Source organism: Bradyrhizobium nitroreducens, from assembly GCF_002776695.1.
GTDB lineage: Bacteria > Pseudomonadota > Alphaproteobacteria > Rhizobiales > Xanthobacteraceae > Bradyrhizobium > Bradyrhizobium nitroreducens.
In genome coordinates this window covers 4512896-4566738 of the sequence record NZ_LFJC01000003.1, presented here as the reverse complement: position 1 = coordinate 4566738, position 53843 = coordinate 4512896, and the positions used below count along the sequence as shown (strand labels likewise).

Genomic DNA, 53843 nt, shown 5'->3' with positions numbered 1-53843 from the left:
CAGCGCGCGGTGGCGGGCAAGGCCGGTGCCTATGCCGGAGCCAAGAAGTACGGGGACGCCGCCAACCTGCCGGTCAGCGCCATGAAGAAGAAGACCGTCAGCTCCGCGCTGAAAGCCAGCGGCGGCGGCAGCGGCTCGAAGGTGCACAAGCCGCATCTCGACGAGATGCACGGCCCGGAATCGCTGCCCTATCGCGAGAAGCCGAGCCTGCCGGCAAAACCGTTCGGCAGCACCAGCCGCATCATCCAGCCGACGGACTCGCGGCAGTCGGGCCCGGAGTTCGGGCCCGCGCCGAAGTCGACGGGCGGGATGCCGGGGCGACGGGGCGGGTGGAAGAAGAGGTAGGGCTACTGGCAATTCGGACGAGTTTCGTTACGCTAGCTGCATGAAACTCGGCTTCGAAGAGACCCAGTCGCCCTATGCAAGCGGCACACAGAGCGCTCGTGCATGGACGGAAGCGTGGGTAAGAGCCTGGGCCTACTGCCCGCATTGCGGCAGCGCAGAGATATCGCAATTTCCCAACAACAGCCCGGTCGCTGACTTTCGCTGCACGTCCTGCGAGGAGGAGTTTGAACTCAAGAGTCAGAAGAGGAAGTTCGGACCGAAGGTGTCGGACGGCGCCTACAAGACGAAGTGCGAGCGGCTTACCGCGAGCAACAACCCGAATCTCCTATTGATGAACTACGATCGCACCTCGCTCGCCGTCGTAAATCTCTTCATCGTGCCGAAACACTTTTTCGTTCCCGAGATCATTCAGGAAAGAAAGCCACTCGCAACGACAGCGCGGCGTGCGGGCTGGATCGGATCGAATATCCTTCTGAGCAAAGTCCCGGAGTCCGGGAAGATTCACATTGTTCAGAACGGCGTGATCCGGGCGAAAGAGGTGGTCCTGGAGGAATGGAAGAAGACGCTCTTTCTGCGGGACAAGTCGCTGGAAGCTCGCGGCTGGCTATTGGACGTATTGAAATGCGTGGAATCGCTGGGCCGGCGCGACTTTACACTCGACGACATCTACGCGTTCGATCGCCACCTCGGCGACCTCTATCCCGGCAACCAGAACGTCCGGCCGAAGATTCGTCAGCAACTTCAGTATTTGCGTGATCATGGCTTCATCGAGTTCTTGTCTCGCGGCAACTACCGTCTGAAATCGTGAGGGGCGCCATGGCCTGGTTCCTGAACATCTATCGCTGCGACCGCTGCCGGAAGACATGGACCGATGAATGGTCGTGCACCTGCGACGACGAATGCCCGCACTGCGGCTTCCGCGACATGTCGCCTCTCAACAGCGAGAACTTGACGGAATTGATCGTGGAGGACGGCGGCAAGTTCGTCGTGCTGCGGTCGTCCGACGAGGCGGAAGACGATCCCGACTACAAGGAGCTTGGTCGTTTTCCAACACGAGACGCTGCCAGGGAATTTCTGCGCTCATATCCGTCGGAGTGACTCCGGCGGTTCTTGCTCTGTCGTTGCGAGCGCAGCGAAGCAACCCAGAATCGCTCCGCAGCAACAGTCTGGATTGCCTCGTCGCATCTGCGCAAAATTGCTACGCAATTTTGTCGCTGAGCTCCTCGCAATGACGGCGCGGCGTGATCCGCCCCCTCCCCACGCACTGTTTTGCCCGACGCGTCAACACCTCCCCGGAAAAATATTCCACTTTACCGAAATTCGGAATTATCGTATGTCTCGCTCACTCCGGCCCACGGAGAGGGCGTATCGCGATCGTCACGACATGGGGCCGGGCGGCGGTGGACACGGGTCCCATTGGCGCGAGAGGTTTTGCAGGGCGGGCAACCGTGAGCAGGACGGCGCGCTTTCGACAAGTGGGATGCGTGTACGGCAAAATCGTGTGGTCCTGGCGCCCGGGGCTCTGGCGCCAAGTCTTGCGGTGACATGAGCGGCCCAACCGGGCCGGCGTGTCGGTGATCCGCGAGGTGACGGGGGCAATAGTGCAACGCTCCCCGGGGAGAGCGCGACATAAGCCGTTCCAACCATCGCGCAGGGAAGGCCGGGATGTCCCGGTTGCCCTGTGGTCTTCCGCCTGTGCCTGCACACGCAGACTACCTTTTGCACAGGCGGCCACGGGAGCCAATCGGCTCCCGGCCTTCCCTGCGCCCTCTCTATCAATCAGGGCGCGCGACCAGGCAAAGCCCGGGCGAAACGCGCCGCGGGAACGCGGAGGTGTGCCTGTCATGAAAGAGGCAAGGGATCGAGCGATGTCTTCACGACACATTCGTTGTTGCGGGCGCACCCCTCACCCCACGCTCGCCGTCACCACCGCCATCACCGACAGCAGCAGCACGATAGTCACCAGCTGCAGCGAGGCGACCGGCTGGGTGCGCCATGCCGTGATCTTGTCGGCGAGCGGCAGATGGGCCTCGAAGAATTTCGGCTCGTAGACGGTCTTGAACAAATGCGGAAAGCTCGGGCCGAGGGTCACGGCCAGCATGGCGTGGGCGAGCGAGGCGATGGCGACGAAGATGGCGACGCCGGGGTCGCCGGAGAGGTCGTGGTTGCCGCAGAGCTTGAGCAGGAAGGCGGCGGCGGCGAAGGTCGGGAAACTCTGCAGGATCGCGGTCAGCGCGAGACCTTCGATCGCGTTGTGCAGGCGGGACTTTCTGGCGGTGGCGATGGCAGCCATGGCACGTCTCCCTGATGACATGGGGATGACGATAGCCGCAGGGTGAGGCCTGGGATGTGAGTTGGCTCACGCATTGGCCCCTCCCAGCCGGGGGCAGGCAATCGCATAGAAATGATACCGCCCGTGGCCATCCTTCGAGACGCCCGCCTTTGGCGGGCCCTCAGGATGAGGACCGAGTGCGTTGCGCGAGTTCAACGGGCGGTAATGCCGCTTGGCCTCATCCTGAGGGACCGCGAAGCGGTCGTCTCGAAGGACGAGGCGCGCGCTCAGCTCGCGCAAAGCGACAAATGCGATAGCCCCGCCCCCAGCGGGGGGGGGCTGCGTCAGAGCTGGCGGAAGAACACGAGGTAGATGGCAAGGCCGATCGTCGAGAACGACAGCAGCACGCCGAGCCAATTGTATTTGACGCCCTGCGCGTGGGACGCATTTCTGATGAAAGCGCTGAAGAAGCACAGGAACAGGATTGCGAGGACGACACCCCACGAGAGCTTCCCGACGTCCATTGTCCCCTCGCCTGGCTCAACTCCAGCGCTAGCGACTGGAATTTACCATCGGAGCATGCCGCATCAAAGAGAGACCGGGCGAGGTTTTCCGCGGGCTTACAGCTTCCCCTGCCCGTTCATCTGGCTCTGCTGCCGATGTTTTTCCTGCTCCTTGGCGTGGTGACGGCCGTAGAGGCAGCCGGCGGCGGCGCCGAGCATGCCGTGATGGCCAGCATAGTGGCCGGCGACACCGCCGACGATGGCGCCCTTGATGCAGCCCTTGGCGTCGGCGGCGGAGGTCGCGCCGAGCATGAGAACCGCGGTGGCCACGGTGAGAAGGGTCGATTTCATGGATCGATGTCTCCGGATGCGACGCTGGACCTTCAACGAACGCGGATGGGTCCGGGTTCCAGCACCTGGCCAGGCGCGCCCGCCGATGGGCGCGCAGCGTCATCGCCAGGTGCAAAAGCCTGCGCGCGAACATTTGCGCAACCCGCAATTGCACCCCCATGAACGCGGCATGGCGCCGGCGCGTCATAAGCTGCAAGCACTCTGTGTTTTTGCGGATTGATGGACCCGCGAGGCCCGCGGTAGCGTTTGCAATCCACGGCCGACGAGGGCGGGAGCAGCATGACGGTTGAGAAGCTGAACAGGCAACGCGTGCTGCATCTGCTCGACGCCTTCGCGCGCGGCGACATCGAGGCCGCGCTGGCGTGCTGCACCGACGACGTCGACTTCCTCACCCATGCGCCGATCGACGTGCTGCCCCACATGGTGCCGCGCCACGGCAAGGCCGAATTGCGCGCGCTGTGGCAGACGATCTGGTCGCGCTATTCGGAGATCCGATACAAGGCGCCGCTCATCGTCGCCGAGGGCGAGGCGGTCGCGACCTACATGCAGGCCTATTTCAGGAAGCGCCGCAACGACCGCATCGTGCAGTTCGACATGGCCGTGTTCTACACCTTCCGCGGCGGCCTGGTGGCGGAGATCCGCGAGATCATCGATTCCTACGATCTGGTGCAGCAGGTGCTGGAGCGCGAGATCGGGCCGTTGATCACGGGGGCGCGAGTGGACTGAGTCAGGTCCCTTCGCTGGAACCCTCGCGCGCGAGCGGCCGGAACCCGGGAGACTACGGGGTTCTATTGCAAATCTCACACATCGCCATCAATTGTGCATTGCGAAAACGTGAATTGCGTTTTGGCCGAAATCGGGTATTTTGTTCGTATACAAATGAGTTGAGCCCCGGCGCCCGAGTGCGCGTGGGGTTGTTTTCCGTTTTCCGTAAAGCCAGCTTCAGGACTGCCCAAGATGACAGAGCACAGCCTCTGGCGTTTCTCGCGCGCGTTGCACCGTGCGATCAACGACCGGCATTTCGCGGATATCGAGGCCCTGATCGACGAGGACGTCGAGTGGGCGCTGTACGGCCCGATCGACATGTTTCCGTTCCTCGGCGCGCGCCAGGGCAACGACGCCGTGCTCGACGTCATCCGCCAGCTCGCCGACAATTTCAGGGTCCGCCGCTTCGACCGCGAGAGCATCATGCTCGGCGTCGATTCCGCCGCCTCGATGGTGCGCTATTCGCTGACGGCGCTGGATTCCAACAAGCCGATCAGCTTGCGGGTCGCGCAGTTCGCCCAGTTCAGGGCGGACAAGCTCGTCAGCATGCGCGTCCTGATCGACACGTTCGACCTCGTCGAGCAGGCACTCGGCCGCGCCATTCATCTGCCGAAGATGACCAGCGTCGGCTAACGCATGATCCGGACCCGAAGGGGCCGCGTTAGCGCAAAGTGCGAAGCGGTTTTCCGAAAAGATCATGCGCAAACATCAACCTGAAGCGCGATGAAAATCATCGCGCTTTAGGGGGACACCAACGGGCCCTGCTGTTCGGGACCGATGACGATGCCAGCTGCGACGTCCTGGCCTCCAGCCCCGCCGGATGCCGTCGCGCCACAAGCTCGTCGTCGGGCGCGCGCCTTTCGCGCGGCCCGTTGGTTCGCGTCTCGCCCACGCGAATTGCCACAATTTCGCAACGATAGATCAGCATTGATGCAGGCCGACCGAATGGCGCATGGTCATCACCAGGGCTCGTCCTATATTGGCGGGCAACATGCGCTGGGGTTGGCGGGCAGGACGATGGAATTCTCGACAGGTTTTGGCTGGGCCAGGCTGCCGGTGCTGGCGGCCGCATTCATTCTGGGCTCGGTGCTGACGTTACAGGCGCAGATCATTCCGCCCTTCTCCCCGCCCGCCGCCGCGGCCGCGGACGAGGCCGACACGGAAGCCGCGGAGGCCCCTGACGTCAACGATCCCGACGTGATGAAGGGCATCGATGTCGACAAGCTCGACTGGAGTCAGCTCGCGGTCGATGCCGGTACCGGCATTGACCCCATGGCCGCCAAGAAGCGCGCCCAGGCCGCCGCCAAGGACGGGCTGGACTGGTCGTCGAACGCCAATGCCAATGGCTCCTCGGCGGTGACCGTGAAGCAGTCGGTGTTCTCGTTCTGGGATACCAAGGTCGGCGCCGACATGACGGTGGCGAGCGAGCCCAGGACGATGTCCGAGCTCCTGGCGCAGAAGGCCACCAATGGCGGCAACCTGCCGCAATCCTCCGGCAGCGCCTGGGCGACGGCAACCGCGCCCGGCGCGGGCGTGATCTGGGACAAGACCGCGGTGGAAGCCCGCGTCGATCCCGGTTCGGAGCAGAGCAAGCTCGGGGCCTCGCTGATCAAATCGGTGCCGCTGTCGACCGACACGCAGCTGACGCTGCAGAACGGCTACAGCGTCAACCAGCAGGGCACCACTGCGGTGCCCGGCATCGGCGGCCACGTCACGCGCAATTACGAAACCGACCAGTCCGCCAAGGTCACCCTCACCGACACCGGCACCAGCATCACCGCCGGCCAGACGCTGTCGACCACCGACGACAAATGGCTGCGCAAGGTCGGCGCCGAGCAGAAGCTGTTCGACAACGTCACCGTCTCCGGCTCGGTCGGCGAGACCTCGCAAGGTGCGATCAACAAGAGCGTCACTGCCGGCTTCAAGAAGAGCTGGTGACCCTTCGCCTCTCCCCGCCTGCGGGGAGAGGGAGTCGCACACCGACCGAGCCCCGCATTCGCCTTATATCGACGCCGTTCAGACTCTCGTAACCATACGCCACGGCAAAACCCCCGAATGGTCCGCCCTTGCCGCATCTCGGCCCATTTGCGGTCAAAATCGGACGCCCTGATAGGGAAGCCTCACAGACGTCGTCGTGCGGGGGACACTCGCGCTGCGCTCAACGCGAACAGGGGAACAACGATGAACGCCATGCGTCCGGAAAAGATCGAAGCCACCGAGACCGAGACGGTCGACACCAACCTCGCCGCCGTGACGGAGGTCGAGGCCGGCATCCGTGACTTCGTCCGCAACGACATCGCCTATCTGCGCCGTCCGGCGTCGGCCACCACCGATGCGCCGCCGCTCGACCCGAGCGCGGAGGCCACCGTCAACAACGTCAACTCGCTGATCCAGCGCGTCGCCGGCACCTCGCTCGCCGAGATCGAGAACCTGATCTCCGAGCTCGAGAGCCTGCGCGACCTGCTCCATGCCGAAGGCCAGCGCGTCCAGCGCGAGATCTCCGGCTACGCCCAGCTCAGCCAGGCCGCGATGAAGTCGACCCGCATGATCGCGGACAACGTCGCGCAGTGGAAGCGCGCCGCCGACGGCCTGCGCAACAGCTGATCGCAGAGCACCGCATCACCAGCCGCCGCGTTCCGAAAGGGGCGCGGCGGTTTTGATTCTGGAGGTCTCGTGCCCCGGACGCGGTGCGGCACGCAGTGACGCGCCGCAGAGCCGGGGCCGATGCCTCTGGCGACATGGCTTCAAGATGGGTCCCGGCTCTGCGCAGCAGCGCAAGAGCGCTGCAGCGCGTCCGGGACACGAGAGCATGGCTTGAACCCTTCGCCGCTCCCCAGCGACCAATGCCAGGCGCCCGTGCCGCTACGGCCGGGCTTGGGGACATTTCAGATGGAAAGCATTCGGCCCGACACCACGGACCCGATACCGTTGCGGCCCGCGCCGAACCAGTTCGGCACGATCATGCTGCGCTTTGTCGGTCTGCTGGCGGTCGCGATCGCCATTTTGGCGTTCGTCTATAGCCGCTGAGGTGCGGCGGCCGGATACCGGCCGCGAAGCATTAACGAACTGTTACCGGCTCGCGTCGGCGGCCGAGGCTTCCAGGGTGTAGGCGCCATCGGCATAGCCCTTCACCACCATGCCGGCGACCAGCATCACGGCCAGCGTCGCGGTCGCGAAGATGAATCCAACAAATTTCAGTGCGCCGCGATCAGCCATGGTCCTCGTCCCCTGTCGTCTGCCAATTCGTTTCAAATAGACAGCGACAGGTTCATAATTAGTTAGCACCTCACTGGTTCCGCAAAACTGCTTTGCGGTAACCATGTTGCGCGGGCTTATGCCAGCAGGCCTGAATCGCGTCCATAGCGCGCGGGCAACACTCGCGCACTCATTTGGACCGTTCATTTTGGAACAGATCTAGCTGGGCTTCGCGCGCATCGGCACGAAAGCGCTGGCCGTGATGGAATAGACCTCCTCGCCGCGCTGGTTCGTGCCGGTGGTGCGGGCCGTCAAAATGCCCCAGCCGGGGCGCGAGGCCGAGACGCGCTTGTCGATGACGACGTTGACGTAAGCGACGGTGTCGCCGGCAAGCACCGGCCGGATCCAGCGCAGGTCGCGAAAGCCCGGCGACGGGCCCCACACCGCAACCTCCTCGCCGCGCGACGCGGCCTCGCGCGCCAGACGCTGGCCGTCGGCGACAAGCAGGCTCATGCAGGCCGAACCGACATGCCAGCCCGACGCGGCGAGCCCGCCGAACAGCGAGTTCTTGCCCTCCTCCTCGTCGAGATGAAAACGCTGCGGATCGAACTTGGCGGCGAAAGTCTTGATGGCCTCGGCCGTGAAATTGTAGCTGCCGATCTCGCGGCGCTGGCCAATCTCGATGTCGTCGAAGAAGCGCATCAGACCGCTCCCTCGCGCCGCTTGATCAGGATCGGCGAGGTCATCTCGCCAAGCGCCTCACCCTTGGCGTTACGCATGGTGCATTTGAACTTGACGATGCCGAGCTCGGGCCGGCTCTTCGAGGTGCGCGCCTCCAGCACATCGACCTCGAGCGTGAGTTCGTCGCCGGGCCGCAGCGGCGACAGCCAACGCACTTCGTCGACGCCTGGAGATCCCAGTGAAGCCGCACGGGTGATGAAACCGTCGGCCATCATCCGCATCATCAGCGAGCAGAGATGCCAGCCCGAGCCGGACAGGCCGCGCAGCATGCTCTTGGCCGCGGCCTCCTCGTCCAGATGCATGGGCTGCGGATCGAACTCGGCGGCAAAGGCCAAAATCTCGTCGCGGGTGACATGACGCGGGCCGAACGTTCCGAACCGGCCGGGCGGGAAATCTTCGAAGGTCAGGGTCATGTTGGGAAAGCTTTGCGGGAATGACAGATTGTGGCCGCACTTTGCGGCAATCTCAACCCGCCGGCCCGCATGGCTCGTGCTACATATCACGCGGCGGCTTTGGTCTTGAGTCGGATCAGCCGGGGGCCGAGATCCACGTACCGAGGCCCGATTTGCCCTGGGGAGAGCAATGTTTTCATTCAGCGACCTGTTTCAATGGGACCGCTTCATCACGCCGACGATCATCAAGACCTTCTACTGGCTGGTGATCGCGCTGATCTGCCTGTACGGCATCTCCGGCATCTTTTCAGGGCTCGCTGCGATGGCGATCAGCCCGTTCGGCGGCTTCCTGGTGCTGCTGTCCTCGATCGCGAGCGTCGTCGTCGGCATCGTGTTCTCGCGCATCGTCGCGGAGCTGATCCTGATCGTGTTCCGCATCAACGAGCATCTCGGCGCGATCCGGGACCAGGGCAGCGGGATGCGGTAGCGGCCCTCGTGTCCCGGACGCGGCGCGGCATGAAATGACGCGACGCAGAGCCGGGACCCATGCATCAGCAATCAGGACTTCTGGGCCCCGGCTCTGCAGCGCACCGCAAGAGCGCTGCGCTGCGTCCGGGGCACGAAACCAACGTTACGTATTGAACCGGAAATGCATCACGTCGCCGTCGGCGACGACGTATTCCTTGCCTTCGAGGCGGAGCTTGCCGGCATCGCGGGCGCCGGCTTCGCCGCCCAGCGCGACGTAATCCTCGAACGCAATCGTCTCGGCGCGGATGAAGCCCTTCTCGAAATCGGTGTGGATCACGCCGGCCGCGGCGGGAGCCTTGGTGCCGCGATGGATGGTCCAGGCGCGCGCTTCCTTCGGGCCGACGGTGAAATAGGTGATGAGGTCGAGAAGCTGGTAGCCGGCGCGGATCAGGCGATCGAGGCCGGCTTCCTCCAGGCCCAGCGTCTCCAGGAAGTCGGCGCGCTCCTCGCGCGAAATGGTCGCGATCTCGGATTCGATCTTGGCGGAGATGACGACGGCGACCGCGCCTTCCTTGGCGGCCTGGTCCTGCACCGCCTTGGAGAAGGCATTGCCGGTTGCGGCCGAGCCCTCCTCGACGTTGCAGACATAGAGCACGGGCTTGGACGACAACAGGCCGAGCATGCCGAAGGCGCGTTCTTCTTCCGCCTTGCGCTCGACGAGGCGCGCGGGCTTGCCCTCGCGCAGCAGCACCAGGGTGCGGTTGACGAGGTCGAGTTGCTCCTTGGCGTCCTTGTCGTTGCCCTTGGCCTTCTTGGTGAGGTTGTCGACGCGCTTCTCGAGGCTGTCGAGGTCGGCAAGCATCAGCTCGGTCTCGATGGTCTCGATGTCGGCGAGCGGGGCGATCTTGCCCTCGACATGGGTGATGTCGGAATCCTCGAAGCAGCGCACCACATGCGCGATGGCATCGACCTCCCGGATGTTGGCGAGGAACTGGTTGCCGAGGCCTTCCCCCTTGGACGCGCCGCGGACGAGGCCGGCAATGTCGACGAAGGTCAGCCGGGTCGGGATGATCTGGCCGGACTTGGCGATCGCCGCGAGCTTGTCGAGCCGCGGATCGGGCACGGCGACCTCGCCGACATTCGGCTCGATGGTGCAGAACGGATAGTTCGCGGCCTGCGCCGCGGCCGTCTCGGTCAGCGCATTGAACAAGGTCGACTTGCCGACATTGGGCAACCCGACGATCCCGCATTTGAATCCCATGATGTTCCTGGCCTCCGCGCTCCGCGCGTCAATGTCTTCCGAACTCGTCATGCGCGGGCTTGACCCGCGCATCCATCGTCTTCGAAGGATGGATCGCCGGATCAAGTCCGGCGATGACAGGTGTTATTCCTTGCCGTTCTCGTCCTTGGTCAAAAATCCCTTCGCCTGCATGGCGAGGTGCACCCTGTTGGCGAAGGTCGCGTCCGTGCCCTTGGCGACCAGGCCTGCATGCTCGGCCACCGCCTCGCACAGCGTCGCCACCCAGTCGTTGTCCGCCTTGGCGAAGTCCGACAGCACGTGGCCATGCACCAGCTCCTTGACGCCGGGATGACCGATGCCGAGGCGCACGCGGCGGTAGTCGTTGCCGATATGCGCCGAGATCGAGCGCAGGCCGTTGTGGCCGGCGATGCCGCCGCCGATCTTCACACGCACCTTGCCCGGCGGCAGCTCGAGCTCGTCGTGGAACACGGTGACGTCGCCGGGAGCGATCTTGAAGAAGCCAGCCGCTTCCTGCACTGCGCGGCCGGAATCGTTCATGTAGGTCGTCGGCTTGAGCAGGATCACGCGCTCAGTGCCGAGCGTGCCTTCCGAGGTCTCGCCCTGAAACCTGCGGCGCCATGGTGCGAAACCATGACGCCGCGCGATCTCGTCGACGGCCATGAAGCCGATATTGTGCCGGTTACGTGCGTATTTCGCGCCGGGATTGCCGAGCCCAACAAAGAGTCGCATGACGCGGCGCGCCCCTCAGCCAGCGCGCGGTCAGGGACCACGCGCCAGCTCTTTCGAGAGATTACTTCTTCTTGTCGCCGCCGGCGGGAGCCTTGGCAGCGGCGGCAGGTGCAGCAGCGCCCGCAGCCGGAGCCGCAGCGCCAGCCGCTGGAGCTGCCGCAGCAGCGCCCGGAGCTGCAGCCGCAGCGGCGGCCTTCTGCTCTTCGGCGTAGCCGGACGGCGGCACGATGGTGACGAGGGTCGCGTCCTCGCGGGTCAGCGCCTTCACGCCGTTCGGCAGCTTGACGTCCGACAGATGCAAGGAGTGACCGATTTCCAGCGAGCCGACATCGGCCTCGATGTACTGCGGAATGCTCTCGACACCGCATTCGAGCTCGATGGCGTGGGCGACGATGTTGACCGTGCCGCCGCGCTTCACACCCGGAGAGGTTTCCGCCTTCACGACGTGCAGGGGCACGCTGATGCGGATGGTGGCGCCTTCGCCGAGCCGCATGAAGTCGACATGGATCGGGAAGTCCTTGACCGGATCGAGGTGATAGTCGCGCGGAATCACGCGGTGCTTCTTGCCCTCGAGATCGATGTCCACCAGCGTGGTCAGGAACCGGCCGGCGAGGATGCGCTGGCGCAGTTCGCGATCTTCGATCGAGATCGTGACGGGGGGCTGGTTGTTGCCATAGATCACTCCGGGCACTCGCCCGGCGCGACGCTCAGCCCGGGCGGCCCCCTTGCCGCTCTTCGGACGTGCGGTCGCCTTCAATTCCTTGACGGTCGTCGCCATGTCGTTAAGTCCTTGTTTTTGCAAAAGTTAATGGGCCGCAGCGCGGCCCATGGCATAGCTCGCAGCAAGCCTCCAGGGGTGCGGGGGCCACGAACTTGGCGGGCTTTTAGCCGGAAGATGCGGAAATGACAAGGAGAATGGGCTGCCAGCCCGGGTTCTTACCCGGGTCCTTACCCTCCTCCCCTGGAGGGGGAGGGTCGATGCGCATGCAGCGAAGCGAAATGCGCAGCAGGGTGGGGTGACAGTCTCTCAAATCTGGCGGTGCCCGAGTGGAGAGATCACCCCACCCCGGCGCTACGCGCCGACCCTCCCCCTCCAGGGGAGGGTTAAGAATCGTCCGGCCGTCCTATCCGCCGAGCTTGGCCTCCAGCGCCGCGATGCGTGCCTTCAGGGCCTCGTTCTCCTCGCGCGCCAGGCGGGCCATGTCCTTGACCGCCTCGAACTCCTCGCGCTTGACCAGATCCATGTCGCGCAGGAATTTTTCCGCCTGGGTCCGCATCACGGTGTCGAACTCGCGCTTGACGCCCTGGGCGGCGCCGGCGGCATCGTTCATCAGGCGGCCGATCTCGTCGAAAAACCGGTTGTTGGTCTGGGTCATCTCGGCCTCCGATAAACTTTGCGCGAACTCTCGAAAAGACAATGGCAATCCGGATCGCACGGTTCAAGAGCCGATCGCCGGTATCCTTGTCATCAACCGGTTTCCTTGCAATCGTATTCAACATCCCTGCATAACGGGAATCAGACGGCGTCTGCTGGCGCTCGATCGCCGCAATCCCGCTTGGATATAGAAGGCGCGATGCCCTTCCTGCTCATCGACTTTCCCGCCATCAATCCGGTCGCCATCGCGCTCGGACCGTTCGCCATCCGCTGGTACGCCCTCGCCTATATCAGCGGCATCGTGTTCGGCTGGCTCTATGCGCGCTCGCTGCTGAAGAAGGAGCGCCTGTGGGGCGGGCCCGCGCCGATGTCGCTGGTCCAGATCGACGATTTCATCCTGTGGGTCACACTGGGCATCATCCTCGGCGGCCGCACCGGCTACGTGCTGTTCTACAATCTGCCGTTCTTCATTCAGCATCCTGTCGCAATCTTCAAATTGTGGGAGGGCGGCATGTCCTTCCATGGCGGCTTCCTCGGCTGCGTCGTCGCGGTGATGTGGTTCGCCTATCGGAACGGCATCTCGATCCTGTCGCTCGGCGACATCACCACTGCAGTCGCGCCGGTCGGGCTGCTGCTCGGGCGGATCGCCAATTTCATCAAAGGCGAATTGTGGGGCCGCGCCACTGATCCGAGCCTGCCCTGGGCGATGATCTTCCCTGACGATCCCACCCAGCTGCCGCGCCATCCGAGCCAGCTCTATGAGGCCGGCATGGAAGGCATCCTGTTGTTCACGGTGCTCGCGATCATGATCCGTTTCGGCGCCTTGAAGCGGCCCGGCATGATCCTCGGCGCCTTCATCCTGATCTATGGCCTGTCCCGGATCGCCGGCGAGCATTTCCGCGAACCGGACGCCCAGCTCGGCTTCCTCTGGGGCGGATTAACCATGGGCATGCTGTTGTCGATCCCGATGCTTATTGCAGGCCTCATACTTATTGTATTGGCTGCGAGGCGCGATACGCCGAAGCCCGCAGGGGCCATTCGTTAATTCCTTTTCGAGAAGACAGACCGTGACCGACCAGCCGCTACTCGACGAGATCAAGGCGCTGATCAAAGCCTCGGGCCCCATGCCGGTCTGGCGCTACATGGAACTGTGCCTGATGCATCCGCGCCACGGCTATTACGTCTCGCGCGATCCGCTCGGGCGTGAGGGCGACTTCACCACCGCGCCGGAAGTCAGCCAGATGTTCGGCGAGCTCCTGGGCCTGTGGACCGCCTCGGTGTGGAAGCAGATGGGCTCGCCGCAATTCCTGCGGCTGATCGAGCTCGGCCCCGGCCGCGGCACCATGATGGCGGACGCGCTGCGCGCGCTCCGCGTGCTGCCGCCGCTCTACCAGGCGCTCCACATCCACATGGTCGAGGTCAATCCCGTCCTGCGCGAGCGGCAGGGTGCGACACTGTCGGCCGTGCGCAACATCTCCTGGCACGACAGCATCGATGACGTGCCGGAAGGGCCGAGCATCATCCTCGCCAACGAATATTTCGACGTGCTGCCGATCCACCAGATGGTCCGCCACGAGAACGGCTGGCACGAGCGCGTGATCGAGATCGACGGCAACGGAAAGCTTCAATTCGGCGTGGCGCCGGAGCCGACGCCGCGCTTCGACGTGCTGCTGCCGCCGTTGGTCCGCGCCGCACCAATCGGCGCCGTGTTCGAATGGCGGCCCGACGGGGAGATCATGAAGCTGGCCACGCGCGTGCGCGACCAGGACGGCGCGGCGCTGATCATCGACTACGGCCATTTGCGCAGCGATGCCGGGGACACCTTCCAGGCGATTGCGCGCCACACCTTCGCCGATCCCCTGAAGGCGCCCGGGCAGGCCGACGTCACCGCCCATGTCGACTTCCAGGCGCTGGCGGGTGCGGCCGAGGCTGTCGGCGCGCGCGTGCACGGGCCGGTGACGCAAGGCGATTTCCTCAGGCGGATCGGCATCGACACCAGGGCCGCCGCCCTGATGCAGAAGGCGACACCGGAAGTGGCCACCGACATTTCGATCGCCCTCAAGCGCCTGACGGAAACCGGGCGCAGCGGCATGGGCTCGATGTTCAAAGTGCTCGGCATCTCCGAGCCGCGGCTGACGGGCCTAGCCGGCCTCAGCGATCTCGAACCGGCCGGAGACGATTGATGACCCTCACCTCGTCGCTGCTGTCGGCCGTACCCGGACTTCGCCACGCGTTCTTCACCCGCGAAGGCGGCGTCTCCGGCGGCATCTATTCCGCGCTGAACGGCGGCCTCGGCTCCAGCGACGATCAGACCCTTGTCGCGGAGAACCGCCGCCGCATGGCCGAACATGTCGGCGTCGCGGCGGATCGCTTCCTCAGCCTGCACCAGATCCACTCGCCCGACGTGCTCATCGCCGAAACACCATGGCCGAGCGGGCCGCGACCGAAGGGCGATGCGCTGGTCACGACATCGCCCGGCATTGCGCTCGGGGTGTCCACCGCCGATTGCGGACCGGTGCTGTTCGTCGATCCCAGCGCGCGCGTCATCGGCGGCGCGCATGCGGGGTGGAAGGGCGCGCTATCAGGCGTGCTGGAGGCAACGATTGCCGCGATGGAGACGCTCGGCGCCACGCGCGGCGGCATCATCGCCGCGATCGGGCCGCTGATCCGTCAGGACAGCTACGAGGTCGGCAACGAGTTCGTCGCACGCTTCATCGAGGCGGACGCGGACAATGCGATGTTCTTCATCCCCTCGCGGCGCGAGGGACACGCGATGTTCGATCTCGCCGGCTTCATTCGCAGGCGGCTGGAAGCTGCCGGCATCCTGATGATCGACGACCTCGGTCTCGACACCTACGCCGACGAGCGCTTCTTCAGCTACCGCCGCTCCGTGCATCGCAAGGAGCCGGACTACGGCCGCCACGTCCACGCCATCGCGCTCGAGGGGTGAACACACAGGCAACACGCTGTCATTCCGGGGCTCGCGAAGCGAGAACCCGGAATCCATCGTGCAGCAATTCAGGCGGCGAAATGGATTCCGGGCTCGCGCCAAGTGGCGCGCCCCGGAATGACGTGTGCTGTGTCGCCCCTGCCCTAGACCTTAATCGATTTTAACGATATCGCTGCCCTCCATAATGAGGGACGCGTCATTCATCCTGGGCCGTGCGGGTACGCGCGTGCTGGCGGCCATGCTGCTGGCGGCATCGGCCGCGCTTGGCGGCTGCGCCGGCGGTGGCGGCGCTGCCAATTCCTACGCGATGGCGCCGAGCACCGGCTCGGGAGCGACGGTCGCCTTCGAATCGATCGACGGGCCGCCGCCGCAGGTGTTCGACCGCATGGTCGGCGTGCTCGACAGCGAATCCAAGCTGCGCAGCCTGTCCGTGGTCTCCCGCGAGGGGACGGCTGCCTATCGCGTGCGCAGCTATCTCTCGGCTCAGGTCGTACGCGGCAAGACCGTGATCGCCTGGGTCTGGGACGTCTACGACGCCAACCAGCAGCGCGCGCTGCGCCTGGCCGGGGAGGAACCGACCTCGGCCAAGGGCGGCCGCGATCCCTGGAACGCCGCCGACGACCTCGTGCTGCGCAAGATCGCCCAGGCCGGATTCAGCGGACTTTCCAACATGATCAACGGAACGCCGGATGCACCGGGCACTGCGCCTGGCCTGCGGGGACCGGCTGTGGCGAGCGTCGCTCCGATCGCACCCGCACCCGAGATGCCGGCCACGGCACTCGGCTATGCCGAGCGATAACCCCCGCTAAACCACGGCCTCAAGTTGCGGCCAAGCCGTTGGCCCGACTCAGGATTTTCGAAGGGAAAACGTAGCCTCCCGGGTTGCCATCGCAGCCCTCGGCCTGATATTTCCTCGCCCGTCGTAACCGTGCTTCCAGTGGGATCTGAGATGTTGAACGTCGTATCCAGCAAAGCGCGGGAGGAAGCATCCATGTCGGGCAAGAACGGCTCCATCAAGCTCGTCGCCGGCAACTCCAATCCGGCTCTCGCCCAGGCCATCGCGCAAGGGCTCGACCTGCCGCTGACCAAGGCGGTGGTCCGGCGCTTCGCCGACATGGAGATCTTCGTCGAGATCCAGGAGAACGTCCGCGGCTCGGATGCCTTCATCATCCAGTCGACCTCGTTCCCGGCGAACGACCATCTGATGGAATTGCTGATCATCACCGACGCGCTGCGCCGCTCCTCGGCGCGCCGCATCACCGCGGTGCTGCCCTATTTCGGCTACGCCCGGCAGGACCGCAAATCGGGCTCGCGCACGCCGATCTCGGCCAAGCTGGTCGCCAATCTGATCACGCAGGCCGGCGTCGACCGCGTCATGACGCTCGACCTGCACGCCGGCCAGATCCAGGGCTTCTTCGACATCCCGACCGACAATCTCTACGCGGCGCCGCTGATGGTGCGCGACATCAAGGACAAGTTCGACCTCTCCAAGACGATGGTGATCTCGCCCGACGTCGGCGGCGTGGCGCGCGCGCGCGGCCTCGCCAAGCGCATCAACACCCCGCTCGCCATCGTCGACAAGCGCCGCGAGCGCGCGGGCGAATCCGAGGTCATGAACGTGATCGGCGACGTCGCCGGCTACACCTGCATCCTGATCGACGACATCGTGGACTCCGGCGGCACGCTGGTGAACGCGGCCGACGCGCTGATCGCCAAGGGCGCCAAGGACGTCTACGCCTACATCACCCACGGCGTGCTCTCCGGCGGCGCGGCCGCCCGCATCACGAACTCCCGGCTGAAGGAGCTCGTGATCACCGATTCGATCCTGCCGACGGAAGCGGTGACCAAGGCGCCGAACATCCGCACCCTGCCGATCGCCAGCCTGATCTCGGATGCGATCGCGCGCACGGCGGCCGAAGAATCGGTGTCGAGCCTGTTCGACTGACGCTTCTTCGCCTCTCCCCGCTTGCGGGGAGAGGCCGGATTGCATCGCAGATGCAATCCGGGTGAGGGGGACTCTCCGCGAGTCAAACGCTCACCGTCCCCGTGGAAGCTCCCCCTCACCCCACCCTCTCCCCGCAAGCGGGGCGAGGGAGTGCGCGGTCCTTCCGCCCCTTACTACCCCACGATCCCCGCGGCGACCTGGCCGCGCAGGCGCTCCAGGCCGAGCAGCGTCTCGGCACAGGCAGCGGCGACCTCGACGCCCTTGATCGCAAAATGCTTGCGGAAGAAGTCGTAATGCACCTCGGTCTCGTGGAATTGCTGCGGCGTCAGCACGGCCGAGAACACCGGCACCTCGGTGCGCAGCTGCACGTCCATCAGCGCCTTGATCACGGTGTCGGCGACGAACTCGTGGCGGTAGATGCCGCCGTCGACGACGAGGCCGGCCGCGACGATCGCGGTGTAGCGCCGCGTCTTGGCGAGGACCTGCGCGTGCAGCGGGATCTCGAACGAGCCCGGCACCTCGAACACGTCGACATGGGTGAGATGCCGCGCCTCGGCTTCCTTGATGAAGGCGATACGGGCTTCCTCGACCACGTCGCGGTGCCAGCAGGCCTGCACGAAAGCCACCCGCTGCGGCTTTGCGAAGCGCGGGTGCTCGCTCGCGGGTCCTTTGGGAACCGGCGGTTGGGGGAATTCAGTTTCGGCTTGGGTATCTTGCAACATCTGATTCATGGCTTTCCTCGGTTTAAGGACCAGAATCAGGGCACACGGAACGACAAACAGCCGCATCCTCACGATGCGTCCGCCACCGACCGTTCTCTTTCATCCGGACTTTAACCGTCGGCTTCGGAGTTGCACCGAATCTGCTGACCCTTCCCTTCGGCAAAGACCTCGGGGAAGGCGCTCGCGGGCTTGGGCCTTTCGGCCCTTACCGCCGGTGGGGACTTTCACCCCGCCCTGAGAACATCGGCCGTCCGGAATGAACGGCCTGACAGGAAATATGCAGCCGGCGAGCCGGCGCGGCAAGCGCGTTCCGCATGGGCAAATCGCATGGTCCCATGCCCGGGCGGCGGTTCGGCCCTCGCACGGCGGAATTAACGGTTGGCGCCGGCTGGCGTTTTCGATTCTGATTTGTTCTTCCTGTTAAGAATTGTGGCGGAGATGAGCTGTGGACGAACGAGTCCTGGCTTGTGGACGGACTCGGGACCCCGTTGCGCAGATTCCGCAAATCACATCACTTGATCCGCGACAGGCCCGCGCTGATCCGAGGGATCGCAAGACCCCGAGGAGATCGCAAAGGCGACTCCGAGGGGACGCCGTAGCGACGTTTAGGGAGCGTGCGCCGGGCCCAACCGTGTGCGTATCAAAGACAACAAGAAGGCAAGAGGTCGAGACGGCATGTCCCTGCTCGAAGGCACTATCGATTCCAGAAGCCATCCGCTCGCGGTGGTCGAGGATATCGCTGCCAGCAACAACTGGCCGTTCGAACGCTCCGGCGAAGACGAACTCACGATTGTCTCGAAGGGACAATGGACCGACTACCAGCTCTCCTTCACCTGGATGGGCGAGATCGAGGCGCTGCATCTGGCCTGCGCCTTCGACATGAAGATTCCGCTCGCGCGCCGCGGCGAGGTGCAGCGGCTCGTCGCCGCGGTCAACGAGCAGCTATGGGTCGGCCATTTCGATCTGTGGACCAACAGCGGAATGGTCATGCATCGCCAGGCCCTGGTGCTGCCGGGCGGGCTGACCGCCTCGACCGCGCAATGCGAAGCCATGCTGGCCGGCGCCATCCACGCCTGCGAGCGCTATTTCCCGGCGTTCCAGTTCGTGGTCTGGGCCGGCAAGACCACCGCGCAAGCCATGGACGCGGCGATGTTCGACACGGTCGGAGAGGCGTAAGGATCCTCGCGCCGCAATAGAGCCGACGCTCCCCTCCCCACGTCATCCCGGACAAGCGCGCTCAAAGCGCGCGCAGATCCGGGATCCATACCGCGTGATTTCGCTTGTGGCACGCGACTTGTTGCCAACACCTCCATCCACTAGAACCACTCATGGTTATGGATCCCCGCCTTCGCGGGGATGACGCCTGAGTGTGTGGCAACGGCGATGGCAAACAATCCCCTCCAAGACATCACGGGCACCATCCTGCTCGCCGGCGCCGGCAAGATGGGCGGCGCGATGCTCACCGGATGGCTTGCGGGCGGGCTTGATCCGCGCCGCGTCGCCGTGGTCGATCCGCATCTGTCGCCCGAGATCACCGCGCTCGCGGCCAAGGGCGTGGCGCTCAATCCCGATGTGACGGCGGCCGGCAAGGTCGAGACGCTGGTCGTCGCGGTGAAACCGCAGATGTTCCGCGAGGCCGGCGCCAAATTGAAAGCGTTCGTCTCGGACCAGACCTCTGTGGTCTCGATCATGGCTGGAACCACGATCGCATCGCTCGAGGAGGTCTGCGGCGGAGCCGTGGTACGCGCGATGCCGAACACGCCGGCCGCGATCGGCCGCGGCATCACCGTCGCCGTCGCAGCGAACAACGTCAGCGCGGTGCAGCGCGCGGTGGCCGATGCGCTGCTGCGCGCGACCGGCTCGGTCGAATGGGTCGAGGATGAAAGCCTGATGGACGCGGTCACCGCCGTGTCCGGCTCGGGGCCAGCCTATGTGTTCCTGCTCGCCGAGGAACTCGCCCGCGCCGGCGTCGAGGCGGGCTTGCCCGAGACGCTGGCGACCAAGCTTGCGCGCGAAACCGTTGCGGGCTCCGGCGAGCTGCTGCACCGGTCGGAGCTTCCTTCCGCCACGCTGCGCCAGAACGTCACCTCGCCCGGCGGCACCACCGCCGCAGCGCTCGGCGTGCTGATGGGCGAGCCGGGCCTGCGCGAGTTGATGATCCGCGCGGTCGCAGCGGCGACCAAGCGCTCGAAGGAATTGGCGAAGTAGTTGATCCTCATGGTGAAGAGGCGCGAAGCGCCGTCTCTAACCATGAAAGGCCCGGCTCTCGCCCGCGGCCATCCTTCGAGACGACCGCTGCGCGGTCTCCTCAGGATCGGGGCAGAGCAAGCAGAAGCTACGTCGCGCCCAGCCGCTTGTTGAACATCTCGACATTGACGAGCCCGCGCGCGTGGCGGCCCTCGCCGAGTTTGCGCGCGCCCTCGAACGCCTCGACCTCGAAGCGGATGACGCGGCGCTCCACCGCGACCACCGTCGCGGTGGTCCGCACCGTCGCGCCGACAAGGGCGGCTGCGAGATGGCGGATATCGACCTCGGTCCCGACGGTGACCCAGCCCGGCTGAAGCGCCGAGCGGATCGCATCGCCCGACGTCATCTCCATCTCCAGGATCATCATCGGCGTCGCGTACACAAAAGGCATGCCGGGCACGAAATGCCCGACCGTGCGCTCAGCCGGCACCACCAGCGTGCGCTCGGCGCTCATGCCGATCTCGATGAAGTCGCGTGCGTCCATGGTGCCTGCTCGTCATTCCGGGGCGCGCGAAGCGCGAACCCGGAATCCGGAGATTGTCGATCGAGATTCCGGGTTCAGCCCTGAACGGGCTGCCCCGGAATGACGCTAACGCGTCACTTCTTCGCCGCGGCCGCGCGCTCCACAAACGTCTTGCCGCCCTTCATCTTGTGGCGGAGCGGGGCTTCGTTGATCTGGATGACGACGGCATCGGCATCGACACCGAGATTCTTCACCAGTGCCTGGGTGATGTCGCGCATCATGCCGGCCTTCTGCTCGTCGGTGCGGCCCTCGGCCATGCTGACGGTGATCTCAGGCATCGTTATCTCCCTGCTGCTTCAATGTTTCCTGCTTCGTCATTGCCGGGCTTGCCCCGCCAATCCATCATTTTGAAGATGGATGCGCGGGTCAAGCCCGCGCATGACAAGCGGGGCGAATGGCTATCCCCACCTTACGTCATGGCGGGCCAGGACCTCGCGCACCTTCGCGACGAGATCGGCTTCGCTGCACGAGAATTGTGCCGGCCGGCTCTCGCGCCATTCCTGGTTGGAGGCGATTGCGGCCGCTGCCTTCGCGCCCTCGATCAGATCCTTGACCTGCACCTCCCCGCGCGCCTTTTCGTCCGAGCCCTGGATGATCACGCAAGGCGAGTTGCGGCGGTCGGCATATTTGAGCTGGTTGCCCATGTTCTTGGGATTGCCCAGATAGAGCTCGGCGCGGATGCCGGCGGCGCGCAAGGATGCCACCATCTTCTGGTAGTCGGCGACGCGGTCGCGGTCGAACACGGTGACGACGACGGGGCCGAATTCGGGCCGCGTGTCGAGCTTGCCGAGCAGCGTCAGCGCGGCCTGCAAGCGAGAGACCCCGATCGAAAAACCGGTCGCCGGCACCGGCTCGCCACGGAAGCGCGAGACGAGACCGTCATAACGTCCGCCACCACCGACAGAGCCGAAGCGCACCGGCCGGCCCTTTTCGTCCTTGGTCTCGAGCAGGAGTTCGACCTCATAGACGGGGCCGGTGTAATATTCGAGGCCGCGCACGACGGAGGGATCGATCTTGATGCGATCGGCACCGTAGCCCGACGCCGTGACCAGCTTTGCGATTTCTTCCAGTTCACTTACGCCGGCCTGACCGACTTCGCTCTTGGCGAGGTACGTTTCAGCGGCAGCAATTGCGTCTTTCCAATCGTCCCGCGGCTTGGTGATGGCGAGAACGACATCAGCTTCAGCGGCACTCAGATTGGCCCCCTTGGTGAAGTCGCCCTTGCCTTCCTCGCCACCGTCCCATCGGCCGGGGCCGAGCAGCTTGCGCACCTCGTCGGCGGAAAATTTGTCGAGCTTGTCGATCGCGCGCAGCACGATCAGCCTGCGGCCTGCGTTCTCCTCGCCGCCGAGTCCGATCGCTTCCAGCACGCCGTCGAGCACCTTGCGGTTGTTCACCTTCACGACATAGGAGCCGCGCGCGATGCCGAGCGCCTCCATCGTGTCGGCCGCCATCATGCAGATCTCGGCATCCGCCGCGGGCGTTGCCGAGCCGACCGTGTCGGCATCGAACTGCATGAACTGGCGGAAGCGCCCGGGGCCGGGCTTCTCGTTGCGGAAGACGTAGCCGACGCGGTAGCTGCGATAGGGCAGGACCAGCGCGTCGGTGCCGTAGCGCTCGCCGACATAGCGCGCCAGCGGCGCGGTCAAATCGTAGCGCAGGCTGATCCACTGCTCGTCGTCGTCCTGGAACGAGAACACGCCCTCGTTCGGACGATCCTGGTCGGGCAGGAATTTTCCGAGCGCGTCCGTGTATTCCATCGCCGGCGTCTCGACGGGCTCGAACCCGTAGAGTTCGTAGACGGCGCGGATCTTCTCGACCATCTCGCGCGTCGCCCGGATCGCTGAGGGGTCGCGATCCTCGAGCCCGCGCGGCAGGCGCGCCTTCAGTTTCTGGGGTTTTTTGGGTTTCTCGGCCATGCGGGCGTTTACCAGCCGGGGCGCAAGGCGGCAACCGTTCTTGCCCTCTCCCCTTGTGGGAGAGGGTGGCTCGCCGCGTAGCGGCGAGCCGGGTGAGGGGTTCTCTCCGCGAATTCAACTCACATTTGAACTCGTGGAGCCAACCCCTCATCCGGCGCTTCGCGCCACCTTCTCCCACAAGGGGAGAAGGGAAGAAAGCGCCCTACGGCTGCTCCATCCGCGCCCGGAGCGCATCGGCATCCGCCTTGGGTAGCGATTTCAGCGTCGGCTTGATGGTCTCGCCGCCGACGATCTTGCCGTTGCGCATGAACATCCAGTCCGAGATGTCGGCTTCAGCGAACTCGACCTTGTCGCCTGCCCGCTTGCCCGGCAGGTCCCGTGGCTGGTTGGCGAAGAAGCCCGAATAGCCTCCGTTCTGCAGCTTCTTCACCTCGGCGATCCAGATGTGCTCGCCCCCTTTGCGGGTATGAAAGCGCACCTTCAGGGAATGGCCTTCCTCCGACGGCTTTGGCGCTTCATAGGAAGCCCAGAAGGTCGGCAGCGTGCCGCGGGCGCGCGCGATCGCGGCATTCATTTCGGGATCGGTGGTGCGCACGTCGACGATCGGCGAGCGGTCTTGTGCGGCCACCTCATGCGTGGGGCCGATGGTCAGGATGCCGAAAACGGAAACGCCGGTGATGGCGGCGAGAACCACCCATTTCATGGGTTGGGAGAGCTTTGTTGCCATGAGCGCGATGTCCAGGATGCTTGTTGTGTCCTGGCTTTGTCGCGTAGTCGTGGCGAGGAGTTCACAGCGCAAAAGTCCACAAACATTGCGCTTTCTCCCTCTCCCCGGGTACGGGGAGAGGGAGAAATCTCAAAACACCTTGCGGATCCAGTTGTGCGGATCGTTGGTGCGGCCGTACTGGATGTCGACGAGCTGCTTGCGCAGCCCCATGGCGACGGGACCGGCGGCGCCGCCCGAGATCTCGAAATCGCCGCTCACCGAACGCACCTTGCCGATCGGCGAGATCACGGCGGCGGTGCCGCAGGCGAAGGCTTCCTTCAGCCGGCCCGAGGCCGCATCCTTGCGCCACTGGTCGAGCGAGTACGGCTCCTCGCGCACGGTCTTGCCGGCATCCCTGGCGAGCGTGATGATGGAGTCGCGAGTGATGCCGGGCAGGATCGTGCCGAGCGGCGGCGTCGAGAGCGAGCCGTCGTCGAACACGAAGAACACGTTCATGCCGCCGAGCTCCTCGATATAGCGGCGCTCGATCGCGTCGAGGAAGACGACCTGATCGCAGCCATGCTGGATCGCTTCGGCCTGAGCGCGCAGGCTCGCCGCATAATTGCCGCCGCACTTGACCGCGCCGGTGCCGCCGACCGCGGCGCGCGTGTAATTCTCGGACACCCAGATCGACACCGGCGCAGGCCCGCCCTTGAAGTAGGATCCCACAGGCGAAGCGATGACTGCAAAAATGTATTCGGACGACGGTTTGACGCCGAGGAAGGTCTCGCTCGCGATCATGAAAGGCCGCAGGTAAAGGCTGCCCTCGCCGCCGGGCATCCAGGCGCGGTCGATCTTCACGACCTGCTCGACCGCCTCGATGAAGACGTCCTCGGGCAGCTGCGCCATCGCCATGCGATCGGCGGAGTCCTTGAAGCGCCGCGCATTGGCATCGGGGCGGAACAGGTTCACGCCGCCGTCGTCACGCTTGTAGGCCTTGAGGCCCTCGAAAATCTCCTGGGCGTAGTGCAGGACCGCGCCGGCCGGATCCATCGGGAAATTGGCGCGTGCCTCGATCTTCGCCTCGTACCAGCCGCCCTTGGCCTGGTTGTAGCGGACGATCGCCATGTGATCGGTGAAGACCCGCCCGAAGCCGGGGTCCACCAGCTTGGCCACGCGGTCCTTCTCGGGGGTCGGGTTAGATGCGGGCTGGATGTCGAATTTCATGCTCATGTCCTTGCCTCCCGCTGCCGATGGCGGCGCTGTTCTGGCGCCCGCCTGCCCCGATTGGGCCCGGCTGGCTTGATTAGATTGCTGGCCGAACCACCGCCAGCCTTGTTACGGCCGGTTTCCGTGACCAGCATGTCGGGCAGGACATGCTTTTGCGGAAGGCGGAAGTCCAGTATGTTTTGCCGAAATGCCGCTCGACAATCGCACGGTAGATCTGATCCGGCCGTCGTTACCTGTCCGGCTTTCTCCGGCCGCCCTGCTTCGATGCCACCCGACGCGATACGATCTAAAATTTCGTGCGGGTCGATCGTTTTGTAACATTGAACCCAAGATACGTCAATATGCCTGACATAAATTTCGCAACGTCCTCTCACGACGCCGCCGGGCCCGGTTCGGCCGCAGGCGATGGAGGCAATTTGCGCTGGGATATCATCGAGCTGCTGTTCTTCGCCTACCGCGATTTCGTCGGTGATCCCGACCAGGAGCTGGAAGCCTTCGGCTTCGGCCGGGCTCATCACCGGGTCATGCACTTCGTCTACCGCTATCCCGGTCTCAAGGTCGCCGACCTGCTCGACGTCCTGCGCATCACCAAGCAGTCGCTCGGCCGCGTGCTCAAGCAGCTCCTGGACGAGGGCTACATCGTGCAGAAGACCGGCGACAACGACCGCCGCCAGCGCCTGCTCTACGCAACGCCGAAGGGTGAGGAGCTGGTGCAGAAGCTCGCCGGTCTGCAGACCACGCGCATCACCAAGGCGCTCGCCGAGATGAGCCCGCAGGATGCCGAGACCGTCAAGCGCTTCCTGCGCGCGATGATCGACCGCGACGATCCGGACAAGGTGCTCGCGACGATCTTCGCCAACGTCAACCACGACACCAAGGAGTGACCGTGCCACTCGCTGCCACTCTCGCCCGCCCCCCGGCGCGCCCCGCCGATGACGCGCCGCATCTGCTGCTGGTCGACGACGACCGCCGCATCCGCGATCTGCTCTCGCGCTTCCTCGCGGCCGAAGGCTACCGCGTCACCACCGCCGCGAGCGCCGGCGATGCACGCTCGAAATTGCTGGGTCTGCATTTCGACCTGTTGATCCTCGACGTGATGATGCCGGGCGAGACCGGCTTCGATCTCGCCCGCTTCATCCGGACATCCTCCTCGGTGCCGATCGTGATGCTGACGGCGCGGCACGAGGCGGAGGCCCGCATCGAGGGCCTGCAGATCGGCGCCGACGACTACGTCGCAAAGCCGTTCGAGCCGCGCGAGCTGGCGCTGCGCATCAACAACATCCTCAAGCGCGCCGCCCCGCCGCCGCAAGCCGCGGCGGTCGAGAAGATCGTCTTCGGTCCCTACATCTACCATCTCGATCGCGGCGAGCTGCGCCAGGGCGAGGAGGTCATCCACCTCACCGACCGCGAGCGCGAGATGCTGCGCATTCTCTCGGAGACGCCGGGCGAGACCGTGCCGCGTAGCGCGCTGACCGGCAATGGCAGCGTCAACGAGCGCGCCGTGGACGTGCAGATCAATCGCCTCCGGCGCAAGATCGAGACCGACCCCGCCAATCCGCTGTTCCTCCAGGCGGTGCGCGGCATCGGCTACCGGCTGGTGGCCTCGCCATAACGCAAGTGAAGCGCGCCAGATGAGCACGATCGATACCGGCCTGACGCTTCTGAAGAGCGCCGCCGGCCGCGTCTCCGCCGCCAATGGCTGGATGGGCAACGCGTTCAAGGGCTGGATGCCGACCGGCCTCTACGCCCGCGCGCTCCTCATCATGATCGTGCCGATGGTGATCCTGCAATCGGTCGTCGCCTTCGTGTTCATGGAGCGGCACTGGAACACGGTGACGCGCCGCCTCTCGGCCGCGGTGGTGCAGGACATTGCCGCGCTGATCGACGTCTACAAGGGCTATCCACAAGACAAGGATCGCGACCAGATCCGCCGCATCGCGCAGCAGCGCCTCGGCCTCGTGGTCGACTTCCTGCCGGCGGGCGACATGCCGCCGCCGGGACCGAAGCCGTTCTTCTCACTGCTCGACCAGACGCTGTCGGTGCAGCTCGGCCGCCAGATCGGGCGCTCGTTCTGGATCGACACGGTCGGGCGCTCCAATCTCGTCGAGATCCGGATCCAGCTCGACGATGCCGTGATGCGCGTGTTCGCGCAGCGCAGCGCCGCTTATGCCTCGAATTCCGAGATCTTCCTGTTCTGGATGGTCGGCACGTCGTCGATCCTCCTCATCGTCGCGGTGCTGTTCCTGCGCAACCAGATCAAGCCGATCCTGCGCCTCGCCGACGCCGCCGAGAGCTTCGGCAAGGGCCGCGAGGCGCCGAACTTCAGACCGCGCGGCGCGCGCGAGGTGCGGCGGGCGTCGGTCGCCTTCCTCGAGATGAAATCGCGCATCGAGCGCACCATGGAGCAGCGCACCGCGATGCTCGCCGGCGTCAGTCACGATTTGCGCACCATCCTGACCCGCTTCAAGCTCGAGCTGGCGCTGATCGGCGACAGCCCGGAACTCGACGGCATGCGCAAGGACGTCGACGAGATGTCGATGATGCTGGAGGATTACCTCGCCTTTGCGCGCGGCGATTCCGGCGAACAGTCGCAGCCGACCGACATGGCGCAGGCGCTCGAGGAGCTGCGCGGCGATGCCGAGCGCCACGGCCATGCCGCGACCGTCGCCTTCCACGGCCTGCCCGTGGTGACGGTGAAGCCGGCCTCGTTCAAGCGCTGCCTCGCCAACCTCGTCACCAACGCGGCACGCTACGGCAAGAGCATCGCCATCACCGGCCAGCGCGATCACCGTTATTTGACCGTCACGGTCGACGACGACGGACCCGGCATTCCCATGCATTTGCGCGAAGAAGTGTTCAAGCCGTTCCTGCGGCTGGACAACGCCCGCAACCAGGACGAAGGCGGCACGGGCCTCGGCCTTGCCATCGCCCGCGACATCGCCCGCTCGCATGGCGGCGACATCACGCTCGGCGACAGCCCGATGGGGGGATTGCGGGCGAGCGTGAGGATACCGGTGTAGATGCTTCTTTACCTCGCCCTGCTTGCGGGGAGAGGTCGGATCGCTCTTGCGATCCGGGTGAGGGGGTACAGGTTTCACGACGATCGCACGTGCGGAGAGATGCCCCTCACCCCAACCCTCTCCCCGTAAGAACGGGGCGAGGGAGCGCACCGGTTTCGCGGCAACGACAAACCTACTTCGGCAGCAGCGCCTTCAGCTTGTCCATGTCGCGCACGTTCATCTTGAAGCCGCCGGGCATCACGATATCGCCGGGCTTCTGATCGGGCTTGCAGGCCCCGAGCCACTTCGCTTCGAGCTGCATCGTCGTGTCCCGGCCCGCCGCACCGGCCGCGCCGCCCTGCGCGTGCGAGGTGGTCTTCACCGTATAGGCCGAGTTGAAATCGCCGGTGATCTCGGCGTGCGAGGTCGTGCTGATGCCAGCGACGCTGCACTCGGAATCGCTGACATAGCCGGTCGCGGTCTTCTTGACGTCCTGCTTGGCGCAGATCTGCTTGGCCATCGGCGAGACGTTGTTGCTCATCTCCTTGTCGACGGTCTCGTCGGTGCAATGCTGCATGGTCATCTCGGGCATCGGCGTGCCGGTCCTGACCATCTTCAATTCCCAAAGGCCGGCCTTGCGCACCGGCAGGTCGTCGGCACTGGCCACGCCAGCCGACACCACGAGGCAAAGCGTCGAGCCGAGCAAAGCGAGTTTGCGCGTCATGCGAGAAGCTCCCGGCTGAGATGCGGCGTTACGAAAAAGCCTCAGTAGAGCGTGCGGATCGGCTGCTCGGCGGCGCCATAGGGCACCCAGCGGCAGGAGAACGAGATGTAGCCGCCCTCATAAGCCTGCACGGCCAGGAACTTGACCACCTTGCCGTAGCGCGCGCAATGATCGACCGCGACCTGCCGGGCATCGACCTGGGTGGCCATCGAATAGGCGATGATGCCGCCGGTGTCGTTGCCCTTGAACGGCGGGACGTAGTCGGCGCGCGCCGACTGGCTCGCCACCATACCCAGGGCGAGAAAGCCCGCGGCCGCAATGATTCGCATTCCCGTCACTCCAATTGGCTGACCGCCAGTTTACGGTGCCAGACTCGAAGTGGAAAGAACCGAAGCCCTGCCGACCGCGACGTTGTGGTCAACTCCTGGCGAAGTGTTGCCGCGCTGCACTTGACCTCCCCCGACCTTCGCGGCACCGTCCAGCCCTTGCAAGACTTTAGCCGTCCGGATTGAACATGCGCGCCCCCTCCCCGAAATCGCTCCGCTATGCCGCCGTGCTCGGCCTGTTGTTCGGAGCGATGTCGCTCAGTGAGGCCAGGGCCGCCAACCCGCTGGAAATGAACTTCTGGCTGAGCGGGCCGCGCTACGACGGGGCCGTCGCCGATTGTGACAGGGCGCTGCCGACGATCGCCACCCAGTTCTGGGAAAAGGAAAGCACGTTCTGGAATTCCTCGTTGAAGATTACCGGCTTCTCCGCCGTGCGCGAGACCGCATTCCGGCCCTGGCAATCCGACAACATTCCGCGCCGCTATTGCACCGCTGACGCCATGCTCAATGACGGCAAGGTGCGCAAAGTGCACTTCTCGCTCATCGAGGATGGTGGATTCGCCGGCTACGGCAACGGCGTCGAGTGGTGCGTCGTCGGGCTCGACCGCAACTGGGCCTATAATCCGGCCTGCCGCGCCGCCAAACCCTAATTCGAACAGCCCTGATTCGGGTTTATCAGACGCCCGGCGACTGCCGCCCGAATTTTGTTCTTGAAATGTTCTTATCGCCTGCTAGGCTTTCCTGCACAGTCTAGTTGAGGGGCGTCGTCATGTTTCATTCCAGATTGCATTCGTTCTCCCGCCTCGTGATCTCGCTGGCCCTTTCCCTGCTCCTTGCCGCGGGCCTCGCCGCGTTCGCCGGGGATGCAAAGGCCCAGGACAAGCGGCAGAACGCGCCGGGCGAATTCGACTTCTATGTGCTGTCGCTGTCGTGGTCGCCCTCGTTCTGCGAGGAGGCAGCCGAGCGCGGCGGCCGCTCCCAGATCCAGTGCGGCGGACGGCCCTATGCCTTCGTGGTGCACGGGCTGTGGCCGCAATATGAGAACGGCTTCCCGGAATATTGCCAGCGGCCCGCGCCGCGGCTGAACCGCAATATCGTCTCCTCGATGCTCGATTTGATGCCGGCGCCGGGCCTGATCTTCAACGAATGGGACAAGCACGGCACGTGCTCAGGCCTCGAAGGCCGCGGCTATTTCGAGACGATCCGCAAAGCACGCGCTGCGATCAAGATTCCGGCCGAATATCTCGATCTGTCGCAGGCCAAGACCGTGGCGCCGGCGGAGGTGGAGGAAGCCTTCATCAAGGCCAATCCGGGGCTGAGCAATGCCGCCGTCTCGGTCACCTGCAACCGGACCAGGCTCTCCGAGGTCCGCATCTGCCTCAGCAAGGACCTGCAATTCCGCGCCTGCGAGGAAACCGACCGCCGCGCCTGTCGCCGCGAGCAGGTAACGATGCCGCCGATCAGGGGCGGTTAGAACCCAGCCTATCCGTCGTCATGCCCGGGCTTGTCCCGGGCATCCACGTACATGGCGCCGTGCATCTAGACGTGGATGGCCGGGACAAGCCCGGCCATGACGAGTAGAAAGAGCTGCGCATTCTCATACGAGCCGCAGATCTTCTTATGAACTACCGCCACGCCTTCCACGCCGGCAACTTCGCCGATGTCATCAAGCACATCGTGCTGGCGCGCATCATCACCTATCTGCAGGACAAGCCGGGGGCGTTCCGCGTCATCGACACCCATGCCGGGGCCGGCCTCTACGATCTCGACAGCGACGAGGCGCGCCGCAGCGGCGAATGGCTGACCGGCATCGCGCGGCTGATGCAGGCCCGCCTGTCGAACGAGAGCGCGGCGCTGGCCAAGCCCTATCTCGACATCGTCCGCGCCTTCAATCCGAAGGGAGAGCTCAAGGCCTATCCCGGCTCGCCGCTGATCGCGCGCGGCCTGCTCAGGCCGCAGGACCGGCTCGTCGCCTGCGAGCTCGAGCCGAAGGCGCGGAAAACGCTGATCGGCGTTCTGCGCCACGACGAACAGGCCCGCGTGGTCGATCTCGACGGCTGGGTGGCGCTGCCCGCCTTCGTGCCACCGAAGGAGCGGCGCGGCCTCGTGCTGATCGATCCGCCGTTCGAGGCCAAGGACGAGTTCGAGCGGCTGGGCGAAGCCTTCTCGGCGGCCTTCGCGAAATGGCCGACCGGCATCTATCTCATCTGGTATCCGGCCAAGAGCCGGCGCGCCACCGACATGCTGGCCCAGACCGTGGCGCGGCTCGCAGCTGCAGCAAAACCACCGGGAAAATGTCTGCGCCTCGAGTTCAGCGTCGCCCCCCAGCTCGAAGGCGGGGCGCTGGCCTCCACCGGGCTGCTGATCGTCAATCCGCCCTACACGTTGCAGGGCGAACTCAAGACGATCCTGCCCGAGCTGGAAATGCCGCTCGGCCAGGGCGGTGCTGCCAGATTCCGATTGGAAGTGCCCAAGCCTTAGAGCCAAGAAGCCGTAACACTCCGGCATTCTTGGGAAAAATATGCAGGAGCGGTAGTCAATCTGCAGAGAACCGTATTATGCTGTTTCCGTGACTGGCTTTACGTTCCGCTTCCGCGAATGGTTGCGGCGGAGTGAAGGCCTAAGAAAGATCCGGCCGGACCGCCAGCGGTCCGCCCAAGGATGGCCAGCTCTCCCGGGCTCCGTGAAGCCCGGTCATGTCGCGACGTGCGTCTGCGTCGCGACGGAGGAGCAATGAGGGGGAGTTTCCCGATGGCCATGACGGGAACGGTCAAGTTTTTCAACGGCGAACGCGGCTACGGTTTCATCAAGCCTGACGACGGTGGTCGCGACGTCTTCGTGCATATTACAGCTGTGGAGCGGGCGGGACTGAAGGACCTTGCCGAAGGACAGCGCATTACTTTCGAAGTCGAACCCGACAAGAAGGGGAAGGGACCGAAGGCGGTCAATCTCGTCATCCTCTCCTAGCGGGCCTGACGCACGACACTTCGGCGCAATATTTCGCGCAAAAAAATCCCGGCCGCGAGCGGCCGGGAGGTTGTTGTCCGGTAGTTTCTTCTTCAGCTATCAGAAGCGATAGTTCACGCCTGCGCGCACGACGCTGGCGCTATAGCCGTTTGACACGCCCGTAATTGCGAACTGACTGGTCGACAGATCGATGTAGAGATATTCCAGCTTGGCGCTCCAGTTCGGAGTGAGGCCCACTTCCGCGCCCGCGCCGATGGTCCAGCCCGCGGTCGTATGCGATTCCGACCAGCCGAAGGTCTGCGCGCGTAGCTCGCCGAAGGCGAGGCCCGCGGTGCCGTAGAACAGCACATTGCTGAAGGCATAGCCGGCGCGGCCGCGCAGGGTGCCGAACCACGGATTGGAGAATTTCCACGGCGCGAAGGTATCGTCGGCCCCGGCGGCCTGGATGTCGCCTTCGACGCCGAACACGAACGGGCCGTTCTGGAAATTGTAGCCGGCCTGCACGCCGCCGACGAAGCCCGAGGGCTTGGAGGGATTGTTGTCGACCGAGCCCCATTCGTAGCCGATGTTGCCGCCGAGATAAGGACCGGCCCAGCTATACGCATTGAGCGGCTGATTGACGGTGTAGGGGGCACGCTGCCCGTAATTGAGATCGGCGGCCTCTGCCGAAGCTGTCCAGCCGGCTGCAACCAACGCGGCCGCGCCCACAACGAGCCTCTTCATCACTTAACTCCAACGCAACTGCCGTCCCCGCGATGCCTGCGCCGCCGCGCGAGGCAAAACCGCATGGTTACGGAACCACCACTTTTTCGCGTAAGATTTATCGAGAGTTTTAAGTTAAAGGGCTGTTAAGCGGGGTTACCGCGCTGTTAACAGGCTTAAGCAAGCGTTACCGGGAACTGCGCCGCCATCCTGTGTGCGCCGCATCGCCGGAACTTCAAATCGGCACCCCCAGCGCCTAAATTCGCCCCATGGTTCACGATTCCACCGACGACCCGGACGACCGCGCGCGGAAATCGCCGCGGACGACTGCGAGCGACGTGCCGCCCGAGGCGTTGGCAGCGCCGGATATCGATCCCGCCGCCCCCGCCGGGGAGGACGATGACGATGCGCGACTGCCAGACATCCTGGAGGAGAGCGGCGCGGTCGGCGAGGAGCCGCTGGCGACCGGCCATGAGGCGATCGAGCGCGCGGTCCGGCTCGCCCCGACTTCGCCCGGCGTCTATCGCATGCTCAGCGCGAATGCCGACGTGCTCTATGTCGGCAAGGCCAAGAACGTCAAAAAGCGCCTGTCCAGCTACGCCCGGCAAAGCGCGCCGCTGCCCGCCCGCATCCTGCGTATGATCGCCGCCACCGTCACGGTGGAGATCGTCTCGACCAACACCGAGACCGAGGCGCTGCTGCTGGAAGCCAACCTCATCAAGCAGCTGCGGCCGCGCTTCAACGTGCAGCTGCGCGACGACAAATCGTTTCCCTACATCCTGATCACCGGCGACCATTGGGCGCCGCAGATCCTCAAGCATCGCGGCGCGCAGAGCCGGCCTGGGCGCTATTTCGGCCCGTTCGCCTCCGCCGGCGCGGTCAACCGCACCATCACGGCGCTGCAGCGCGCCTTCCTGATCCGCTCCTGCACCGATTCCTTCTTCGAGAGCCGCACCCGGCCCTGCCTGCTCTACCAGATCCGCCGCTGCGCCGGCCCCTGCACGCGCGAGATCGACTTCGGCGGCTATACGACGCTGGTACGCGAGGCGACCGACTTCCTGTCCGGAAAGAGCCACGCGGTGAAGCAGGAGCTCGCCGGCGAGATGGAGAAGGCGGCGGGCGAGCTCGAGTTCGAGCGCGCCGCGCTCTACCGCGACCGCCTCGCTGCGCTCTCGGCGATCCAGTCCCAGCAGGGCATCAATCCGCGCACGGTGGAGGAAGCCGACGTGTTCGCCATCCACCAGGAGGGCGGCTTCTCCTGCGTCGAAGTGTTCTTCTTCCGCACCGGCCAGAACTGGGGCAACCGCGCCTATTTTCCGCGCGCGGAGAAGTCATTCACTCCGGAAGAGGTGCTCGGCTCCTTCCTCGCGCAGTTCTACGACGACAAGCCGCCCCCGAAGGTCATCCTGCTCTCGCACGAGATCGAGGAGAGCGAGCTGCTCGCCAATGCCCTGGCGATCAAGGCCGGCCACAAGGTCGAGGTCACCACGCCCAAGCGCGGCGAGAAGAAGGAGCTGGTCGCCCACGCCTTGACCAATGCGCGCGAGGCGCTCGGCCGCAAGCTCGCCGATACCGCCACGCAAAGCCGCCTGCTCGACGCCATGGCCACGACGCTGAGCCTGCCGCATGCGCCCAAGCGCATCGAAGTCTACGACAACAGCCACATCCAGGGCACCAATGCGGTCGGCGCCATGATCGTGGCCGGCCCGGATGGTTTCGTGAAGAACCAGTACCGCAAGTTCAACATCAAGTCGGAAGGGATCACGCCGGGCGACGACTTCGCCATGATGCGCGAGGTGCTGGAGCGCCGCTTCAAGCGCCTGATCAATCCGCCCGAGGACGCCGGCACCAAGACCAAGGACGATGATTTCCCGCAATGGCCCGATCTCGTCATCATCGACGGCGGCCGCGGCCAGCTCAACGCGGTCCGCGAGATCTTCGCCAGCCTCGGCCTGACCCAGGTGTCGCTGATGTCGGTCGCCAAGGGGCCGGACCGGGATGCCGGCCGCGAGACCCTGTTCATGCCGGAGCGCGAGGCCATCAAGCTGGAGCCGCGCGACCCCGTGCTCTATTTCATCCAGCGCCTGCGCGACGAGGCCCACCGTTTCGTCATCGGCTCGCACCGTAAGCTGCGCAAGAAGGACATCCGCGAGGCCGGTTTGCAGGAGATTCCGGGCATCGGCCCGTCACGCAAACGTGCCTTGCTGCATCATTTCGGGACCCTGAAGGAGATCGAACGCGCCTCGATCGCCGATCTCGGCAAGGTTCCGGGGGTCAGCGCCGAGAGCGCCCGCAGGATTTTCGATTATTTCCATCCCCAGCCGGGATGAACTAAAGGGGCCCAAAAGGGAGCTCGGGTCATATGGTCGTCGCATGCCGTGCCCCATCTGGGAGCGGAACGGTTGACCTGCGGGCTTGAGCGGTATTGGTAGGACGAATGAACATCGCCACGACACGAGGGACGACCAGCCGCGCGATGTCCCTCCCGAACATCCTGACCTATGGCCGGATCGCCGCGATCCCGGTCGTGGTCGGGTGCATCTATGCGCAGTCGATTTTGGATCAGCCGCTCTGGCTTCGCTGGGTCGCGGTCGCCATCTTCATCGCCGCCGCGGTCACCGATTACCTCGACGGTTATTACGCGCGAATCTGGAATCAGCAATCGGCCTTCGGCCGGATGCTCGATCCGATCGCCGACAAGCTGCTGGTCGCATCCTGCCTTTTGATGCTGGCCGCCGACGGCATCATCCACGGCTGGTCGCTGTGGGCCGCCATCGTGATCCTGTGCCGCGAGATCCTGGTCTCGGGCCTGCGCGAATACCTCGCCGCGCTCCGCGTCAGCGTGCCCGTGACCAAGCTTGCCAAGTGGAAGACCACTGTCCAGCTCGTTGCGATCGGGTTTCTGCTCGCGGGACCTGCCGGCGACGAGGTGGTGCCCGTCGTCTCGATGATCGGCCTCGCGCTGCTCTGGGCATCGGCGATCGTGACCATCTACACCGGCTATGATTATTTCCGTGCCGGCATCCATCACCTCATCAAGGAGGACGAGGGATGAAGGTGAAATATTTTGCCTGGGTGCGCGAGCGCGTCGGCAAGGCGGAGGAGACCATCGAGCCGCCTTCGACCGTGCGCACCGTCGAGGAGCTGATCGCCTGGCTGTCCAGCCAGAGCGAGGCCTATGCCTACGCGTTCGAGAAGCCGAAGGTGATCCGCGCCGCGATCGACCACGCCCATGTCAAATCGGATGCCGCGATCGCCGGCGCCCGCGAGATCGCGTTCTTCCCGCCGATGACCGGCGGCTAGGCCATGACCTCCCCTGTCGCCAGCTGCCCCGTCGCGATCCGCATCCAGGAAGACGATTTCGATATCGCCCGAGAGATCGCGGTCCTCACCAGGAGCCGCACCGATATCGGTGCCGTCGTCAGCTTTTCCGGCATCTGCCGTGCGGACGACGACAGCGCCAAGGTCGCCGCGCTCACGCTCGAGCATTATCCAGGGATGGCCGAGGAAGAGATCAGGCGTCATGCCGACGAGGCCATTTCACGCTGGCCATTGAACGGCGTCACGGTGATCCACCGCGTCGGCCGCTTCATGCCGGGTGATAACATCGTGCTGGTGCTGACCGCCTCGCAGCACCGCCAGGCCGCATTCCAGGCGGCCGAGTTCCTGATGGACTACCTCAAGACCAACGCGCCGTTCTGGAAGAAGGAAGAGAGCGCCACCGGCACCGGCTGGGTCGAGGCCCAGGCCCGTGACGACGAGGCCGCCGCACGCTGGACCAAATACTGATGGCAAGAGCATCCAAAAAGACCGCGCGCGGCCGCGCCGCGCCGAAGCCTGCGAAAGTGGGTCCCGGCGAGCTTCTCACGCTGCTCGATTTCGTCCGTTATGCCGTGAGCCGCTTCGTTGAAGCCAAGCTCGCCTTCGCCCATGGCACGACCGACCCGGTCGCGGAAGCCGCGTTTCTGGTCTGCGAGGCGCTGCACCTCAATCCCGACCAGTTCGAGGGCTTTGCCCACGCGCGCGTCACGATTGCGGAAGGCAAGACCATCCTCGATCTCGTCCATCGACGCATCACCACGCGCAAGCCGGCCGCCTACCTCGTCAACAAGGTCTACATGCGCGGCCTGCCCTTCTACGTCGACGAGCGCGTCATCGTTCCGCGCTCCTTCATCGGCGAGCTCCTGGATTCCCATTTCGGCGGCGACGGCGAGGTCGGATCGCTGATCGACGACCCCAATGCGGTCGAGCGCGTGCTCGATCTCTGCACGGGATCGGGATGTCTCGCGATTCTCGCGGCCCATCACTTCCCGAATGCGGCGATCGATGCCGTCGACATCTCCAAGGGTGCGATCGAGGTTGCCAGGCGCAATGTCGACGAATACGGGCTCGGTGAGCAGATCACGCTGCATCGCGGCGATTTGTTCGCCCCGCTCGGCGACAGCAGATACGATTTGATCATCACCAACCCGCCCTATGTCGATGCGGAAGGCATGGCCGCGTTGCCACCTGAGTGCCGGGCCGAGCCGAAACTCGCCTTCGACGGCGGCGCCGACGGCCTCGACGTGGTCCGCCGCATCCTGGCGGAGGCGCCCGATCACCTGACGCCGGACGGCGGGCTGATCTGCGAGATCGGCCGCGGCCGGCACCTGGTCGACGAGGCCTTCCCGGAGCTGCCGCTGCTCTGGCTCGACACCGAGGATTCCGAAGGCGAGGTGTTCTGGATTTCGGCCGCCGATCTCGGCTGAGCGCTCACGACCGCCGCGCGCGGACGGAACAAGTCAAATTCGGCCACGTTCATCCCCCGACGAATTTTCTCGCTCTCGGAGGATGTCCAGATGCTCGCGCCATCGGGCGAATTGCTGCGCGCCGGCATGGCGCTGAAGCTCAACCACGTCAAACGCGCCGCTCAGTCCTATCTGCGTGACCGGGCCGGCCAGGCATCGGGCAAGGTGACGTCTTACGCGGTGGCGGGCGGGCTGTTCGCGGTCGCGGGCCTGTTCGCGATGGCGGCCTTCTTCGTCGGGCTGATCGCCCTGTATCGCTGGGTCGCCATCACCTACGGGCAGTTCTGGGGTTTCGGTGCCGTCGGAGCCGTGCTGCTGGTGCTGGCGGCGGTCTGCGCCGGCGTCGCCACGGCGCAGATGAACCGCAAAGCCAGGCCGATCGTGCCGCTTGCGAGCCGGATGCGCGTTGCCATCGCGACGCCGCGGATTCCGCGTGGAACGGTCGGGGAGGCCGTAAAGGAGGTCGCAACCGCGATTCCCCTGGCGCCGCTCGCGCCGGGCGAACGCCGCAATGGCCGACCCGCTTGGTCCACCAACCGGCCCGTGCAGCTTGGCTTGATGCTCGCGGCGATCGGACTGGCGGGCTTCACGGCGGCGCGCCGCAGGCGGTACGGCCAAAGATCGGACGCTTGAATGCCGGCGCGGCGTCCCGAGCAGTTCGACTCGTGGCTCCTGATCGCAGCCACAGCCGTCTTCGTGCTCACCGCGGAGCGCTATTTCCAGAACTCCGGCCTGATCCGTCCGGAACCTCCACCAGACCATCGCAACGCCGAGGCGAACTCACCGGAAACGAGCCCGACGCGTGCGGCGGTACAGCCCGGCCACGGCCGCCGCGCCAAGAGTCCGTTCGCGATTCCCTGGGCGGGCTGGAAGGATATCTTCTGGCGCACCTATCAGCGCATCGATGACGATCGCCTGCTCGCGACAGCGGGCGGTGTCGTGTTCTTCGGGCTGCTCGCGATCTTTCCGGCGGTCACGGCGCTGGTTTCGTCCTATGGCCTGTTCGCCGATCCCGCGACGATCAGCGCCAACCTGCAGACGCTGGCGACCATGCTGCCGCAGGGCTCGTTCCAGATCGTCGAGGACCAGGTGGCGCGCGTGGTGTCGCATGGCAACACCACGCTCGGTGCCACCTTCCTGCTCGGCCTTCTGCTCGCGGTCTGGAGCGCCAATGCCGGCGTCAAGGCGATCTTCGACGCCCTCAACGTCGCCTATGAGGAGCGCGAGAAGCGCAGCTTCATCAAGCTCAACATGGTGTCGCTGACCTTCACGGTCGGCGGCATCGTGGCGCTGCTGCTGATGGTGGCGGCCGTCGTCGCCTTTCCGCTTGCACTCGATCATCTCGGCATGGCGCCCAAGAGCAAGCTGATCGCGGCGCTGGCGCGATGGCCGCTGCTGTTCTTCATCCTGCTCATGGCGCTCGCCGTGCTCTACCGCTTCGCCCCCAGTCGCGATGCGCCGCGCTGGCAATGGCTCAGCCTCGGCGCAGTCATCGCCGCCATCCTCTGGATCGCCGGCTCGGCGCTGCTGTCCTGGTATCTGTCGGAATTCACCAACTACAATGCGACCTACGGCTCGCTCGGCGCAGCCATCGGCCTGATGACGTGGATGTGGATGTCGGCGATCGTCGTCATGTTCGGTGCCGAGCTGAATTCGGAGATCGAGCGGCAGACGCTGAAGGATACGACCACCGGACGGCCCAAGCCACGCGGCAGCCGCGAGGCGGTCTCGGCCGACACCGTCGGCGCGACCGCGCCGCTCTAGCCAATGACGACGATCGGGCCGGAGCTGATCCGGCCCGATCGAGCGGCGTCTCAGCGCTTGGTGATGACGGCTTCCAGATATTCGCTGTGCACGACGATGGTGCCGTCATCGGCATGGTTGAACTCGTCGAGCAACGCCAGGAGATCGCGTCTCAGCGCGGCCTGGCCGCTCTCGTCGAGCGCGGCAAACGCCTTCAGCGTCGGCCCGTAGAAGGTCTTGAAGACATCGAGCCAGTGCTCGGGCGAGCGATAGCGGAACACGAACATGCGCGGCTCGGCCGATATGTCCGAGGCCTGGCTTGCGAACATCTCCTCGAGCCGCGCCGGGGTGCCCCACAGCGCCGGGGACTTCACGCCGGCCGGCGGCGGCAGATGCTTGCCGATGGTCTTGAACAGCTGGCCGATGAAGCCCTGCGGGGTCCAGTTGGCGAGGCCGATCTTGCCGCCGGATTTGCAGACGCGCGCAAGCTCCGAGGCCGCCTTGTCCTGGTCCGGTGTGAACATCACGCCGAAGGTCGAGAGCACGACGTCGTAACTGGCGTCCGCAAACGGCAGCGCTTCGGCGTCAGCCTCGCGAAATTCGACCGTCAGATGGTCCGCCGCCGCACGCTCCTGCCCGCGCTTGAGCAGCGCCGGCACATAGTCGGTGGATGTGACGTCACACCAGCGCCGCGCCGCGGCCAGCGTCGCGTTGCCGTTGCCGGCGGCGACGTCCAGCACCTTGCTGCCGGCGCGCAGGTCCAGGGCCTCACAGAGTTGCTCGCCGACGATCTGCAGGGTGGTGCCGACGACGGCATAGTCGCCCGAGGACCAGGCGCCATGCTGGCGCTGCTTGACGGCGGCGAGATCGGGCTGGGCGGGAGCCTGTTTGAGCGCGGCGGATGTCGACATGGCAATTCTCCGGAGGTGAAAACGCCGGGACGATAGGGCGCATGCGGTCCGCTGGCCTTGAGAGGGGCATTATTTTACGCTGAGAGCACCTTGATTTCCGAGCGGAACCGAGGCTGGCGTGGCGTTTCATTTCGAGGATTTCGTGCTCGATGCCGAGCGGCGCGAATTGCGGCGCGCGAGGACGCTGATCGCGCTCGAGCCCCAGGTGTTCGATCTTCTGCTCCATCTCGTTCGCAACCGCGAACGCGTGGTGACGCGGGACAATCTGCTCGACGCAGTCTGGAACGGCCGCGTCGTCTCGGAATCGACGCTCACCAGCCGGATCAACGCCGCGCGGCGCGCGGTCGACGACAATGGCGGGGAGCAGCGGCTGATCCGGACCATCGCGCGCAAGGGCGTCCGGTTTGTCGGCGAGGTCACCGAGCTTTCCGAGGCGGCGACAAGCCGGCCACCGGCGGGCTTGCCGCTGCCTGGCCGGCCTGCCATCGCGGTCCTGCCATTCGTCAATATCAGCGGCGAAGCGGAGCAGGATTATTTCTCCGACGGCATCAGCGAGGACATCATCACCGCGCTGTCGAAGCTGCGCTGGTTCTTCGTCATCGCGCGCAACTCCTCGTTCATCTACAAGGGGCGCACGGTTCATCTGCGTCAGATCGCCGAAGAGCTCGGCGTTCGCTATGTCGTCGAGGGCAGCGTCCGCAAGGACGGCGACCGCGTCCGCATCACCGCACAGCTCAACGATGTCGCCACCGGCAGTCATCTCTGGGCCGAACGCTACGATCGCGAGCTTGCCGATGTCTTTGCCGTGCAGGACGAGATCACCGAAGCGATCGTCGCGGCGATCGAGCCGCAGCTCTATGCCGCGGAGAGCTTTCGCGCCCAGCGCAAGCCGCCGGACAGCATGGATGCCTGGGATCTCGTGATGCGCGCGCTGTCGCATTACTGGCGCGTGACACGGCAGGATCATGTGGTGGCGCAGGCGCTGCTCGAGAAAGCCATCGCACTCGACCCCAACTACGGCAAGGCGCTCGGGCTGCTCGGCACCAGCTACATGTTCACGGCGCATATGGGCTGGATGGAGATGGACAGTGCGATCACCAGCGCCGAACGTGCCGCGCGGGCTGCCATCCGCGCCGACAACGAGGATGCCTGGGCTCACAACGCGCTCGGCCACGTCAATCTGTTTGCGCGCCGGTTCGAGGATTCGCTGGCCGCATTCGAGACCGCGTTGCGGCTCAATCCGAATTTCGCCCTGGCACAGGGCTATTACGGATTGGCACTCGGCTATTGCGGCCGCTGGCGGGACGCCGACGAGGCCGCGCGGCGGGCGATCCGCCTCAGCCCGCGCGATCCCTATGCCCCCGTCTATTACGGTATCGCCGCTTATGCCCGCTTCCTCGGCGGCGATGACGCGGAGGCGATCCGGCTCGCCCAGGAGGCCCTGCGCCAGCGGAGCGATTTCGTCGGCGCGCATCGGGTGCTGACTGCGGCTGCCGGCATGGCCGGACAGGCTGAACTCGCCCACGCGGCGCTGAAGGAGCTCCGCCGTGCCCAGCCGAACGTCTCGCTCGCCTGGCTCGCCGAGTTCATGCCGGTCAAGCTTGCCCGCGACCGCGAACGCTACCTCGAAGGCTTTCGCCGGGCTGGATTGACTTGAGCCGCAACCAGGCTGCTATCCCCTCGAATCAACAATGATGTTAAGGTCATGCGGCTTGGGGGAGCACGAGGCGTGACGGGATCGCACGGCGACCCGTGTTTTCCCGGGCAAGACAGTCAGCTCTTGAGGCGTAACGCGCGGCATGATTCGCATTTCGACGATCTTCATCGCCATCTGCATGGTTCTGGTCGCGGCCTCGCTCGGGCTTGTCCTCTACGCCGTCGCCGGCATCAGCGGGACCGAATCCGCGATCGTGGCGCTGACCGTGCTGACCTTCCTGATCCTCTACAACGCCGTGTCGATGCGGCTGCGCGACCGCAGCGACGTCGGCGGCCAGATTGCCGATCTGTCGCGCGGCACCGCCGACCTCGCCCGCCAGGTGGCCGAGTTCGGCCGCCGCCTGGCTGCGATCGAGGGACGTATCGCCTCGTCCAATTCGACCAACTCCGACCGCATCCAGTCCGTGGTCGGCGAGATCAACGAACTCGGCGGATTGGTCAGGCAGCTCGCGACCACCGTGTCGGCCCATGAGGACTTGCTGGCCGGCGCCGCGCCGGCTCCCGCCCAGGTCGCCAGATCCGAACCCAGATCGGAGCTCAGGTCCGAGCCGGAAGCGCCAATCGATCTGGCTGCGCCGTTCGAGGAGCAGTCGGTCGCCCCTCCCCCACTTCCCGCCGCGCCGCCGGTGGCGCAGCCGCGGCCCGTGCCGTCGGTCCAAGCCCAGACCGCCCCGGTTCAGACCGCCGCCGGACGCAACCAGACACAATTGCTGGCGACGCTGCGCAACGCCATCGACGAGAACCGCATCGACATCTTCCTGCAGCCGATGGTGACGCTGCCGCAGCGCAAGGTGCGGTTCTACGAGGCGGTGACGCGCCTGCGCGACGAGCGCGACCAGCTGATCGCCGCCGAGGAGTTCATCAGCATCGCGGAAGCTTCCGGCCTGATCGGACGCATCGACAACATGGTGATGCTGCGCTGTGTGCAGGTGCTGCGACGCCTGATGGTGCGCAACAAGGATGTCGGCGTGTTCTGCAACGTCGCGGCGTCCACGCTCGGCAATTCGACCACCTTCTCACAATGCCTCGACTTCCTCGAAGCCAACCGCGCGCTGGCGCCCTCGCTGGTGCTGGAGTTCAAGCAGGCGACGTTCCGCAATCTCGGCCCGGCCGAGACCGAGAATCTCGCCGCGCTCGCCCAGCGCGGTTTCCGCTTCTCGATCGACCATGTCACCGATCTCAGGATCGAGCCGCGCGAGCTGGCCGACCGCGGCGTGCGCTTCATCAAGGTGCCGGCCGCGCTGCTGCTCGACCCCAGGCAGGCCTCGGCCTCGGACATTCATCCCTCCGACCTTTCCGACCTGCTCGGCCGCTTCGGCATCGACCTGATCGCCGAACGGATCGAAGGCGAGCGCGCGGTCGTGGACCTGCTCGACTATGACGTGCGGTTCGGCCAGGGGTTCCTGTTCGCACCGCCCCGGCCATTGCGGCCGGAGGGGGCATCTGCTACCGGCGGGGCCTCGCCGAACCAGGCGCAGGACATTCAGGGATCCAATGGCTCCGCTTCCCCCAGCCAAGGTACGACATCTGGCGCGACATCAGCCGCTCCTCCGGCACAACGCATCACCGGCAACGCGGCGCTCGCGCGCCGCATCTGATCGGCGCCGCCTATCATGACCACGCTGCATTTCGCCGAAAGCCTGCGCGAGCTCGTGGGCGGTGTGGATGTCGTGCTCAGCGACATCTGGGGCGTCGTTCACAACGGCCTCGAATCCTTCCCCGAGGCCTGCGAGGCGCTGCACACCTATCGCAGCCGTGGCGGTACGGTGATCCTGATCACCAACGCGCCGCGGCCGGCCGACAGCGTGCAGCGGCAATTGCGCAAGCTCGGCGTCGCCGACGAGACCTATGACGCCATCGTGTCTTCGGGCGATCTGACGCGGCTCTATGTCGCCGAGCATCCCGGCCGCAAGATGTTCTGGCTCGGACCCGAGCGCGACAATTCGATCTATCGCGGGCTCGATGCGAAGACCGCCCCGCTCGAGGAAGCCGATTACATCGTCTGCACCGGCCTCTACGACGACGAGACCGAGACGGCGGAAGATTATCGCGGCATGATGCTGAAGGCGCGCGAGCGCAAGCTGACGCTGGTCTGCGCCAACCCCGACATCGTGGTGGAGCGCGGCGACCGGCTGATCTACTGCGCCGGCGCCATCGCGGAGCTCTATCGCGAGCTCGGCGGCGAGGTGATCTTCTACGGCAAGCCGCACCGGCCGATCTACGAGCGCGCCATGGCGCTCGCCGGTGAGCGCCAGGGCCACCAGATCGACCGGAAAAAGGTTCTGGCGATCGGCGATTCCGTCCGCACCGACCTGACCGGCGCGCGCGAATTCGGCATCGACTGCCTGTTCGTGACCCGCGGCATCCATGCCGAGGAGTTCGAGGGCCTCGACCAGCTTGATCCGGCTTCCGTGATGGAATTGTTCGGCCATCCGCCGAAAGCGCTGATGCGCGAATTGAAGTGGTGAGGGCTTAACCTCTGTCATTCCGGGGCGCGCGAAGCGCGAACCCGGAATCTCGAGATTCCGGGTTCGGTGCTGACGCACCGCCCCGGAATGACGGGGGCTAACGCGAATGCCCGGGACAAGCCCGGGCATGACGTTCCAAACGGAAAATTGTTGTCCGGCGAAGAGCGGCCCTTTACGCGCTCGCCATGTCCGGGAAGACCGCCTCGATCTTGGTCTTCAGCGTCGCCGCATTGAACGGCTTGACGATGTAGTTGTTCACGCCGGCCTTCTTGGCCGCGATCACGTTCTCGGTCTTGGATTCCGCCGTGATCATGATGAAGGGCGTGGTGGCGAGGTTCGGATCCGCGCGCACTTCGCGCAGCAGGTCGTAGCCCGTCATCGGCTCCATGTTCCAGTCGGAGATCACGAGCCCGTACTTCTTGCCGCGCATCTTGTTCAGCGCTGCCGAACCGTCGCTGGCATCATCGATATTCTCGAAGCCAAGCTGCTTCAGCAGATTCCGGATGATACGGATCATGGTGCTGTAGTCATCCACCACCAGAACCGGCATCGACAAATCAACCGCCATCTCGACTCCCCCAACGCATACCCAGGAATATTACGATCGGACCCGCCGGGCCGGAGCCCGCCTGTTCCAGATGCAAGGACTAGCACCAAGGCGTTAAACAGCGCGTTAATTGGGGGCGCCCCGAAAGAACTGAAATTGCGTTCGATGCGGGTTGCCCCTCCCGCTTGACTTCATCGGGCGGGTCGCGCCACGGTCCCGGCCGGTCCCGCCGGTTCGAGAATTCCCCTGATGGCCCCGCATTTTAACGTTATTCGCGACACCACGCCGGCCTCCGCCATTCCAAGGGGCGCCGTGGTGGCCATGGGCAATTTCGACGGGGTTCATCTCGGCCACCGCGCCGTGATCGCCGCGGCCCTGGAAATGGGCCGGGCGCATGGCCGCCCTGCGCTGGCGCTGACTTTCGAGCCCCATCCACGGCGATTTTTCAGCCCCAACACCCCGCAATTCCGCCTGACGGACGAACGGGCCAAATTGCGGCTTCTGGCCGGCACCGGGCTTGCCGGCGCCGTGGTCATGACCTTCGACAAGGCCCGGGCCGGAACCAGCGCGCAAGATTTCATTCACCATGAGCTGATCGGACGGCTCGGCGTCAGCGGGATCGCGGTCGGCTACGACTTCCATTTCGGCAAGGGGCGGGTCGGCTCGCCCAGTCTTCTGGTCAATGAAGCGCCCCGGCTCGGCATCGAGGTCGACGTGCAGCCGCATGTCGACATCGACGAGCGGCCGGTGTCCTCCAGCGCCATCCGCGTCGCCCTCGCCGAAGGCCAGCTGGACGAGGCCACCACCATGCTGGGCGCGCCCTGGTTCGTCACCGGCGAGGTGATCCACGGCGAGAAGCGTGGCCGCGACCTCGGCTATCCCACCGCCAATATCCGCCTGGACGCCAATTGCGGCCTGAAGCACGGCATCTATGCGGTACGCGTCGGCCGAGGCTCGGAGCGGCTCGACGGGGTAGCCAGCTTCGGTCGCCGCCCGACTTTTGATAATGGCGCACCCCTCCTGGAAATCTTCCTGTTCGACTTCAAGGGCGATCTCTACGGGCAGGAGCTGGACTGCGCCTTCGTCGGCTTCATCCGCGAGGAGCTGAAATTCGATGGTCTAGAGGCCCTGATCCGGCAGATGGACGACGATTCCGCCCGTGCCCGCGCCATCCTGGCCGCGGCCCCGGACGCATTTCCGCGGCTCGGCATCGTCGATTGAGGGCCGAACCCGGCCACCCCGAACCTTTGCGCTTCCCCTGGCCCCCTGCTATGGAGAGCCCATGTTTGCGCGGCGCATCATAGGGATTAGCGGCCCGGCTTCCGCCTGAGCTTACGGCTCGGCGCAAGACCGGGATTTTGTCGTTTCACCCCGCGATTCCGCATCGCCATCCGTTCCTGCGCCATTCCGAGCCAGTCAGCCCCATGTCCGAAAAGCCGCAAAAGTCCGACGCCAAAGACTATTCCAAGACCCTGTTCCTGCCGCAGACCGAATTCCCGATGCGCGCCGGCCTGCCGCAGCGCGAGCCGGAAATCCTCAAGCGCTGGTACGAGATCGGCCTCTACGAGAAGCTCCGCCAAGTTGCGAAGGGCCGGGCCAAATTCGTGCTGCATGACGGCCCGCCCTACGCCAACGGCAACATCCATATCGGCACGGCGCTGAACAAGATCCTGAAGGACCTCGTCACCAAGAGCCAGCAGATGCTCGGCTTCGATTCCAACTACGTGCCCGGCTGGGACTGTCACGGCCTGCCGATCGAGTGGAAGGTCGAGGAGGAGCACTATCGCAAGAAGGGCAAGCAGAAGCCCGATTTCCGCGACTCGACCGCGATGATCGATTTCCGGAAGGAATGCCGCGCCTACGCCACGCATTGGCTTGGCGTGCAACGCGAGGAGTTCAAGCGGCTCGGCGTCATCGGCGACTGGGATCATCCCTACGCCACCATGAGCTATCCGGCCGAAGCCCAGATCGCGCGCGAGCTGATGAAGTTCGCCGCCAACGGCACGCTCTACCGCGGCTCCAAGCCGGTGATGTGGAGCGTGGTCGAGAAGACCGCGCTGGCCGAAGCCGAGGTCGAGTACGAGGACTACACCTCCGATACGGTGTGGGTGAAATTCCCGGTCACCTCGCCCGCGCACGGCGCGCTCGCCGCCGCAAGCGTCGTGATCTGGACCACCACGCCCTGGACCCTGCCCGGCAACCGCGCCATCTCGTTCTCGCCGAAGATCGGCTATGGCCTGTACAAGGTGACGGGCGCGCCCGCCGACAATTGGACCAAGACCGGCGATCTGCTGATCCTTGCCGACGCGCTGGCCGAAGAGGTCTTCAAGCAGGCGCGCGTGACGGCCTATGAGAAAGTGCGCGACATCCCGGGCGACACCATGGACGCGATCGAATGCGCCCATCCGCTCAAGGGGCTTGCCGGCGGCTACGACTTCATCGTGCCGCTCTTGCCCGGCGACCACGTCACCGACGACACCGGCACCGGCTTCGTGCACACCGCGCCCGGCCATGGCCGCGAGGACTTCGATGCCTGGATGGCGCAGGCGCGCGACCTCGATGCGCGCGGCATCAGCACGGCGATCCCCTATACCGTCGACGAGAATGGCGCCTATACCGATCATGCGCCCGGCTTTCCCGGCAAGCGCGTCATCAACGACAAGGGCGAGAAGGGCGATGCCAACGAGGCCGTGATCAAGGCGCTCGTCGAAAGAGGCATGCTGCTCGCGCGCGGCCGGCTCAAGCATCAATATCCGCATTCCTGGCGCTCCAAGAAGCCGGTGATCTTCCGCAACACGCCACAATGGTTCATCGCGATGGACAAGGATGTTGCGGTGAGCGGCAAGGCGAAGAGCGGCGACACGCTGCGCGCCCGCGCGCTGCACGCGATCTCGGTGACGCAATGGGTGCCGCCGTCGGGCGAGAACCGCATCAATGGCATGATCGAGGCGCGCCCCGACTGGGTGATCTCGCGCCAGCGCGCCTGGGGCGTGCCGATCGCCGTGTTCGTGCGCGAGAAGGGCGACGGCTCCGCCGAGATCCTGCAGGACGAGGCGGTGAACGCTCGCATCGGCGAAGCCTTCGAGCGGGAAGGCGCGGATGCCTGGTACGCGACGGGCGCCCGCGAGCGCTTCCTCGGCGCCCGCGCGAGCGAGGATTGGCAGAAAGTCGACGACATTCTCGACGTCTGGTTCGATTCCGGCTCGACGCACGCATTCGTGCTCGAAGACCCCGCGCATTTCCCGGGGCTATCGGGCATCAAGCGCAAGGTCGACGGCGGCACCGACACCGTGATGTATCTGGAAGGCTCGGACCAGCATCGCGGCTGGTTCCACTCCTCGCTGCTGGAAAGCTGCGGCACGCGCGGCCGCGCGCCCTACGACATCGTGCTGACCCACGGCTTCACCCAGGCCGAGGACGGCCGCAAGATGTCGAAGTCGCTCGGCAACACCATCGAGCCGCAGTCCGTCATCAAGGAATCCGGCGCCGACATCCTCCGGCTCTGGGTCGCGTCCTGCGACTACACCGACGACCAGCGCATCGGCCCCGAGATCCTGAAGAACACGGTCGAGACCTACCGCAAGCTGCGCAACACCGTGCGCTGGATGCTCGGCACGCTGCATCATTACAAGCCGGCCGACGCGGTCGCGCCGGCCGAGATGCCCGAGCTCGAGCGGCTGATGCTGCACGAGCTCGCCGTACGCGCCGCCGCCGTCGACAAGGCCTATCGGGAGTTCGACTACAAGACCGTGGTCGCGACCCTCTCCGCCTTCCTCAACAGCGAGCTTTCGGCGTTCTACTTCGACATCCGCAAGGACACGCTGTACTGCGATCCGCCGTCGTCGCTGACGCGCAAGGCGGCGCTGACGACGATCGACCTGTTGTGCACCTCGGTCCTGAAATGGCTGGCGCCGATCCTCAGCTTCACCGCTGAGGAAGCCTGGCGCATGTATCGCCCCGACGCAGAACCGTCAGTGCATCTGACGCTGTTCCCGACCGATCTCGAAAGATTCCGCGACGACAAGCTTGCCGCGAAATGGGAAACGATCCGCAACGTCCGCCGCGTCGTCACCGGCGCGCTCGAGCTCGAACGCGCCGCCAAGAACATCGGCTCTTCGCTTGAGGCATCGCCGGTGATCTATGTCGCCGACCGGAATGTGCTGATGACGCTGTTCGACACCGACCTCGCCGAGATCTGCATCACCTCGAACTACGAGGTGCGTGAGGGTGAGGCGCCCGCGTCGGCGTTCCGTCTCGATGCCGTGCCCGGCGTCGCGGTGATCGTCGAGAAGGCAGTCGGCACCAAATGCGCCCGCTCCTGGAAGATCTCGCAGTTTGTCGGCGATGATCCTGAGTACCCCGACGTCACCCCGCGCGACGCACAGGCGCTGCGTGAGTGGAAGGCGTTGGGCGTGAGCGTCTGATCCCCGGCATGCCCCCTCTCCGCGCCGGCATCCTCGCAGCATTGGTCACCGTCCTGGCCGACCAGGCCTCGAAGCTGTGGCTGCTGAACGGGTTCGACCTTGCCCGGCGCGGCGCGGTGAAGGTGACGCCGTTCTTCGACCTGGTGCTGGCCTGGAATATCGGCATCAGCTTCGGCTGGCTGCAGAACGACAGCCAGGCGGCGCAGCTCGCGCTGATGGCGGTGAAGGCCGTTGCCGTGATCGCCCTGGCGATCTGGATGGCCCGCTCGCACACGCGGCTGGCTACGGTCGCGCTGGGCCTGATCATCGGCGGCGCCATCGGCAACGGCATCGACCGCCTGGCCTACGGCGCAGTGGTCGATTTCGCCCTGTTCCACATCGAGATCGGTGGAAATACCTATAATTGGTATGTGTTTAACCTCGCGGACGTGGCCATCGTTGCTGGGGTGGCGGGGCTATTGTATGATTCCTTCCTGGGGGTACCCGCCGCAAAAGCGCCCTGATCCCGGCCGATACGAACCGGCAGGTGGAACCCGTTTTTTGCGAGGGATTGGCCGCGTTTGAGCGGCAATCTGCCACGAAATGGAACAGGTACAGTAATGCGCAGCTCGAAGACCAGCGGTTCGATCGGTCGAGACCCCCGGTGGGGGTTCTGGCGGGCGTTGAGATTGTCCGCTGTCGCGCTCGGCATCGGTCTCGTCATGTCGGCCGGCGCGGCCCGCGCTGGCGACGACGACGATGAAGATGACGGCATGACCTTCGAAGAGAAGATCATCGACAATCTGATGTCCGGCATCGGCGCCAAGAGCATGGAGAAGAAAGGCATCGAATACCGGGAGCGCTCGCCGCTGGTCGTGCCGCCCAAGCTCGACCTGCCGCCGCCTGCGACCGAAGCCAAGGCTGTGCCCAACTGGCCCAAGGACCCCGAGGAAAAGCGCCGCAAGGAAGCCATCGCCGCGCGCAAGAAGGCGACCAAGGAAACCGAAAACTGGCAGGTCGCCCGTCCTTTGACTCCCGCCGAAATGAAGGCCGGCCAGGTCGCCGCAGCACCCCGGACCAGCAACGACCCGATCCAGCCGGGCACCAACGGCAATCCGTCGCTCAGCCCCGCCGAGCTCGGCTTCTCCGGCGGTCTGTGGAACATGATGAAGGGTGGCAACGCCACCGAAGAGAAGAAATTCACCAGCGAGCCGCCGCGCCAGTCGCTGGTCGAGCCGCCCCCGGGCTACCAGACGCCCTCGCCGAACTACGCCTATGGCGCCGGCCCGGACAAGACTCGCCGGACCTATTTCGACATCATGTCGGGCAAGGACAAGGAACAATAGCGTTTCTGTCCCTCGGAAGCGAACCCGCGCCGGCGTGTCATGCACGCCGGCCGCGTTCGATAAATCGCCGGCCGCGTTCGATAAATTGCATATCAGTAACTTGCCACCGCGTTGAGTTCTCTGCTTCGTGACGCGAAGCCTCAGCCGCACGGTGTAGCATGCCGTGCCTTCCGAGCCGGACATCCGGACCTCGGCCCTTTTTAAAAGGATCATGATGTCCTCTTACCGATCGGCTGCCTGCCTCTTTGCCGCGCTGCTTTCGACCAGCATCCTCTTCTCGGCCGGCGCGGCCCTTGCCCAGACCACGGTCACATCGGCGCCGCCCGCCAGCTTCACGCTCAGCAACGGCATGCAGGTCGTGGTGATCCCGGATCACCGCACCCCCGTGGTCACCGAGATGATCTGGTACAAGGTCGGCTCGGCCGACGAGACGCCGGGCAAGTCCGGCCTCGCCCACTTCCTCGAACACCTGATGTTCAAGGGCACCTCGAAGCACCCGGCCGGCGAATTCTCCCAGACCGTGCTCCGCGTCGGCGGCAACGAGAATGCCTCGACCTCGGTCGACTACACCAACTACTACCAGCGCGTGCCGAAAGAGCAGCTGCCGACCATGATGGAGTTCGAGGCCGACCGCATGACCGGCCTCATTCTCAAGGACGAGAACGTGCTGCCCGAGCGCGACGTCGTGCTCGAAGAGTACAACATGCGCGTCGCCAACAATCCGGACGCGCGGCTGAACGAGCAGATCATGGCCGCGCTCTATCTCAATCATCCCTACGGCCGGCCGGTGATCGGCTGGCATCAGGAGATCGAGAAGCTCGATCGCGAGGACGCGCTCGCCTTCTACCGCCGCTTCTACGCGCCGAACAACGCGATCCTGGTGATCGCCGGCGATGTCGAGGCCGCCGACATCCGCCCGCTGGTCGAACGCAATTTCGGCGCGATCCCGGCCCAGCCCGCGATTCCCGCCCGGCGTGTCCGCCCGCAGGAGCCGGAGCCCGCCGCCCCCCGCACCGTCACCCTGGCAGATCCGCGCGTCGAGCAGCCGAGCATGCGGCGCTACTATCTCGTGCCTTCGGCGACCACGGCTGCGGCCGGTGAGAGCGCCGCCCTCGACGTGCTGGCGCAGCTGATGGGCAGCGGCAGCAATTCCTATCTCTACCGCGCCCTCGTCGTCGACAAGCCGCTCGCGGTTTCCGCCAACGCCAGCTATTCCAGCATCTCGCTCGATCCGACCCAGTTCGCGATCTCGGCTTCGCCGAAGCCCGGCGTGAGCTTCGCAGAGGTCGAGCAGGCGGTCGACGGCGTCATCGCCAATGTCGCGCAGAACCCGATCCGCGCCGAGGATCTGGAGCGCGTGAAGACCCAGCTCATCGCAGAAGCGATCTACGCCCAGGACAACCAGACTGTGCTGGCGCGCTGGTATGGCGGCGCACTGACCACGGGCCTGTCGATCGAGGACATCAGGAGCTGGCCCGACCGCATCCGCGCGGTCACCGCCGAGCAGGTCCGCGCCGCAGCTCAAAAATGGCTCGAGAAGAAACGCTCGGTGACGGGCTATCTGATCAAGGACACCAGTGCCGCCAAGCGCGAGGAGAAGCGTTCGTGACCTATCCCTTCCTTCGACGCGTTGCCTTCTCGCTTGCCACCGGCGCTGCGCTTTCCCTCGCCGCCATCTCGCCCTCGCTCGCCGCCGCAAAGATCCAGCGCCTGGTCTCGCCCGGCGGCATCGAGGCCTGGTTCGTGCAGGACGCGACCGTTCCGCTGATCGCCATGGAATATTCCTTTGCCGGCGGCTCGGCCCAGGATCCCAAGGACAAGTCGGGCGTCGCCAATCTGGTCGGTGACCTCCTCGACGAAGGCTCCGGCGATCTCGATTCCAAGACCTTCCACGAGCGGCTTGACCGCCGCGCCATCGAGCTGTCCTTCAGCGCTTCCCGCGACACCTTCCGCGGCAGCCTGCGCATGCTGCGCGACAACAAGGACGAGGCCTTCGACCTGCTGAGAAGCGCACTGACCTCGCCGCATTTCGACCCCGCCGATGTCGAGCGCATCCGTTCGCAGGTGATCTCGGGCCTGCGCCGCGAGACCACCAATCCGACCTCGCTGGCGAGCCGCAAATTCCTGGAGGTCGCCTTCGGCGATCATCCTTACGGCCGGCAGACCAACGGCAACCTCGACAGCGTGCCGAGCATCACGATCGCCGACTTGAAGGATTATGTCGGCCGGGTGATCGCCAGGGACGGGCTGAAGATCGCCGTCGTCGGCGACGTCGATCCGGCGACCCTCGGCAAGCTGCTCGACCACACCTTCGGCAGCCTGCCCGCCAAGGCCAATCTGACGCCGGTCCCCGACGTCGACGCTGCAAAGCCGCCGCAGCGTGCCTTCGTGACGCTCGACGTGCCGCAGACCGTGATCACTTTCGGCGGCCCCGGCGTGAAGCGCAGCGACCCGAATTTCATGGCGGCCTATGTCGTCAACCACATTCTCGGCGGCGGCGGATTGTCCTCGCGGCTCTATCGCGAGGTCCGCGAAAAGCGCGGCCTTGCCTATTCGGTCTATGAAGCGCTGCTCTGGATGGAGCATTCGGCGATCTTCATCGGCAATACCGGCACCCGCGCCGACCGCGCCGGCGACACCATCGACGCCATCGACAAGGAAGTGCGCCGCATCGCCGAGGAGGGCCCGACGCAGAAGGAGCTCGACGAGGCCAAGTCCTACCTCAAGGGTTCGCAGATGCTGGCGCTCGACACCTCCTCGAAGCTGGCGCAGGCGCTTCTGCAGTACCAGCAGGACAAGCTGCCGATCGACTATATCGAGAGGCGCAATGCCATCGTCGATGCCGTGACGCTGGACGACGCCAAGGCCGCCGCCAAGCGGCTCTGGGGCCAGGGCCTGCTGACGGTCGTGGTTGGCCGCGCCCCGCAAGCGGCGGCGCAGCCCGCGCCACCGGCGACGAAGTCGAACTGACACCCCCAACGTCTACCGCAATGGCCGGGCTCAGCCCGGCCATTTGCGTTTCCACCCTGCACCATTGCCGAAATCGGACGTCCGCGATATGTCCGGACATCACATATGGTGCCATCATGCTGCGGATATCCCGCGATCTCGTCATCGACGAGGACGACATCGAGATCGGCTTTGTCCGCGCCTCCGGGCCGGGCGGGCAGAACGTCAACAGGGTCTCGACCTCGGCGCAGCTGCGATTCGACACGCGCAAGCTGACCCTGCCGGAGGATGCCGCAATCCGGCTCGCCCGCATCGCCGGCCAGCGCATGACCAAGGATGGCGTGATCGTGATCCACGCCCAGCGCTTCCGCACCCAGGAGCGCAACCGCCAGGACGCCATCGACCGGCTGGTCGACATCCTGAGCGAGGCGATGATCCGGCCGACGCCGCGGCGCGCGACGAAGCCGACCTTCGGGTCGAAGCAGCGCCGGCTGGAGGGCAAGAAGCGCCGCAGCGATATCAAAGCCGGACGCGGCGGTCGCTTCGACGATTAGACGCACGGCAGAAGCTCCGGCCGCGGGGGCGACCGGAGCTCTGTCGCATCGCTGGGATGGCC

General features: G+C 65.3%; 61 protein-coding genes and 1 riboswitch (1 of these 62 cut by a window edge). Of the genes, 40 read left to right on the top strand and 21 right to left on the bottom strand.

Features of this window, described 5'->3' with window-relative positions:
* The 3 genes in view from uvrB to TSA1_RS22035 are tightly spaced (at most 40 nt apart) and all read left to right on the top strand, a layout consistent with a single transcriptional unit that may run on beyond the window.
* Positions 1-345, top strand: partial view of an excinuclease ABC subunit UvrB gene (uvrB, locus tag TSA1_RS22045; RefSeq protein WP_100178167.1) — the end only. Its footprint begins 2589 nt before the window's first position; only the last 345 of its 2934 coding nucleotides appear in the window; its start codon lies off the left edge, out of view; the stop codon is at positions 343-345.
* 40 nt (positions 346-385) lie between these two features.
* Positions 386-1153, top strand: coding sequence for a DpnI domain-containing protein (locus tag TSA1_RS22040; protein WP_100178166.1), 768 nt, complete (start codon positions 386-388; stop codon positions 1151-1153).
* Between the two features lie 8 nt (positions 1154-1161).
* Complete coding sequence (locus TSA1_RS22035; protein ID WP_100178165.1) at positions 1162-1443, top strand: hypothetical protein; 282 nt, start codon at positions 1162-1164, stop codon at positions 1441-1443.
* Positions 1444-2251: 808 nt separating this feature from the next.
* Here the strand turns inward: TSA1_RS22035 and TSA1_RS22025 are convergent.
* From TSA1_RS22025 to TSA1_RS22010, 3 genes are all read right to left on the bottom strand, one after another.
* Entirely contained in the window at positions 2252-2638 is a 387-nt protein-coding gene (locus TSA1_RS22025; protein WP_100178164.1) for a hypothetical protein, read from the bottom strand.
* A 323-nt stretch (positions 2639-2961) separates the two neighbouring features.
* Positions 2962-3141: a hypothetical protein gene (locus tag TSA1_RS22015; RefSeq protein ID WP_063197224.1), complete on the bottom strand. Its 180-nt coding sequence runs from the start codon at positions 3139-3141 to the stop codon at positions 2962-2964.
* 96 nt (positions 3142-3237) lie between these two features.
* A complete protein-coding gene (locus TSA1_RS22010; RefSeq protein ID WP_100178162.1) occupies positions 3238-3471 on the bottom strand; it encodes a hypothetical protein in 234 nt (77 codons plus the stop codon).
* Between the two features lie 279 nt (positions 3472-3750).
* Between TSA1_RS22010 and TSA1_RS22005 the strand changes: the two genes are divergently transcribed.
* The 5 genes from TSA1_RS22005 to TSA1_RS39805 all read left to right on the top strand — a co-directional run bounded on the left by TSA1_RS22005 (position 3751) and on the right by TSA1_RS39805 (position 7263).
* On the top strand, positions 3751-4197 hold the full coding sequence (locus TSA1_RS22005) for a nuclear transport factor 2 family protein (protein WP_100181274.1): 447 nt from the start codon (positions 3751-3753) through the stop codon (positions 4195-4197).
* 231 nt (positions 4198-4428) lie between these two features.
* A complete protein-coding gene (locus TSA1_RS22000; protein WP_100178161.1) occupies positions 4429-4869 on the top strand; it encodes a nuclear transport factor 2 family protein in 441 nt (146 codons plus the stop codon).
* A 384-nt stretch (positions 4870-5253) separates the two neighbouring features.
* Entirely contained in the window at positions 5254-6174 is a 921-nt protein-coding gene (locus tag TSA1_RS21995) for a hypothetical protein (protein WP_174719327.1), read from the top strand.
* A 243-nt stretch (positions 6175-6417) separates the two neighbouring features.
* Positions 6418-6840, top strand: a complete 423-nt coding sequence (locus TSA1_RS21990) for a hypothetical protein (RefSeq protein WP_100178159.1) — start codon at positions 6418-6420, stop codon at positions 6838-6840.
* Between the two features lie 285 nt (positions 6841-7125).
* Complete coding sequence (locus TSA1_RS39805) at positions 7126-7263, top strand: hypothetical protein (RefSeq protein ID WP_007614812.1); 138 nt, start codon at positions 7126-7128, stop codon at positions 7261-7263.
* A 42-nt stretch (positions 7264-7305) separates the two neighbouring features.
* Here the strand turns inward: TSA1_RS39805 and TSA1_RS39800 are convergent, their stop codons facing one another.
* From TSA1_RS39800 to TSA1_RS21980, 3 genes are all read right to left on the bottom strand, one after another.
* On the bottom strand, positions 7306-7452 hold the full coding sequence (locus TSA1_RS39800; protein ID WP_174719013.1) for a hypothetical protein: 147 nt from the start codon (positions 7450-7452) through the stop codon (positions 7306-7308).
* 198 nt (positions 7453-7650) lie between these two features.
* Complete coding sequence (locus tag TSA1_RS21985) at positions 7651-8133, bottom strand: MaoC family dehydratase (RefSeq protein WP_100178158.1); 483 nt, start codon at positions 8131-8133, stop codon at positions 7651-7653.
* Entirely contained in the window at positions 8133-8585 is a 453-nt protein-coding gene (locus TSA1_RS21980; RefSeq protein ID WP_100178157.1) for a MaoC family dehydratase, read from the bottom strand. Before TSA1_RS21980 ends, TSA1_RS21985 begins: the two co-directional genes overlap by 1 nt.
* A gap of 169 nt (positions 8586-8754) precedes the next feature.
* Between TSA1_RS21980 and TSA1_RS21975 the strand changes: the two genes are divergently transcribed.
* Positions 8755-9051 carry a DUF4282 domain-containing protein gene (locus tag TSA1_RS21975; RefSeq protein WP_100178156.1) on the top strand — a complete coding sequence of 99 codons (297 nt, stop codon included), beginning with the start codon at positions 8755-8757 and terminating at the stop codon, positions 9049-9051.
* A gap of 144 nt (positions 9052-9195) precedes the next feature.
* On the opposite strand, the gene ychF is transcribed toward TSA1_RS21975, so the two are convergent.
* The 4 genes from ychF to TSA1_RS21955 all read right to left on the bottom strand — a co-directional run bounded on the left by ychF (position 9196) and on the right by TSA1_RS21955 (position 12398).
* On the bottom strand, positions 9196-10293 hold the full coding sequence (ychF, locus tag TSA1_RS21970; RefSeq protein ID WP_100178155.1) for a redox-regulated ATPase YchF: 1098 nt from the start codon (positions 10291-10293) through the stop codon (positions 9196-9198).
* Positions 10294-10416: 123 nt separating this feature from the next.
* Complete coding sequence (gene pth, locus TSA1_RS21965; protein ID WP_100178154.1) at positions 10417-11022, bottom strand: aminoacyl-tRNA hydrolase; 606 nt, start codon at positions 11020-11022, stop codon at positions 10417-10419.
* A gap of 61 nt (positions 11023-11083) precedes the next feature.
* Entirely contained in the window at positions 11084-11800 is a 717-nt protein-coding gene (locus TSA1_RS21960) for a 50S ribosomal protein L25/general stress protein Ctc (protein WP_097657564.1), read from the bottom strand.
* A 346-nt stretch (positions 11801-12146) separates the two neighbouring features.
* Positions 12147-12398 carry an accessory factor UbiK family protein gene (locus tag TSA1_RS21955; RefSeq protein ID WP_007596812.1) on the bottom strand — a complete coding sequence of 84 codons (252 nt, stop codon included), beginning with the start codon at positions 12396-12398 and terminating at the stop codon, positions 12147-12149.
* A 198-nt stretch (positions 12399-12596) separates the two neighbouring features.
* Here TSA1_RS21955 and lgt point away from each other — a divergent pair, with 198 nt between their 5' ends.
* The 5 genes from lgt to TSA1_RS21930 all read left to right on the top strand — a co-directional run bounded on the left by lgt (position 12597) and on the right by TSA1_RS21930 (position 17292).
* On the top strand, positions 12597-13442 hold the full coding sequence (gene lgt, locus TSA1_RS21950) for a prolipoprotein diacylglyceryl transferase (RefSeq protein ID WP_100178153.1): 846 nt from the start codon (positions 12597-12599) through the stop codon (positions 13440-13442).
* A 22-nt stretch (positions 13443-13464) separates the two neighbouring features.
* On the top strand, positions 13465-14580 hold the full coding sequence (locus tag TSA1_RS21945) for a class I SAM-dependent methyltransferase (protein ID WP_100178152.1): 1116 nt from the start codon (positions 13465-13467) through the stop codon (positions 14578-14580).
* On the top strand, positions 14580-15347 hold the full coding sequence (pgeF, locus tag TSA1_RS21940) for a peptidoglycan editing factor PgeF (RefSeq protein WP_100178151.1): 768 nt from the start codon (positions 14580-14582) through the stop codon (positions 15345-15347). Before TSA1_RS21945 ends, pgeF begins: the two co-directional genes overlap by 1 nt.
* Before the next feature lie 184 nt (positions 15348-15531).
* Positions 15532-16146: a hypothetical protein gene (locus TSA1_RS21935; protein WP_100178150.1), complete on the top strand. Its 615-nt coding sequence runs from the start codon at positions 15532-15534 to the stop codon at positions 16144-16146.
* Positions 16147-16338: 192 nt separating this feature from the next.
* Positions 16339-17292 carry a ribose-phosphate pyrophosphokinase gene (locus TSA1_RS21930; RefSeq protein WP_174719012.1) on the top strand — a complete coding sequence of 318 codons (954 nt, stop codon included), beginning with the start codon at positions 16339-16341 and terminating at the stop codon, positions 17290-17292.
* A gap of 173 nt (positions 17293-17465) precedes the next feature.
* Here TSA1_RS21930 and TSA1_RS21925 read toward each other — a convergent pair whose 3' ends face one another.
* Entirely contained in the window at positions 17466-18023 is a 558-nt protein-coding gene (locus tag TSA1_RS21925; protein ID WP_100178148.1) for a 6,7-dimethyl-8-ribityllumazine synthase, read from the bottom strand.
* Between the two features lie 78 nt (positions 18024-18101).
* Positions 18102-18260: riboswitch (FMN riboswitch) on the bottom strand.
* A 429-nt stretch (positions 18261-18689) separates the two neighbouring features.
* Here TSA1_RS21925 and TSA1_RS21920 point away from each other — a divergent pair.
* Together TSA1_RS21920 and proC are read left to right on the top strand one after the other, a co-directional pair.
* Entirely contained in the window at positions 18690-19190 is a 501-nt protein-coding gene (locus tag TSA1_RS21920) for a type III secretion system chaperone family protein (protein WP_100178147.1), read from the top strand.
* 207 nt (positions 19191-19397) lie between these two features.
* Positions 19398-20222: a pyrroline-5-carboxylate reductase gene (proC, locus tag TSA1_RS21915; RefSeq protein WP_100181273.1), complete on the top strand. Its 825-nt coding sequence runs from the start codon at positions 19398-19400 to the stop codon at positions 20220-20222.
* Between the two features lie 127 nt (positions 20223-20349).
* On the opposite strand, the gene TSA1_RS21910 is transcribed toward proC, so the two are convergent.
* The 5 genes from TSA1_RS21910 to TSA1_RS21890 form a co-directional block, all read right to left on the bottom strand.
* Entirely contained in the window at positions 20350-20745 is a 396-nt protein-coding gene (locus tag TSA1_RS21910; RefSeq protein WP_100178146.1) for a thioesterase family protein, read from the bottom strand.
* A gap of 113 nt (positions 20746-20858) precedes the next feature.
* Positions 20859-21062 (bottom strand): tautomerase family protein, encoded by a 204-nt coding sequence (locus tag TSA1_RS21905; RefSeq protein WP_008144861.1) that lies wholly within the window; start codon positions 21060-21062, stop codon positions 20859-20861.
* 120 nt (positions 21063-21182) lie between these two features.
* The gene (gene hisS / locus TSA1_RS21900) at positions 21183-22703 is read right to left on the bottom strand and encodes a histidine--tRNA ligase (protein ID WP_100178145.1); all 1521 of its coding nucleotides are present in this window, start codon (positions 22701-22703) and stop codon (positions 21183-21185) included.
* Positions 22704-22905: 202 nt separating this feature from the next.
* Positions 22906-23430, bottom strand: coding sequence for a YegJ family protein (locus TSA1_RS21895; protein ID WP_100178144.1), 525 nt, complete (start codon positions 23428-23430; stop codon positions 22906-22908).
* A 129-nt stretch (positions 23431-23559) separates the two neighbouring features.
* On the bottom strand, positions 23560-24642 hold the full coding sequence (locus TSA1_RS21890; protein ID WP_100178143.1) for a branched-chain amino acid aminotransferase: 1083 nt from the start codon (positions 24640-24642) through the stop codon (positions 23560-23562).
* A gap of 338 nt (positions 24643-24980) precedes the next feature.
* Between TSA1_RS21890 and TSA1_RS21885 the strand changes: the two genes are divergently transcribed.
* Genes TSA1_RS21885 through TSA1_RS21875 form a run of 3 tightly spaced genes read left to right on the top strand, consistent with a single transcriptional unit; the run spans position 24981 to position 27659 of the window.
* Positions 24981-25523, top strand: a complete 543-nt coding sequence (locus tag TSA1_RS21885) for a MarR family winged helix-turn-helix transcriptional regulator (RefSeq protein ID WP_245448388.1) — start codon at positions 24981-24983, stop codon at positions 25521-25523.
* The gene (locus tag TSA1_RS21880; RefSeq protein WP_100178141.1) at positions 25520-26251 is read left to right on the top strand and encodes a response regulator; all 732 of its coding nucleotides are present in this window, start codon (positions 25520-25522) and stop codon (positions 26249-26251) included. The genes TSA1_RS21885 and TSA1_RS21880 overlap by 4 nt, the downstream gene beginning before the upstream one ends.
* Before the next feature lie 19 nt (positions 26252-26270).
* Positions 26271-27659 carry an ATP-binding protein gene (locus TSA1_RS21875; protein WP_100178140.1) on the top strand — a complete coding sequence of 463 codons (1389 nt, stop codon included), beginning with the start codon at positions 26271-26273 and terminating at the stop codon, positions 27657-27659.
* A 172-nt stretch (positions 27660-27831) separates the two neighbouring features.
* Here the strand turns inward: TSA1_RS21875 and TSA1_RS21870 are convergent, their stop codons facing one another.
* The gene (locus tag TSA1_RS21870) at positions 27832-28362 is read right to left on the bottom strand and encodes a DUF3617 domain-containing protein (RefSeq protein ID WP_100178139.1); all 531 of its coding nucleotides are present in this window, start codon (positions 28360-28362) and stop codon (positions 27832-27834) included.
* Positions 28363-28403: 41 nt separating this feature from the next.
* Positions 28404-28691, bottom strand: coding sequence for a hypothetical protein (locus tag TSA1_RS21865; protein WP_100178138.1), 288 nt, complete (start codon positions 28689-28691; stop codon positions 28404-28406).
* Between the two features lie 185 nt (positions 28692-28876).
* On the opposite strand from TSA1_RS21865, the gene TSA1_RS21860 reads away from it, so the two are divergent.
* From TSA1_RS21860 to TSA1_RS21845, 4 genes are all read left to right on the top strand, one after another.
* A complete protein-coding gene (locus tag TSA1_RS21860; protein WP_100178137.1) occupies positions 28877-29338 on the top strand; it encodes a hypothetical protein in 462 nt (153 codons plus the stop codon).
* A 119-nt stretch (positions 29339-29457) separates the two neighbouring features.
* Positions 29458-30162, top strand: coding sequence for a ribonuclease T2 family protein (locus TSA1_RS21855; RefSeq protein ID WP_100178136.1), 705 nt, complete (start codon positions 29458-29460; stop codon positions 30160-30162).
* A 146-nt stretch (positions 30163-30308) separates the two neighbouring features.
* Positions 30309-31169: a 23S rRNA (adenine(2030)-N(6))-methyltransferase RlmJ gene (locus TSA1_RS21850; RefSeq protein ID WP_100178135.1), complete on the top strand. Its 861-nt coding sequence runs from the start codon at positions 30309-30311 to the stop codon at positions 31167-31169.
* A gap of 270 nt (positions 31170-31439) precedes the next feature.
* Positions 31440-31655 (top strand): cold-shock protein, encoded by a 216-nt coding sequence (locus tag TSA1_RS21845; protein ID WP_008544396.1) that lies wholly within the window; start codon positions 31440-31442, stop codon positions 31653-31655.
* 99 nt (positions 31656-31754) lie between these two features.
* Here TSA1_RS21845 and TSA1_RS21840 read toward each other — a convergent pair whose 3' ends face one another.
* Positions 31755-32378, bottom strand: coding sequence for an outer membrane protein (locus TSA1_RS21840; protein WP_174719011.1), 624 nt, complete (start codon positions 32376-32378; stop codon positions 31755-31757).
* 248 nt (positions 32379-32626) lie between these two features.
* Here TSA1_RS21840 and uvrC point away from each other — a divergent pair, with 248 nt between their 5' ends.
* From uvrC to TSA1_RS21805, 7 genes are all read left to right on the top strand, one after another.
* Positions 32627-34687: an excinuclease ABC subunit UvrC gene (uvrC, locus tag TSA1_RS21835; protein WP_100178133.1), complete on the top strand. Its 2061-nt coding sequence runs from the start codon at positions 32627-32629 to the stop codon at positions 34685-34687.
* A 107-nt stretch (positions 34688-34794) separates the two neighbouring features.
* Positions 34795-35412, top strand: a complete 618-nt coding sequence (gene pgsA, locus TSA1_RS21830) for a CDP-diacylglycerol--glycerol-3-phosphate 3-phosphatidyltransferase (RefSeq protein ID WP_097657541.1) — start codon at positions 34795-34797, stop codon at positions 35410-35412.
* Positions 35409-35660, top strand: coding sequence for a molybdopterin converting factor subunit 1 (gene moaD / locus TSA1_RS21825; protein ID WP_100178132.1), 252 nt, complete (start codon positions 35409-35411; stop codon positions 35658-35660). Before pgsA ends, moaD begins: the two co-directional genes overlap by 4 nt.
* 3 nt (positions 35661-35663) lie before the next feature.
* A complete protein-coding gene (locus TSA1_RS21820) occupies positions 35664-36146 on the top strand; it encodes a molybdenum cofactor biosynthesis protein MoaE (protein WP_100178131.1) in 483 nt (160 codons plus the stop codon).
* A complete protein-coding gene (prmB, locus tag TSA1_RS21815) occupies positions 36146-37105 on the top strand; it encodes a 50S ribosomal protein L3 N(5)-glutamine methyltransferase (protein WP_100178130.1) in 960 nt (319 codons plus the stop codon). The genes TSA1_RS21820 and prmB overlap by 1 nt, the downstream gene beginning before the upstream one ends.
* Positions 37106-37195: 90 nt before the next feature.
* Positions 37196-37777 carry a phage holin family protein gene (locus tag TSA1_RS21810; RefSeq protein ID WP_100178129.1) on the top strand — a complete coding sequence of 194 codons (582 nt, stop codon included), beginning with the start codon at positions 37196-37198 and terminating at the stop codon, positions 37775-37777.
* Positions 37778-38908: a YihY/virulence factor BrkB family protein gene (locus TSA1_RS21805; RefSeq protein WP_100178128.1), complete on the top strand. Its 1131-nt coding sequence runs from the start codon at positions 37778-37780 to the stop codon at positions 38906-38908.
* A gap of 50 nt (positions 38909-38958) precedes the next feature.
* On the opposite strand, the gene TSA1_RS21800 is transcribed toward TSA1_RS21805, so the two are convergent.
* Positions 38959-39798 (bottom strand): class I SAM-dependent methyltransferase, encoded by an 840-nt coding sequence (locus tag TSA1_RS21800; RefSeq protein ID WP_100178127.1) that lies wholly within the window; start codon positions 39796-39798, stop codon positions 38959-38961.
* A 118-nt stretch (positions 39799-39916) separates the two neighbouring features.
* On the opposite strand from TSA1_RS21800, the gene TSA1_RS21795 reads away from it, so the two are divergent.
* From TSA1_RS21795 to TSA1_RS21785, 3 genes are all read left to right on the top strand, one after another.
* Complete coding sequence (locus TSA1_RS21795) at positions 39917-41455, top strand: winged helix-turn-helix domain-containing tetratricopeptide repeat protein (protein WP_174719010.1); 1539 nt, start codon at positions 39917-39919, stop codon at positions 41453-41455.
* A gap of 142 nt (positions 41456-41597) precedes the next feature.
* Positions 41598-43112, top strand: a complete 1515-nt coding sequence (locus tag TSA1_RS21790; RefSeq protein WP_100178126.1) for an EAL domain-containing protein — start codon at positions 41598-41600, stop codon at positions 43110-43112.
* A 15-nt stretch (positions 43113-43127) separates the two neighbouring features.
* On the top strand, positions 43128-43982 hold the full coding sequence (locus tag TSA1_RS21785; RefSeq protein WP_100178125.1) for a TIGR01459 family HAD-type hydrolase: 855 nt from the start codon (positions 43128-43130) through the stop codon (positions 43980-43982).
* Between the two features lie 172 nt (positions 43983-44154).
* Here the strand turns inward: TSA1_RS21785 and TSA1_RS21780 are convergent, their stop codons facing one another.
* Complete coding sequence (locus TSA1_RS21780) at positions 44155-44550, bottom strand: response regulator (RefSeq protein ID WP_008567674.1); 396 nt, start codon at positions 44548-44550, stop codon at positions 44155-44157.
* 228 nt (positions 44551-44778) lie between these two features.
* Here TSA1_RS21780 and TSA1_RS21775 point away from each other — a divergent pair, with 228 nt between their 5' ends.
* The 7 genes from TSA1_RS21775 to arfB all read left to right on the top strand — a co-directional run bounded on the left by TSA1_RS21775 (position 44779) and on the right by arfB (position 53781).
* Positions 44779-45750 (top strand): bifunctional riboflavin kinase/FAD synthetase, encoded by a 972-nt coding sequence (locus tag TSA1_RS21775; protein WP_100178124.1) that lies wholly within the window; start codon positions 44779-44781, stop codon positions 45748-45750.
* Between the two features lie 203 nt (positions 45751-45953).
* On the top strand, positions 45954-48953 hold the full coding sequence (ileS, locus tag TSA1_RS21770) for an isoleucine--tRNA ligase (protein WP_100178123.1): 3000 nt from the start codon (positions 45954-45956) through the stop codon (positions 48951-48953).
* Positions 48954-48961: 8 nt separating this feature from the next.
* A complete protein-coding gene (gene lspA / locus TSA1_RS21765) occupies positions 48962-49456 on the top strand; it encodes a signal peptidase II (protein ID WP_100178122.1) in 495 nt (164 codons plus the stop codon).
* A 96-nt stretch (positions 49457-49552) separates the two neighbouring features.
* The gene (locus TSA1_RS21760) at positions 49553-50278 is read left to right on the top strand and encodes a hypothetical protein (RefSeq protein ID WP_100178121.1); all 726 of its coding nucleotides are present in this window, start codon (positions 49553-49555) and stop codon (positions 50276-50278) included.
* 211 nt (positions 50279-50489) lie between these two features.
* A complete protein-coding gene (locus TSA1_RS21755; RefSeq protein WP_430649770.1) occupies positions 50490-51887 on the top strand; it encodes a M16 family metallopeptidase in 1398 nt (465 codons plus the stop codon).
* Positions 51884-53248 (top strand): M16 family metallopeptidase, encoded by a 1365-nt coding sequence (locus TSA1_RS21750; RefSeq protein WP_174719009.1) that lies wholly within the window; start codon positions 51884-51886, stop codon positions 53246-53248. Before TSA1_RS21755 ends, TSA1_RS21750 begins: the two co-directional genes overlap by 4 nt.
* A gap of 116 nt (positions 53249-53364) precedes the next feature.
* Positions 53365-53781: an alternative ribosome rescue aminoacyl-tRNA hydrolase ArfB gene (gene arfB / locus TSA1_RS21745; protein WP_100178119.1), complete on the top strand. Its 417-nt coding sequence runs from the start codon at positions 53365-53367 to the stop codon at positions 53779-53781.
* The last annotated feature ends 62 nt before the right edge of the window (positions 53782-53843 follow it).

What these genes read in the sequence shown, in the direction of transcription:
- TSA1_RS22040 (WP_100178166.1), top strand. Translation starts at nt 386, where the DNA reads ATGAAACTCGGCTTCGAAGAGACCCAGTCGCCCTATGCAAGCGGCACA.
- TSA1_RS22035 (WP_100178165.1), top strand. Translation starts at nt 1,162, where the DNA reads ATGGCCTGGTTCCTGAACATCTATCGCTGCGACCGCTGCCGGAAGACA.
- TSA1_RS22025 (WP_100178164.1), bottom strand. Translation starts at nt 2,638, where the DNA reads ATGGCTGCCATCGCCACCGCCAGAAAGTCCCGCCTGCACAACGCGATC.
- TSA1_RS22015 (WP_063197224.1), bottom strand. Translation starts at nt 3,141, where the DNA reads ATGGACGTCGGGAAGCTCTCGTGGGGTGTCGTCCTCGCAATCCTGTTC.
- TSA1_RS22010 (WP_100178162.1), bottom strand. Translation starts at nt 3,471, where the DNA reads ATGAAATCGACCCTTCTCACCGTGGCCACCGCGGTTCTCATGCTCGGC.
- TSA1_RS22005 (WP_100181274.1), top strand. Translation starts at nt 3,751, where the DNA reads ATGACGGTTGAGAAGCTGAACAGGCAACGCGTGCTGCATCTGCTCGAC.
- TSA1_RS22000 (WP_100178161.1), top strand. Translation starts at nt 4,429, where the DNA reads ATGACAGAGCACAGCCTCTGGCGTTTCTCGCGCGCGTTGCACCGTGCG.
- TSA1_RS21995 (WP_174719327.1), top strand. Translation starts at nt 5,254, where the DNA reads ATGGAATTCTCGACAGGTTTTGGCTGGGCCAGGCTGCCGGTGCTGGCG.
- TSA1_RS21990 (WP_100178159.1), top strand. Translation starts at nt 6,418, where the DNA reads ATGAACGCCATGCGTCCGGAAAAGATCGAAGCCACCGAGACCGAGACG.
- TSA1_RS39805 (WP_007614812.1), top strand. Translation starts at nt 7,126, where the DNA reads ATGGAAAGCATTCGGCCCGACACCACGGACCCGATACCGTTGCGGCCC.
- TSA1_RS39800 (WP_174719013.1), bottom strand. Translation starts at nt 7,452, where the DNA reads ATGGCTGATCGCGGCGCACTGAAATTTGTTGGATTCATCTTCGCGACC.
- TSA1_RS21985 (WP_100178158.1), bottom strand. Translation starts at nt 8,133, where the DNA reads ATGCGCTTCTTCGACGACATCGAGATTGGCCAGCGCCGCGAGATCGGC.
- TSA1_RS21980 (WP_100178157.1), bottom strand. Translation starts at nt 8,585, where the DNA reads ATGACCCTGACCTTCGAAGATTTCCCGCCCGGCCGGTTCGGAACGTTC.
- TSA1_RS21975 (WP_100178156.1), top strand. Translation starts at nt 8,755, where the DNA reads ATGTTTTCATTCAGCGACCTGTTTCAATGGGACCGCTTCATCACGCCG.
- ychF (WP_100178155.1), bottom strand. Translation starts at nt 10,293, where the DNA reads ATGGGATTCAAATGCGGGATCGTCGGGTTGCCCAATGTCGGCAAGTCG.
- pth (WP_100178154.1), bottom strand. Translation starts at nt 11,022, where the DNA reads ATGCGACTCTTTGTTGGGCTCGGCAATCCCGGCGCGAAATACGCACGT.
- TSA1_RS21960 (WP_097657564.1), bottom strand. Translation starts at nt 11,800, where the DNA reads ATGGCGACGACCGTCAAGGAATTGAAGGCGACCGCACGTCCGAAGAGC.
- TSA1_RS21955 (WP_007596812.1), bottom strand. Translation starts at nt 12,398, where the DNA reads ATGACCCAGACCAACAACCGGTTTTTCGACGAGATCGGCCGCCTGATG.
- lgt (WP_100178153.1), top strand. Translation starts at nt 12,597, where the DNA reads ATGCCCTTCCTGCTCATCGACTTTCCCGCCATCAATCCGGTCGCCATC.
- pgeF (WP_100178151.1), top strand. Translation starts at nt 14,580, where the DNA reads ATGACCCTCACCTCGTCGCTGCTGTCGGCCGTACCCGGACTTCGCCAC.
- TSA1_RS21935 (WP_100178150.1), top strand. Translation starts at nt 15,532, where the DNA reads ATGAGGGACGCGTCATTCATCCTGGGCCGTGCGGGTACGCGCGTGCTG.
- TSA1_RS21930 (WP_174719012.1), top strand. Translation starts at nt 16,339, where the DNA reads ATGTCGGGCAAGAACGGCTCCATCAAGCTCGTCGCCGGCAACTCCAAT.
- TSA1_RS21925 (WP_100178148.1), bottom strand. Translation starts at nt 18,023, where the DNA reads ATGAATCAGATGTTGCAAGATACCCAAGCCGAAACTGAATTCCCCCAA.
- TSA1_RS21920 (WP_100178147.1), top strand. Translation starts at nt 18,690, where the DNA reads ATGTCCCTGCTCGAAGGCACTATCGATTCCAGAAGCCATCCGCTCGCG.
- proC (WP_100181273.1), top strand. Translation starts at nt 19,398, where the DNA reads ATGGCAAACAATCCCCTCCAAGACATCACGGGCACCATCCTGCTCGCC.
- TSA1_RS21910 (WP_100178146.1), bottom strand. Translation starts at nt 20,745, where the DNA reads ATGGACGCACGCGACTTCATCGAGATCGGCATGAGCGCCGAGCGCACG.
- TSA1_RS21905 (WP_008144861.1), bottom strand. Translation starts at nt 21,062, where the DNA reads ATGCCTGAGATCACCGTCAGCATGGCCGAGGGCCGCACCGACGAGCAG.
- hisS (WP_100178145.1), bottom strand. Translation starts at nt 22,703, where the DNA reads ATGGCCGAGAAACCCAAAAAACCCCAGAAACTGAAGGCGCGCCTGCCG.
- TSA1_RS21895 (WP_100178144.1), bottom strand. Translation starts at nt 23,430, where the DNA reads ATGGCAACAAAGCTCTCCCAACCCATGAAATGGGTGGTTCTCGCCGCC.
- TSA1_RS21890 (WP_100178143.1), bottom strand. Translation starts at nt 24,642, where the DNA reads ATGAGCATGAAATTCGACATCCAGCCCGCATCTAACCCGACCCCCGAG.
- TSA1_RS21885 (WP_245448388.1), top strand. Translation starts at nt 24,981, where the DNA reads ATGCCTGACATAAATTTCGCAACGTCCTCTCACGACGCCGCCGGGCCC.
- TSA1_RS21875 (WP_100178140.1), top strand. Translation starts at nt 26,271, where the DNA reads ATGAGCACGATCGATACCGGCCTGACGCTTCTGAAGAGCGCCGCCGGC.
- TSA1_RS21870 (WP_100178139.1), bottom strand. Translation starts at nt 28,362, where the DNA reads ATGACGCGCAAACTCGCTTTGCTCGGCTCGACGCTTTGCCTCGTGGTG.
- TSA1_RS21865 (WP_100178138.1), bottom strand. Translation starts at nt 28,691, where the DNA reads ATGCGAATCATTGCGGCCGCGGGCTTTCTCGCCCTGGGTATGGTGGCG.
- TSA1_RS21860 (WP_100178137.1), top strand. Translation starts at nt 28,877, where the DNA reads ATGCGCGCCCCCTCCCCGAAATCGCTCCGCTATGCCGCCGTGCTCGGC.
- TSA1_RS21855 (WP_100178136.1), top strand. Translation starts at nt 29,458, where the DNA reads ATGTTTCATTCCAGATTGCATTCGTTCTCCCGCCTCGTGATCTCGCTG.
- TSA1_RS21850 (WP_100178135.1), top strand. Translation starts at nt 30,309, where the DNA reads ATGAACTACCGCCACGCCTTCCACGCCGGCAACTTCGCCGATGTCATC.
- TSA1_RS21845 (WP_008544396.1), top strand. Translation starts at nt 31,440, where the DNA reads ATGGCCATGACGGGAACGGTCAAGTTTTTCAACGGCGAACGCGGCTAC.
- TSA1_RS21840 (WP_174719011.1), bottom strand. Translation starts at nt 32,378, where the DNA reads ATGAAGAGGCTCGTTGTGGGCGCGGCCGCGTTGGTTGCAGCCGGCTGG.
- uvrC (WP_100178133.1), top strand. Translation starts at nt 32,627, where the DNA reads ATGGTTCACGATTCCACCGACGACCCGGACGACCGCGCGCGGAAATCG.
- pgsA (WP_097657541.1), top strand. Translation starts at nt 34,795, where the DNA reads ATGAACATCGCCACGACACGAGGGACGACCAGCCGCGCGATGTCCCTC.
- moaD (WP_100178132.1), top strand. Translation starts at nt 35,409, where the DNA reads ATGAAGGTGAAATATTTTGCCTGGGTGCGCGAGCGCGTCGGCAAGGCG.
- TSA1_RS21820 (WP_100178131.1), top strand. Translation starts at nt 35,664, where the DNA reads ATGACCTCCCCTGTCGCCAGCTGCCCCGTCGCGATCCGCATCCAGGAA.
- prmB (WP_100178130.1), top strand. Translation starts at nt 36,146, where the DNA reads ATGGCAAGAGCATCCAAAAAGACCGCGCGCGGCCGCGCCGCGCCGAAG.
- TSA1_RS21810 (WP_100178129.1), top strand. Translation starts at nt 37,196, where the DNA reads ATGCTCGCGCCATCGGGCGAATTGCTGCGCGCCGGCATGGCGCTGAAG.
- TSA1_RS21805 (WP_100178128.1), top strand. Translation starts at nt 37,778, where the DNA reads ATGCCGGCGCGGCGTCCCGAGCAGTTCGACTCGTGGCTCCTGATCGCA.
- TSA1_RS21800 (WP_100178127.1), bottom strand. Translation starts at nt 39,798, where the DNA reads ATGTCGACATCCGCCGCGCTCAAACAGGCTCCCGCCCAGCCCGATCTC.
- TSA1_RS21790 (WP_100178126.1), top strand. Translation starts at nt 41,598, where the DNA reads ATGATTCGCATTTCGACGATCTTCATCGCCATCTGCATGGTTCTGGTC.
- TSA1_RS21785 (WP_100178125.1), top strand. Translation starts at nt 43,128, where the DNA reads ATGACCACGCTGCATTTCGCCGAAAGCCTGCGCGAGCTCGTGGGCGGT.
- TSA1_RS21780 (WP_008567674.1), bottom strand. Translation starts at nt 44,550, where the DNA reads ATGGCGGTTGATTTGTCGATGCCGGTTCTGGTGGTGGATGACTACAGC.
- TSA1_RS21775 (WP_100178124.1), top strand. Translation starts at nt 44,779, where the DNA reads ATGGCCCCGCATTTTAACGTTATTCGCGACACCACGCCGGCCTCCGCC.
- ileS (WP_100178123.1), top strand. Translation starts at nt 45,954, where the DNA reads ATGTCCGAAAAGCCGCAAAAGTCCGACGCCAAAGACTATTCCAAGACC.
- lspA (WP_100178122.1), top strand. Translation starts at nt 48,962, where the DNA reads ATGCCCCCTCTCCGCGCCGGCATCCTCGCAGCATTGGTCACCGTCCTG.
- TSA1_RS21760 (WP_100178121.1), top strand. Translation starts at nt 49,553, where the DNA reads ATGCGCAGCTCGAAGACCAGCGGTTCGATCGGTCGAGACCCCCGGTGG.
- TSA1_RS21755 (WP_430649770.1), top strand. Translation starts at nt 50,490, where the DNA reads ATGATGTCCTCTTACCGATCGGCTGCCTGCCTCTTTGCCGCGCTGCTT.
- arfB (WP_100178119.1), top strand. Translation starts at nt 53,365, where the DNA reads ATGCTGCGGATATCCCGCGATCTCGTCATCGACGAGGACGACATCGAG.